The following is a 57,498-nucleotide window of genomic DNA, read 5'->3' as shown; positions in this document are numbered from 1 at the left end:
GCGCATCGACGCCACGCTGGGGATGGCACAGGATTTCGTCTCGATCGGGCCCGCCGATATCCAGGCGGTGGCCAAGCGCTTCCTGCGACCCGATACCGACTGGACGCTAAAGGTCGTGCCAAGGGCGAAGTGATTCCCATCGCGGGGGGAAAAGCGGACGCGTTTTCCGGCGCTTCTGCCGCTTCCCGATCTTTGTGCGGTGCGAAATCGGCGCCGCCCTTTCGCTCCGGCCGCATTTCGGCTATGGGCCCCGGCGACATACCCTCCGAACAAGAGAAATTTGCATGAGCCTCCGCAACGTGGCGATCATCGCGCACGTCGACCATGGCAAGACGACCCTGGTTGATCAGCTGTTCCGCCAGTCGGGCACCTTCCGCGACAACCAGCGCGTCGAAGAGCGCGCGATGGACTCCAACGACCTGGAAAAGGAGCGGGGGATCACCATTCTCGCCAAGCCGACCTCGGTCGACTGGACTCCTCCGGGCAGCGACGAGTCGATCCGCATCAACATCGTCGACACGCCCGGCCACGCCGACTTCGGCGGCGAGGTGGAGCGCATCCTGTCGATGGTCGACGGCGTCGTCCTCTTGGTCGATTCGTCGGAAGGCGCGATGCCGCAGACCAAGTTCGTGACCGGCAAGGCGCTGGCGCTGGGCCTGAAGCCGATCGTCGTCGTCAACAAGGTCGACCGCGCCGACGCGCGTATCCAGGAAGTGCTGGACGAAGTGTTCGACCTGTTCGTCTCGCTCGATGCGAATGACGAGCAGCTCGACTTCCCCGTCCTCTACGCCTCGGGCCGCAACGGCTATGCCTCGACCGATATGGACGCGCGCGAAGGCACGCTGATCCCGATGTTTGAGACGATCGTGAACCACGTACCCGCCCCCAAGGTGGAAGTTGAGGACGTGCCCTTCACCTTCCTGGTGACGCTGCTCGACCGCGACAACTTCCTGGGCCGCATCCTGACCGGCCGCGTGAACTCGGGCACGGTCAAGCTGAACCAGGCGATCCACGCGCTCGACGCCGATGGCAATGTGATCGAAACCGGCCGCGCGTCGAAGATCCTGTCGTTCCGCGGCCTGGACCGCGTGCCGGTCGAGGAAGCCAAGGCGGGCGACATCATCTCGCTGGCGGGTCTGGCGGTCGCGACGGTGGCGAACACCATCGCCGACACCTCGGTCACCGTGCCGCTCCAGGCGCAGCCGATCGATCCGCCGACGCTGTCGATGCGTTTCGCGGTCAACGATTCGCCGATGGCGGGGCGTGAGGGCACCAAGGTCACCAGCCGCATGATCCGCGACCGCCTGATGCGCGAAGCCGAATCGAACGTCGCGGTGAAGGTCACCGAGAGCGACGACCGCGACAGCTTCGAGGTCGCCGGTCGCGGGGAGCTCCAGCTGGGCGTTCTGATCGAGACGATGCGCCGCGAAGGCTTCGAGCTGGGCATCAGCCGCCCGCGCGTGCTGTTCGGCGAGGACGAGGACGGCAAGAAGACCGAGCCGTATGAAACCGTCATCATCGACGTGGACGAAGAATATTCGGGCACGGTCGTCGAGAAGATGAACCTGCGCAAGGCCGAGATGACCGACATGCGTCCCTCGGGCGGCGGCAAGACCCGCATCACCTTCTCCGCGCCCTCGCGCGGCATGATCGGCTATCACGGCGAGTTCCTGTCGGACACGCGCGGCACCGGCATCATGAACCGCCTGTTCGAGAAGTACGGCCCCCACAAGGGCAAGATCGAGGGCCGCAAGAACGGCGTCCTCATCTCGAACGGCGCCGGCGAGGCGCAGGGCTATGCGCTGGGTCCGCTCGAAGAGCGTGGCATCCTGTTCGTCGGCCATGGCGAGGCGCTGTACGAAGGCATGATCATCGGCGAGAACGCCAAGACGGATGACCTTGAGGTCAACCCGATGAAGGCGAAGCAGCTGACCAACTTCCGCGCGTCGGGCGGCAAGGATGACGCCATCCGCCTGACCCCGCCGAAGAAGATGACGCTGGAACAGGCGATCGCCTATATCGACGACGATGAAATGGTCGAAGTGACCCCGAAGTCGATCCGTCTGCGCAAGCGCTTCCTCGATCCCAATGAGCGCAAGCGCGCCGCGCGCTCGAAGGCGGCGTAACAGCCCGCCCGTGGAAATGGGGGCCGGACGGAAGCGTCCGGCCCTTTTTCTTTGGGGGGAATCGGCGGTGTGTCCATTCCGCCCTGCCCATCGGTCCTTGCGGGATGGTCCGACAGCGGTCGCTCGCCGGAAGGGTGGCGAGATCGCGATCCTCAATGCTCGCCAAAAAGCTCCCGCTGCGCCTTGTCCAGCTCCTCGGCATAGCGTCGCCGGACATAGGGCTCGGACAACAGCCCCAGCACCGCGCGATCGGGGCCGATCACCGCCAGTTCGTCGGCATTTGCAGCATCCAGCGCGCCCATCACCGCCTTGATATCGGCATCGGGCAGCAGCGCTTGCTCGCGGTGGATGGCCAGCGTACCGATCGCCGCCGCTGGATCAAGCCCGTCGGCATAGGCGCGCGCGGTCTGGACGATCCCGGCATAACGATCCTGATCGTCGATCAGCACGACCCGACTGGTCGAACCGAGCGGAAAGGCACGGCGGAACTCGGCAATGGTCAGCGCAGCGGGGGTGGCGCGCTCGACCCGGCGCATCATGCGCCCGGCCGTCAGCGTGCGCATCCAGCCGACATCGCGTGCGCTCTTGATCGTTTCGCCGCGCAGGTGAAGCCGCCAGGTCGAGAAGGAATAGCCGAACGTCTCGCGCACGATCGTCGTGGTGACCAGCGAGGCCGCGATCGCCGCGCCCGCCAGCGAGAAGTCGTGTGTCGCCTCCAGCACCAGCATCGCCATCGTCATCGGCCCGCCGACGATCGCGACGGCAAAGGCTGCCATGCCGACCAGCGCGGCATTTTGCGGATCGACGATCGCCGACCCCGCGCCCCAGGCGATGATGTCGGCATAGATGTGCCCCAACAGGCTGCCGAGAAACAGCGAGGCAAAGAACAGCCCGCCGCGAAAGCCGAAGCCCAGCGACACCACCGAGGCCGCGCTCTTCATGATGAAGATCGCTGCCAGGAAGCTGAGCGGCAGGCCATGTTCCAGGTCGAGGTGCAGCGCGCCGTGCCCCGCCGACAGCACCTGCGGCGTCAGCAGCGCGAGCGGGATCAGCAGGACGCCGCCCAGCATAGGTCGCCACGACGCCTGCACCGGCAGGCGACGGGTCAGCGCCTCCATCTCGGCGACCGCGCGCATCAGGACGATGCCCAGAACCGCCGCGATCGCGCCGAGCCCGGCATAGATCAGATAATGGTGGCTCAGCACCGGCTCGCCCGCGACCGCGTTGACGATATAGGGCTGTGCGCCCAGCATCTGCGCGACCAGCACCCCGGTCAGTGCCGCCGCTCCAACGGGCGCGATGGCGGCGGGTGTATAGGCGCCGATCACGATCTCGAAGGCGTAGAAGGCACCAGCCAGCGGGGCCCCGAACGCCCCGGCGATCGCCGCCCCGGTGCCCGCCCCCACCAGCACGCGCAGGTCGCCGCGCCGCAACCGAAGCCAGCCACCCGCGATCGAGGCCAGTCCCGCGCCCAACTGCGCATAGGCGGCCTCCAGCCCGACCGACGCGCCGAAGCCGTTGGAGATGATCGTCTGCCCGGAAATCACCAGGCTGTCGGACCAGGACAGCCGGCCGCCATGTAGCGCATTGGCCTCTACTGCGTCGACCAGCCGCCGCTGGCGCGCGCGCGTCGCCTTGGAGAACAGGGCCAGCACCAGCCCGCCAAAGGGCAGGGCGAGCAGCGTGATCGGTGTGATGGTTGTGGTCGCGCTCAACCGCTGATCCGATCCCAGCGCGAACAGCCAATGTTGCAACGTGCGGGCGACCGCCCCCTGCAGGACGCTGAGCAGTCCGGCCCCCGCGCCGATAGCGATGGCCAGCAGGACAAGACTGGCTTCGCTGGCGCGAACCTTGCGCCGCACCCAGGGCGGGGCGAGTCGGATGACGGACATGGTAAGCGGCTATGTCGGGATTCGGCGCATGCGGCCAGTGGTATGGCGCAACGGGTGTCGCGCCTCTCGATAGGGGAACACCCCTCCGACAGGCCTTCGGCCTGCCACCTTCCCGCGGGGGGAATGTTGATCAGCCCCCCAATGACAACGCCCGCCTTCTCGCGAAGACGGGCGTTGCAGATAACGGCGTTGGGGCGGGGTCAGCCCCGCTCGGCGTCCTTGCGGGCACGTTCCTCGTAGAAGTTGCGCACCACGTCCCAGGCTTCCTCGGCGGTTTCGACATAGGTGAAGATGCCCAGGTCGCGCTCGGACACCACGCCTTCTTCGACCAGCGCCTCGAAATTGACGACGCGTTCCCAGAATTCGCGGCCGAACAGCAGTACCGGGATGGGCTGGATCTTGCCGGTCTGGATCAGGGTCAGCAGTTCGAACAGTTCGTCGAACGTGCCGAAGCCGCCCGGGAACGCCGCCAGCGCGCGTGCATGCAGCAGGAAGTGCATCTTGCGCAGCGCGAAATAGTGGAATTGCAGGCTCAGCGAGGGCGTGACGTAAGGGTTGGGTGCCTGCTCGTGCGGCAGGACGATGTTGAGGCCCACCGACTCGGCGCCGACGTCATGCGCGCCGCGATTGGCGGCCTCCATGATCGACGGGCCGCCTCCCGAGCAGACGACGAATTGCCGCATCCCGCGATCGTCGCGGGGCAGGCGGCTGGTGATCTGCGCCAGCTCGCGCGCGATGTCGTAATATTTGCTCTTGGCGACCAGCTTCTCGGCGATCCGGCGCGACTTGTCGTCATGCGCCAGGTCGAGCAGCGCCCTGGCCTTGGCGGGCTCGGGAATACGTGCCGAGCCATAGAAGACGAAGGTCGAGCCGATCTTGGCCTCTTCGAGCAGAAGCTGCGCCTTCAGCAGTTCCAGCTGGAAACGCACGGGGCGGAGGTCTTCGCGCAGCAGGAAGTCCATGTCCTGAAAGGCCAGCTTATAGGCGGGGCTTTCGGTCTGCGGCGTCGAGACGATCGTCTTGGCGCTCTCGGCGTCCTGGCTGGCATTGGGGAAGACGCGGTTCGGTACTTGGGTCTTATCGGTCATTTCGGATGATGTAGGGGATCGCCGGGTCCGATGCTACCGGCAAAAATGGGCGTTATCATCTTCCAGGTGGAGGTGATTGCGGTGCGCCGCATTGTAATCGGGGCTGATCACCGTGCCGAAGCGCCGACAGGCCGAGGCGCGAATGGTGGTCCAGAACTGCCGCACGCGCGGGTCGGGCGAATGCCAGTCGTTCAGCAGCGTGATGCGGCGTCCGTCCTTCAGCACGAAGCCGCCGACATCGACGGCATTGGCCAGCGCATGGCCCGATCGCCGGTCGCCCATGCGGGAGGTGCCGACGATGTTGCGACAGGCATAGCTGCCCATCCCTTCGACCTTGACCAGTTCGGATCCCAGGATCTGCCAGGCGGCGGGGGCGACCGCGTTTCGGATCCATCCGGCAAAGGCACGGGCATTGCCGCATCGCATCGCCGTGACGCCGGTGACGGGCACGCCGATATCGGTCAACTGGACCGCGCCGTACAGGCCGCAGCCGGGGCCGAGTTCCTTGTCGGGCAGGCGGCGATACTCCACGCCCTCGCGTCGCAGATCGGCCTCGCATTGCGCGGTTTCGCGGACCGGCGGACGATAGGGTTCGGGGCGCGAGGCGGGTTGCGACGGCCGGTCACTGCGTCCGCAGGCGGAGAGCAGCAGGACCCCGAGAATCGGGAGGAACAGTGACGGGGGAACGCGAACCATGCGCCTCCTTTCCCGCGCCGCTTCGCTTTTGTCAGCCCCGCTTGCCCCGTGGATCAGCCATTCGGAGGCGGTTCTGCGACATGCGTTCCCAGGCTGGCCAGGATGGCGCGTGCGCCGCCCCATCCACCGACGCTTTGGCCGCTCGCCCACGAAGGGCTCCGAACGCGTGGGAGAATGCGGGGGCAACATGCGAATGTCGAGAGGCCGAAGCTGACGCAATATTGCGTGATGGCGATTATGGTTGTCATCTTCGATCGGCATCGCTAGGGCCGTCGACGGGCCACGCGGCCCCAACGCCGCGCGTGCTCTCTGTGAGGAGAGTCTTAAATGACTGATGTGATTGCCGCCGACGCCACTCTTGCGCCTGCGAAGCCCGCCACCAAACCGGCGCGCCCCTATTTCTCCAGCGGCCCCTGCGCCAAGCCTCCCGGTTGGGACGCGGCCAAGCTCGCGACGGACAGCCTCGGCCGTTCGCATCGCTCGAAGCTGGGCAAGCAGCGGCTGCAATATTGCATCGATCTGATGCGCGAACTGCTCAAGCTGCCCGACACCCACCGCATCGGCATCGTCCCCGGCTCCGACACCGGCGCGTTCGAGATGGCGATGTGGACCATGCTGGGCGCGCGTCCCGTGACGACGCTGGCCTGGGAAAGCTTTGGCGAGGGCTGGGTGACCGACGCGGTCAAGCAGTTGAAGCTCGAACCCACCGTGCTGCGCGCCGATTACGGCCAGATCGCGGATCTCAACGCGGTCGACTGGTCGAACGACGTGCTCTTCACCTGGAACGGCACCACCAGCGGCGTGCGCGTGCCGAACGGCGACTGGATCGCCGATGACCGCGAGGGTCTGTCCTTCGCCGATGCGACCAGCGCGGTGTTCGCCTATGACCTGCCCTGGGACAAGATCGATGTCGCCACCTTCTCCTGGCAGAAGGTGCTGGGCGGCGAGGGCGCGCACGGCGTCCTGATCCTCGGTCCGCGCGCGGTCGAGCGTCTCGAAACCTACACCCCCGCCTGGCCGCTGCCCAAGGTGTTCCGCCTGGTGTCGAAGGGCAAGCTGGCCGAGGGCGTGTTCAAGGGCGAGACGATCAACACGCCGTCGATGCTCGCCGTCGAGGACGCGATCTTCGCGCTGGAATGGGGTAAGGGTCTTGGCGGGCCCGAGGCGCTGGTCAAGCGCTCGGACGCCAATGCCGCGGCGCTGAACAAGATCGTCGAGGAGCGTGACTGGCTGGGTCATCTCGCCGCCGACCCGGCGATCCGCTCGACCACCAGCGTCTGCCTGACGGTCGAGGGCGCGGACGAGGCGCTCATCAAGAAGATGGCCTCGCTGCTGGAAGCCGAAGGCGCGGCCTATGACGTGGCGGGCTATCGCGACGCGCCGGCCGGCCTGCGCATCTGGTGCGGCGCCACGGTCGAAACCGCCGATATCGAGGCGCTCGGCCCCTGGCTCGACTGGGCCTACGCCACCGCCAAGGCCTGACCTTTCTGATCCTTTGCCCCGGCGCGTGCCGGGGACCTTCCCCATTCCCCATCCCCGGCCGTGCCGGGGTGACGAGGTGACCCATGCCCAAAGTTCTCATCAGCGACAAAATGGACCCCAAGGCCGCCCAGATCTTCCGCGAGCGCGGGGTCGAGGTGGACGAAATCACCGGCAAGACACCCGACGAGCTGAAGGCGATCATCGGTCAGTATGACGGCCTGGCGATCCGCAGCTCGACCAAGGTCACCAAGGACATCCTGGAGCATGCGACCAATTTGAAGGTCGTCGGCCGCGCCGGGATCGGTGTCGATAACGTCGACATCCCCGCCGCCAGTGCCAAGGGCGTGGTGGTGATGAACACCCCGTTCGGCAACTCGATCACCACCGCCGAGCACGCCATCGCGCTGATGTTCGCGCTCGCCCGCCAGTTGCCCGAGGCCGATGCCTCGACGCAAGCGGGCAAGTGGGAGAAGAACCGCTTCATGGGCGTGGAACTCACGTCCAAGACGCTGGGCCTGATCGGCGCGGGCAATATCGGCTCGATCGTCGCCGACCGCGCACTGGGCCTGCGGATGAAGGTCGTCGCCTTCGATCCCTTCCTGACCCCTGAGCGGGCGCTGGAGATGGGCGTGGAGAAGGTGACGCTGGACGAGCTGCTCGCCCGCGCCGACTTCATCACGCTGCACACCCCGCTGACCGACCAGACCCGCAACATCCTGTCGGCGGAGAATCTCGCCAAGACCAAGAAGGGCGTGCGGATCATCAACTGTGCGCGTGGCGGCCTGGTCGACGAGGAAGCGCTCAAGGCCGGACTCGACTCGGGCCATATCGCCGGCGCGGCGCTCGACGTGTTCAAGGTCGAGCCCGCCAAGGAAAGCCCGCTCTTCGGTACGCCTAACTTCATCTCGACCCCGCATCTGGGCGCGTCGACCACCGAGGCACAGGTCAATGTCGCGATTCAGGTCGCCGAGCAGATGGCCGATTTCCTGGTGTCGGGCGGCGTCACCAACGCGCTCAACATGCCCAGCCTGTCGGCCGAGGAAGCCCCCAAGCTGAAGCCCTATATGGCGCTGGCCGAAAAGCTCGGTTCGTTGGTCGGGCAGCTCACCACGGGCGCGATCACCCGCATCTCGGTCCACACCGAGGGCGCGGCGGCCGATCTCAATGCCAAACCGATGGTCAGCGCGGTGCTGGCGGGCTTCCTGCGCAACCAGACCGACACGGTCAACATGGTCAACGCGCCGCTGCTCGCCCGCGACCGCGGTGTCGAGGTGCGCGAGGTGCGGACCGAGCGCGAGGGCGATTACCACACGCTGCTGCGCGTCTCGGTGAAGACGGCGGATGGCGAGCGTTCGGTCGCGGGCACGCTGTTCGGCGATCAGGCCCCGCGCCTGGTCGAACTGTTCGGCATCAAGGTCGAGGCCGATCTGGCCGGGCCGATGCTGTACGTCGTCAATGAGGATGCGCCGGGCTTTATCGGTCGCCTTGGCACCACGCTGGGCGAGGCGGGCGTCAATATCGGCACCTTCCACCTCGGCCGTCGCTCGGCGGGTGGCGAGGCGGTGCTGCTGCTCTCGGTCGACGAGGCGGTGGACGCGGACCTGCTCGCCAAGGTCAAGGCGCTTCCGGGCGTGAAGACCGCGATGGGCCTGGTGTTCTAAATCGTGAAAGCCCTCTCCCCGCTGGGGAGAGGGTTGGGCGAGCACAAGGGTGGGGCGGTCGGTAGCGTTCTGCCCCGCTTCTACTCTCATTCTGAAACCCGTTAGGTGGGACAGGCAAGTTGCCTGCCCGCCGACGAGGGGGATCAGAATTGCGGCATCGGTGATCTACTATGCCCAGATGAAACGCACCGAACTCATTGCCAGGGCGAAGTAAAAGGCATAACCGAAGCGATCCAGGGCGACGAGCGGTGCGCCTTTTCGTACCTTTTTCCTCGCCAGCAGCCACATGATGCTACCTGCCGCGATCGGAGTGATAATGAGGTTTGCAATACGCAGCCCGTTATTCTCGATAATCGGTGATGGGATGATCAGGAGGCTGATTCCGCCTGCTGCGGCTCCCCAGAGAATATAGCCAAACGTCTTGAATAGCGTGCTTTTTGGACTTGAGAATGGTGCGCCCAGCCCCTGGAGCCCGAGCTTGACCACGAATTCAAACAGCACCTGAAGTAATATCTCGCCGACAAACTGGAGCATTATTTCGAACAGGAATTCCATATTGTTCCGGCCCTGGTTCGTGAACGTGTCGATCAACGTGCTTGTTAAAACTACGGTCGTCCAGCGTGGATAGTGGTTTTCCAGGCTTTGACATTTGGCAGGTCACCGGGGAGGGCTTGGCTCGAATCCGATCATTTCTGGCTCGGTGGGCGATCGAGGTTGACGCCGTTACCTCGAACGATCAATCACACGGCCTCTTCGCCCATGGCCCATGAACAACTGAGCCCGTTCTACGTGATCCGCTTTTCGCCTTTCGAAACCGTCTGCCGCATGGACACTGCCCGATGACCGCGCTCCTTCCCGAAGGCTATCACGACCGTCTTCCGCCCTATGCCGATGCCGCCGCATCGGTCGAGGCGCGGGTGCTGGAGGCGGCGCGGCTGCATGGTTATGAGCGCGCCGATCCGCCGTCGATTGAGTTTGCCGAGGCGCTGGGTTCGCGGCTGAAGGCGGGGGGGCTGCATGACGCCGTGCGCTTCGTCGATCCGGTGTCGCAGCGCACGCTCGCAATCCGGCCCGACCTGACCGCGCAGGTGGCGCGGATCGCCGCCACGCGCATGGGGCATCACCCGCGCCCGGTGCGCCTGTCCTATGCGGGGACCGTCGTGCGCCTGCGCGGCTCCGAACTGGCGCCCGCGCGCGAGTGGCGGCAGATCGGGGCGGAACTGATCGGGCTCGACTCGACGGCGGCGGCGACCGAGGTGGTGCGCGTCGCGGTCGAGGCGCTGGCCGCGGCGGGGACGACGGGCATTTCGATCGACTTCACACTGCCCGATCTGGTCGACCTGCTCGCCGCCGGGCCGCTCCCGGTCGCGGCCGATCAGGTCGCGGCACTGCGCGACCGGCTGGATGCCAAGGATGCGGGTGGGGTCGCGTCGATCGCGGCGGATTACCTGCCGCTGGTCGAGGCGGCCGGGCCGTTCGCGACCGCCATAGAGCGTCTCCGCGCCTTCGACACCCAGGGCGTTCTCGCCAGCCGCCTCGACGCCCTTGAGGCGATCGCGGCCGCTCTGGGGGAGGGGGTGTCCCTGACCCTCGACCCAACCGAGCGGCATGGATTCGAATTCCAGAGCTGGCTGGGCTTCTCGCTGTTCGTTGCGGGGCCACCGCGCGAGGTCGGGCGCGGCGGCACCTACACCATCTTCCACGAGGACGGGACGGAGGAAAAGGCGACCGGCTTCTCGCTCTATGCCGACGCCATCGTCGCCACCGCGCCGCCGACCGAGCGCCGCCGCCTGTTCCTGCCCTTCGGCACCGCGCCTGCGGCCGGCGCTTCGCTGCGCGCGCAGGGCTGGGTCACGGTGCAGGCGCTGGAAGAGGGGGATACGCCCGAGGCGCAGCTTTGCACCCACATCCTCGACAATGGCGAGCCGCGCCTGATCGCCGGTTGACATACGGGGCCGCGTCCCGCTAGGCGCGCCCCGCACATCATTGGAAACCCCCATCCGCCGAGTCCTGTCGAAGGGCGCATGGGGTCCGTCCGGCAGGCGGAGATTTGCATCCATGGCGAATGTAGCAGTCATCGGCGCGCAATGGGGCGACGAGGGCAAGGGCAAGATCGTCGACTGGCTGGCCGAGCGCGCCGACATGGTTGTCCGCTTCCAGGGCGGGCATAATGCCGGTCACACGCTGGTCGTCGGCGAGAATGTCTACAAGCTGTCGCTCCTCCCCTCGGGCATCGTGCGCGGCACCCCCAGCGTCATCGGCAACGGTGTCGTCCTCGACCCCTGGGCGCTGAAGGCCGAGATCGAACGGCTGGGCGAGCAGGGCGTGAAGGCCACGCCCGATACGCTGCGCATTGCCGACAATTGCCCGCTGATCCTGCCGATCCACCGCGACCTTGACGGTCTGCGCGAGGATGCCAGCGGCGCGGGCAAGATCGGCACGACCCGGCGTGGCATCGGCCCGGCCTATGAGGACAAGGTCGGCCGCCGCGCGATCCGGGTGTGCGATCTGGCGCATCTCGACGATCTGGGGCCGCAGCTCGACCGGCTGTGCGCGCATCATGACGCGCTGCGCGCCGGGTTCGGCGAGCCGCCGATCGACCGCGAGCGGCTGCTCGCCGATCTGCGTGAGATCGCCGATTTCGTCCTGCCCTTCGCCAAGCCGGTCTGGCGCGACCTCAACGAGGCCCGCGCGGGCGGCAAGCGCATCCTGTTCGAGGGTGCGCAGGGCGTGCTGCTCGACATCGATCACGGCACCTATCCCTTCGTCACCTCGTCCAACACCATCGCGGGTGCGGCGGCGGGCGGCTCGGGCCTGGGGCCGTCGGGCGTCGGCTTCGTGCTGGGCATCGCCAAGGCCTATACCACCCGCGTCGGCTCCGGCCCGTTCCCGACCGAGCTGGAGGACGAGACCGGCCAGCGCCTGGGCGAGCGCGGGCATGAATTCGGCACCGTCACGGGGCGCAAGCGTCGCTGCGGCTGGTTCGACTCGGTGCTGGTGCGCCAGTCGGCGGCGGTCGGCGGCATCACCGGCATCGCGCTGACCAAGATCGACGTGCTCGACGGGTTCGACGAGGTGAAGATCTGCGTCGGCTATAAGCTGGGCGACCAGACGCTCGATTACTACCCGACCCATGCGGCGGATCAGGCCAAGGTCGTCCCCGTCTATGAGACGATGGAAGGCTGGCAGGAATCGACCGCGGGCGCGCGGAGCTGGGCCGATCTTCCGGCGCAGGCGATCAAGTATATCCGGCGGATCGAGGAACTGATCCGTTGCCCGGTGGCGCTGGTGTCGACCAGCCCGGAGCGCGAGGATACGATCCTGGTTCGCGATCCGTTTGCGGATTGATCGGGAGAGGCCCTGGCGCAAGTCGGGGCCTTTCCTCTTTGGGGGCGGGGTCGTCGACTCCGCTTCAATCTCTGTCCCAAAACAAAAGACCCGGCCGCTTTCGCGACCGGGTCTTTCCCGTAGTGACGCTTATCCAGAAAGGATCAGCGCGGACCTCCGCTACTGGTCGGCGGAGTCATGGTGCCGCCCGGCGGCGTGGTGGTGCCGCCGACCGTGCCGGTGCCGACCGAGCCGCTGGTCGTCGGGTCGCTGCCAAGCGTCCCGTCGCCGGTGGTGGTTGATGAGCCGGTGGCGTCCGGCAGCGTGGAGGGCGTGTTGACCGTGCTGTCGGGCGTGGTCGTCCGGCTACGGCTCTTGTTGCGTGTCGTCGAGCGGGGCGTGGCGCCCGGCGTCGTAGTCATGCTGTCGCCGGGCTGGCCCATGGTCTGGCCCGGCATCTGCCCCGGCATCGTCGTTTGGCCGGACATGGTTCCGGTGGTGCCGCCCGACACCTGCGCCATGGCAGCGGCGGGGATCAATAGGGCGGCCGCTGCGATCACATGCATGGTTCGCATCGAATCTCTCCTGCTCTTATTCTTGTCGTCATCAACGAGGCAGGGAGGGGCGCGTTCCTGTGATCAGCCGCACTGGCCGCGATGAAGCAACGCTTGATCGGCTAAAACCAGGGCGACCATCGCCTCGACCACCGGAACGCCGCGAATGCCCACACAGGGGTCGTGGCGACCCTTGGTGGCGATCTGGGTTTCCTCGCCGGTGCGGGTGATGGTGTCGACAGGAGTCAGGATCGAGCTGGTCGGCTTGAAGGCGACGCGCATCGTCACCGGCTGGCCCGTGGCGATCCCGCCCGCGATCCCGCCCGCATGGTTGGCGAGGAAGCGGGGGCCGCCATTGCCGCTGCGCATCGGATCGGCATTCTGCTCGCCGGTCAGCGCGGCGGCGGCGAACCCGTCGCCGATCTCGAACCCCTTGACCGCATTGATGCTCATGCAGGCCGAGGCGAGTTCGCTGTCCAGCTTGGCATAGAGCGGCGCCCCCCAACCGGCGGGAACCCCGGTCGCCTCGCACGCGACGACCGCACCGACCGAGGAACCGGATTTGCGCGCACCATCGACGATCGCCTCCCAGCGCGCTGCGGCGGCGGCATCGGGGCAGAAAAAGGGGTTGGCGTCGATCTGCGCATCGTCGAAGGCTTCGTAATCGATCCGGTCGCCGCCGATCGCCTCGACCCAGGCGCGGATGCGCACCTGTGGGATCACCGCGCGCGCGACCGCGCCCGCCGCGACCCGCGCCGCCGTCTCGCGCGCCGAGGAGCGCCCGCCGCCGCGATAATCGCGAAAGCCGTATTTCGCGTCATAGGCATAATCGGCATGGCCGGGGCGATAGGCCAGTGCGACGTTGCCATAATCCTTTGACCGCTGGTCGACATTCTCGATCATCAGGCTGATCGGGGTGCCGGTGGTCCTGCCCTCGAACACGCCCGACAGGATGCGCACCTGATCGGGCTCGCGCCGCTGCGTCGTGAAGCGGCTGGTGCCCGGGCGGCGCTTGTCGAGCCAGGGCTGGATATCCTCTTCCGATAGCGCGATCCCGGGGGGGCAGCCATCGACCACCGCGCCCAAGGCCGGGCCATGGCTTTCGCCCCAGGTGGTGAAGCGGAACAGTCGGCCGAAGCTATTGAAACTCACGCAGCGTCTCCAAGCCGGGCAAAGGCCGGTGCATGGGTGGCGGCCCCGCGGACACCGCAGGGGATCAGTCCGCCTTGCAGCGGCACCGCCAGGAAATAATCGCCCGCATAGGGGCTGTCGAAACCGTTCGCCACGTCGGCCGCAAAACCGAACCGGCCGTAAAAGGCGGGATCGCCCAGCGCGAAGCAGAGCACGACACCTTCCTGTTCCAGCCGTTCGAGCCCGGCGGCCACCAGTGCCTCGCCGACGCCCTGTTGCCGCCAGTCGCGCGCGACTGCGACCGGGGCGAGGGCGACCGCGTTGATCGGCTTGCCACCGATCTCGACCGCCATACGGCTGAACGCGATCGCGCCGATCAACTCGCCGGTGTCGTCATCGATCGCGACCAGCATGAGGACCATGTCGCCCTCCACGCAGAGGTCGCGGACCAGCGCGGCCTCGGCGGGCGCGGGGAAGCTGGCGACGAGCAGCGCGTCGAGTGCGGCGACGTCCTCGCCGCGCGCGGGGCGGATCGTGATGCTCATCGCGCTACACGACGGATTAGGCTGCTCCCAGCGACGGCAACTATCGCTCCCCCAATCACCCACAACCAAGGATGAACGGCGTTTCGTCCCATGGTCTGACTGAACGTGATCATGAACACGATGAACGGCAGGGCGATCAGTTTGCCCGTCCCGGCCCATTCCCTGATGCCGAATGCGCGAGCGGTGGCGAGAATAGCCACCAGGATTGCCGCAGTCCCGCCCGACCAGATCAGAGCATGTTCAAGCAAGCGCGATATCCGGCGCGTCCTCGGCCTTCATGCCGATGACGTTATAGCCTGCATCGACATGGTGAATCTCGCCGGTTACGCCCGACGACAGATCGGACAGCATGTAGAGGCCCGCGCCGCCCACATCCTCGATCGTCACGGTACGACGCAGCGGCGAGTTCAGCTCGTTCCACTTCAGGATATAGTTGAAGTCACCGATGCCGCGCGCCGCCAGCGTCTGGATCGGGCCCGCCGAGATCGCGTTGACGCGGATATTTTCGGGGCCGAGATCGACCGCGAGATACTTCACGCTGGTTTCCAGCGCCGCCTTGGCCACGCCCATGACGTTGTAATGCGGGATGACCTTTTCCGCGCCATAATAGGTCAGCGTCAGGATCGACCCGCCCTCGGGCATCATTTCCCGCGCGCGCTTTGCCACCGCGACCAGCGAATAGGCCGAGATGTTCATGGTCATCAGGAAATTGTCGAGCGTGGTGTCGTAATAGCGCCCGCGCAGCTGCGACTTGTCGGAAAAGCCGATCGCATGGACGACGAAATCGATCGTCGGCCATTCGCCCTTCAGATCCTCGAACAGCGTGTCGAGCGATTCCATCTCGGACACGTCGCAGTCGAAAAGACGCGCCACGCCGAGCTGTTCGGCCAGCGGGCGGACCCGCTTTTCCATCGCTGCACCCTGATACGAAAAGGCGAGCTCCGCGCCCGCCTCCGAAAGCTGCTTGGCGATGCCCCAGGCCAGCGATTTGTCATTGGCCAGGCCCATGATGAGCCCCCGCTTGCCTGCCATCAATCCGTTCACGCCGTTACCGCTCCTGCCGGTTCACTTCCATCAATCCCCCTCTCTAGCGCCGGTTCGGGGGGTTCCGCCAGTGCCGCGTTCAAATGCGCGCCGAAAACCAGGCCCAGGCCGATGAGATAGAAGAACAGCAGCATGACGACGACACCGGCCAGGCTGCCATAGGTCAGGTCGTATCCGCCCAGTTGCGACAGCGCCCAGGGCAGCAAGGCGGTCATGCTGACCCACCAGACCGCGGTGAACAGTGCACCCGGCCATTTGCGGCACTCGCTCTCGCGATATTTGGATGGCGTTACCGAATAGAAGAGCATGTAGAGCGCGCCGAACATCACCACGCCGGGGATGAAGCGCGACAGGCCGACCCAGCCCGCGACATCCTGGGCAAAGGGCACGAGGCGATAGATGAACTGCTCGGCGGCAGTCAGGATACCGGCGGCGAGGAACGACATCAGCGCCACCACGACCGATGCGATCATGACGAAGGTGGAGGACAGTCGCGATTTCCAGAAGGGCGCGGTCGCCTTGACGCCATAGGCGCGGTGGAAGATGTCGCGGATCGTCTCGATGAAGCCGCCGACCGTCCACAGCCCGACCAGTCCGCCCAGCCAGAGCAGCGATCCGGTCCGCGCCGCCAGCACGTCGGCGATCGGCTTGCGCAACAGGTTGCTGACATCGGGGGGCAGGACATGGAGGAAGCTCTCCACCGCATGCTGCGTCTCGTTGCTCTGCCCGAACAGCGACAGCAGCGCCGCCGTGGTGATGAAGAACGGAAACAACGTCATCAACGCCAGATAGGCGAGGTTCCCGGCATGGATGAACCCGTCGTTGAAGACGCCGATGCCGGCCCGCTTCAGGACTTCGAATGCGTAGGACCCCGGCCGGACCTTGGCGATCTGCCGGTCCAGCCGGTCACGGGCCGTTCCCCGATGATGTGCGCGGTCTTCGGGGGTCAGGCCAGTAAAGTCGTTCATGGAACGATCAGACGCCCAATGCGGCCCTCGGGTTCCTGTCGTCGGTCCATTCGCTGGCAAAGCGTTGCAAGGCGGCATCATCGGCCGGGATGTCGATGATCAGGGTGATCAACTGGTCGCCCCGTCCGCCGTCCTTCTTGTGGAAACCCTTGCCCTTCAGCCGCAGCGTCTTGCCCGAGGTGGTGCCTTGGGGCACGGTCAGCATGACCGGGCGCTCGACGGTCGGCGCCTTGACCTTGCCGCCCAGCACCGCCTCGTTCAGGGTGATCGGCAGGTCGAGGCGGACATCGTCGCCATCGCGGGTGAAGAAGCCATGGGGGCTGACCTCGATCGTCACGATCGCATCGCCCGCGCCACCGGGGCCGGGCTCGCCCTTGCCGCCCAGCCGCATCTGGGTGCCGTTGTCGACACCCGCGGGCAGTTTCAGATCGATCGTCTTGCCGTCGCCCAGCGTCACCCGTTGCGGGCTGAGGGTGGCCGCGTCGACGAAGGGGACTTTCAGCGCATAGGCGATGTTGCTGCCCTTGGGAGCGGAACGGCCCCGGCCGCCAAAGCCGCCGAATCCGCCCGAGAATCCGCCGCGCCCCGCGCCGCCGAACATCCCCTCGAAGATGTCCGACATGTCGGCACCCTCGCCGCCAAAGTCGAATTGCTGGCGAAAGCCGCCGCCGCCTGCGCCGGGACGTGGCCCCGCGCCGCCGCCGAAGCCGCCAAAGGGCGAGGTGGGATTGCCGTCGCCGTCGATCTCGCCCCGGTCGAACCGGGCGCGCTTGTCCTTGTCGTTCAGCAGGTCATAGGCATTGGTCACCTGGCTGAACTTTTCCGCCGCCTTGGGATTATCCTTGTTGCGATCGGGATGCAGCTCCTTCGCCAGCTTGCGATAGGCTTTCTTGATATCGGCTTCGCTGGCCGTGCGGCTTACGCCCAGCGTCTGATATGGATCGGCCACTCTTATCCCCGTTGCCAGTGTATTACCGGCCTATGTGGGGGAGCGCGTGCCGGAGCGCAATCCGTCCCCCGTGCGTTGCGGCATGACGAAGGAGACGGATCATGACCCAGCCGACACAGGCGACCGGAAACAACGGCAAGAAGGGCGCCCCCGATGGCGTGTCGGATGCCGCGGGAAAGAAGGGCGGCGAGAGCCAGGGCGGTGGCTACAAGGGCGTGCCGGAGCGCGAAGGCGACTTCCATGGCGGCCAGAGCGGCACGGCCTATCACGGCAAGGGCGGCCATCCCGACCCGGACAAGGACAATCCCAATGCGGTGACGGAGGCGGGGTAGGTCCAGGCCTCGAAGCCATGAAGGCCGGGAGCGCCGTGTTTTCCGACCGTGCGCCCTGTCCGCTCTACAAGTCGGCATGGAATGGTCGCAGCCGCTCGACACGCGATTCCCGCGATTCAAAGGACGCAACGAGCGCTTGGCGATCCCTCAGGCGGTGGCCGGGGCAGGAGTGGGGGACGGCTCGGTCATGTCCCCGACCGGCGCGACATCGACGCTGACGTCCATCTTCTGCGCACCGGAACCCAGCACCACGCCGTCGACCGGCGCAATCTCCGCATAGTCGCGGCCGACCGCGACGATGATATGGTCGCCCGCCATCCAGATGCCGTTGGTGGGGTCGACCCCGACCCAGCCGCGCTCCGGCCCCGCCCATATCAGCACCCAGGCATGGGTGGCATCCGCCCCGACCAGCCGTGCCTGCCCGGGCGGTGGCAGGGTACGGATATAGCCCGAGGCATAGGCGGCGGGGATGCCTGCGGCGCGCAAGCCCGTGATCATGATCTGCGCGAAATCCTGACACACGCCACGCCGCTGCCGAAAGGCCTCGGCCGGGGGCGTGTCGACCAGTGTGGCGGTGGGGTCGAAGGCGAATTCGCGCTGGATGCGATTGGCGAGCGCATAACCCGCCTCCAGCGCGCCGCGATCCGGTGACAGGTCGGGCGCGCACCATTCGGCGATCGCGGGATCGAGCGGGATCAGCGGCGAGGGGAAGATGTAATTGGCGGGCCCCGCCGCCGACAGGTCGCGGCTGGCCCGGGCGAGCGCCGCGACCTCGGCCAGCGTCGGATCGCCGGGCGCGGGCATCGGGACGGGTCGGTCGACCAGCATCCGCGCGCGGCTCTCGATGGTCAGGCTGCGCACCGGATGATCGACCACCAGCCGCGTGACATGCGCCAGTCCCGCCTCGGCCCGTGCGGCGCGGGTGCGTCCGACCGGCTCCACGATCAGTTCATAGCGTTCCAGCGTCTGGCCGGGCCAGTCGATGGGCTTCAGCCGCAGGTTGCAGCGCGCATATTTGACCTGCGCACCATAGTCGAACTGCGTGATGTGACGGATGTCGTAGATCATGCGAGGGTCAATCCACCGGCACGCAAAGGCTCGGCCCCCTGCAGGAAATAGCGGCGGGCGATGGCTTCGGAAAGCTGGCCCAGCCGCCGCTCGACATCGCCCAGCATGTCGGCATCGAGGTTGCGCGCATCCGCTGTCTCGACGGCGGCGCGGATGGCGATGGCCTGGGCCTGTTGCGGCTCGGCCATGTCGTCGTCCGACAGGACCGGCAGGCGCGACAGGCCATCGGCGATGCGCGCGGTCTGATAGGCGAGCGCGCGCGGATTGTTGGGATCGAGCGCGACCAGATCCACCACCGCGACGCGGGCCAGGCCGGTCGGATAACGCTGGCGATAGCTGATCTGGCTGTTGGCGAGGTCGAGCAGGGTCGACAGATCGTCCGCCGATGCGCCCGCCATGCCGAACAGCCGCGTCGCCCGCGCGACCGCGATGGCGCGCTCCACCCGGCGGCCCAGATCATGGAATCGCCAGGCGGTGGTATGTACCATATGCTCGGCCGACAGTCCGGCGATGGCGGCATAGCGGCGCTGGAGCGACCCGGCGCGGTCGAGCATCCCCGCATGGCTGGGGAAGGGGGCCTCCAGCAGGCGCACCATGTCGGCGGACAGGCGATCGCGCGAGCCCTCACTGATCCCGCGCGCCAGGCGGTTGATGCGGGCGACCGAGTGCCAGCCCTCATCCTCCATCGCGGTGCGGGCGAATTGGGTCAGCGTGGCACGGTGCAGGCTGTCGGGATGCGGTGCCGCGCCCGCGCCGGTGATCAGCCCGACCAGCCGCCCGACGGTCCGCGGGTCGAGCGCGGCGCCGCCATCGACGTCGATCGAATTGCCCAGCATGACGCGGATCGCGGCGAGCAGCGCCTCGCCCCGCTCCAGATAGCGACCCAGCCAGTAGAAATTGTCGGCCACGCGGCTGGGCAGTGTTCCCGGATTGCGGCGGACGTTGAGCGAGTCGGGCGCGGCGAGCAACGACACCGGCGGTACCGGCTCGGGCCCATGGATGCAGACGTCCGACGACCACAGCCCCTCGCCGATCATCGCGGCCGTCGCGTCGGGATGGTCGCCGATCCGGCCAAAGCCGCCGGGCAGGACGGTCCATCGCCCGTTGCCATCGCGCGCGGCGAAGACGCGCAGCGTGAAGGGGCGCGGCTCCAGCCGGTTGCCGATGACGACGGGCATCGTCGACAGGTGCACCATCTCCTGCCCGACATAATCCTGCGGACGCTTCGCCATGTCGGTGACCAGCGCGGCGCGTTCCTCGGGCGACAGGCTCCCGCCCGGCCGGGGGCCGTCGGGCAGGCCCAGCGGCCCCGGACCGAAGGCGGGGGCGATCAGCAGCCGATCGAGATGCTCGGCGACATGGGCGGCCTGTTCCCGGCCGCCGCACCACCAGGTCGCGATATTGGGAAGTTTCAGCGGCTCGCCCGACAGATGCCTGGCCAGAGCGGGCAGGAAGGCGGAAAAGGCCCGGCTTTCCAGCGCGCCCGCGCCCGGCGCATTGGCGATCACGACTTGTTCCTCGACATAGGCGTCGATCAGGCCGGGCACGCCGATCTGCGAATGGCTGTCGAAGGCCAGCGGGTCGAGCAGGCGCGGATCGAGCCGCCGCCAAAGCGCGTCGATCCGCTTCAGTCCGGCGACGGTGCGCACATAGACATGACCCTCGATAGCGGCGAGGTCCGCCCCCTCGACCAGCAACAGGCCGAGATAGCGGGCGAGATGCGCCTGTTCGGGATAGCTGGGGTTGAAGCGGCCGGGCGTCAGCAGGCCGATTCGCGGATCGGCGCGGCGACATTGCGCGGCGAGCCCGGCGCGAAAGGCCGCGAAAAACGGGGCATGGCGCTGTACGTTCAGCCGATTCTGGAGGCCGCCCAGCGTCCGGCTGACCGCCAGCCGGTTCTCCAGCGCGTAGCCCGCGCCCGCGGGATTGCGCAAATGATCGGCCAGCACCCGCCATTCGCCGTCCGGCCCGCGTGCCAGATCGAAGGCGACGAAGCTCAGGTGATGGCCGCCCGGCGGCGTCACCCCGACCATGGGGCGCAGGAAATAGGGGCTGCCGGTCGCCAGCGCGGCCGGGATATGGCCGTCCGCCACCAGGCGTCCCGGGCCGTAGAGATCGGCGAGGATCGTCTCCAGCAATTCGGCGCGCTGGATCACGCCCGCCGCGATTCCGGTCCATTCCCCCGATTCGATCAGCAGCGGGACGGGGGAGACGGGCCAGGGCCGCTCGTCGGTTTCGCCGATGATGCGGAAACCGGTGCCGATATCGGCGGCATGCCGCTGTACCCGGTCGCGCGCATGGGACAGGTTGCTGGCGACGGCGGCCAGTTCTTCCAGCATCGCATGCCAGGCCGGATCGCCGGAGCCCGCCATGACGTCCGAGGACGTCGCGGTGCAGCGATAGGCGGCGGTCCAGGCGGCGGCCTGTGCGGGGCTGTCCTCGGATGGGTCCATGGGGGGCGGAAAATCGCCGCATCGGCGCAAGGTTGCAACAGGCGATTGGCAAGGTTCGGCGATCAGGCAGGATTTGGTCGGCAACACCCCATCCCGCCAGGGCGACCGTTTGCTTCCGCGCGACCAGTTCGTCCGAGTCACGGATCGACCAGCGCGTCGCCGTATCGATGCCGTCCAGTTCCCGTCGACAATTTCGGCCGCAGGCTCAAGACCCTCAAAGGGCCCACGCCTTACGAAGCCATCTGCACGGCATGGCAAAGCAACCCGGCGCGATCTACATCAAATCCGCATCACCAAATGCCGGGATCGACACCCGGGCGAGGCGGAGCTGACCCTGCCAGTAAGCGCGTGCGGGCATTGGGAAAATCTCCGTTGCGTAACGGCGTCGATGACGGCCCCAGCGTTTCCGTTCCCGACATTGGTTTTCGCCCACCACAGGCGTATGGACGCGCGCATGGCTGACGATCCCTTTGCCCTGTTCGATGCGTGGTTTGTCGAGGCGCGGGCGAATGAAATAAACGATTCCAACGCGATGGCCCTGGCCACGGTCGATTCGACCGGCCAGCCCTCGGTCCGAATGGTGCTGCTCAAGGGCCATGACCCCCGCGGATTCGTGTTCTACACCAATCGGGAAAGCCGCAAGGCGCAGGATCTGGGCGAGGGGAGCAAGGCTGCGCTCCTGTTCCACTGGAAGACGCTGCGCCGGCAGATTCGGATCGAGGGGCCGGTATCCCGCGTCTCCGACGCCGAGTCGGACGCCTATTTCGCCAGCCGTGGCCGGGATTCGCAACTCGGCGCCTGGGCCTCGGACCAGTCCCGCCCGCTTGCCGATCGTGCGACCTTCGAGGCCCGGTTCGACGCGATGCGCGCCCGGTTCGAGGGGGGCGACGTACCGCGCCCGCCGCATTGGGGCGGATACCGCGTGACGCCGCAGCGGATCGAATTCTGGCTCGACCGCGAGCATCGCCTGCACGAGCGCCGGGTCTTCACCCGTATCGGTGAGAATGGCTGGGACGAAGGATTGCTGTTTCCGTGACCCAGGACGAACGCAAGAGGGTCATGCCGCTGGCGACCCGCGCGGCACTGGCCAGCGTCGCGATGGCGCTGTTCCTGCTGGCGCTGAAGGGCTTTGCCGCGTGGCGGACCGGCTCGGTCGCGATGCTCGGCTCGCTTGCCGACACCGCGCTCGACCTGCTCGCCAGCCTCGTGACGCTGTACGGCGTACGGCTGGCCGCCACGCCGGCCGACCATGACCACCGTTTCGGACATGGCAAGGCGGAGGCGCTGGCGGCGCTGTTCCAGGTGGCGCTGATCACCGCATCGGCGGCGGGTATCGCCTGGCGTGCGGTCATGGCGCTGGGTGCGGACAATCCGACTAGCGATGCCGAATTCGGCATCGGCGTGTCGGTGATCGCGATCCTGGCGACGATGGTCCTCCTCGCCTATCAGCGCAGCGTGATCCGCCGCACCGGTTCGGTCGCGATCCTGGCCGACAATGTCCATTACCAGTCGGACGTGCTGCTCAACGGATCGGTGATTGTCGCGATGGTGCTGGACCAATATTTCGGCTGGCATGGCGCGGACCCCGTCTTCGGCATCGCCATCGCGCTGTGGCTGGCCTGGGGCGCGTTCCAGGCGTCGTCGACCGCGATTGACCAGTTGATGGACAAGGAATGGTCCGACGACCAGCGTGCCGCCTTCCTCGACGTCGCGGCGCGCCAGCCGGGGCTGAAGGGCATTCACGATTTCCGCACCCGCCGCTCGGGCAGCCACGACTTCGCGCAGTTCCACATGGAGGTGGAGCGCGAGCTGACCGTCGCCGCCGCGCATGACATCGTCGAGGGCGTGGAGCGCGCGTTGCGCCGCGCCTTCCCCAAGGTCGAGGTGCTGATCCATCTCGATCCCGAAGGCCATGTCGATACCGACAATCCCCTGGTCGAGGCGGATGTGACGCCGCACTGGTTCGGCAAGCGCGTAGGTTATTGATGCGCATCCCCTTCACCCAGGTCGATGCCTTTGCCGACGCGGCGTTCGGCGGCAATCCGGCGGCGGTGATGATGCTGTCCCGCTGGCTGGACGACGCCACGCTGCTTGCCATCGCGCAGGAGAACAACCTGTCGGAAACCGCCTTCCTGGTGGCGGCGGACGGCGTGGAGGCGGATTTCGAGCTGCGCTGGTTCACGCCGGGCGACGAGGTGGAGATGTGCGGCCATGCCACGCTGGCGAGCGGGCATGTCGTGCTGTCGTCCGATACGGTGCGGGACCTGGTGCGGTTCGCGACGCGCCATGCCGGAGTGCTGGAGGTGGCGCGCGACGGGCTGGGCTATAGCCTGTCGCTGCCCGAGCGGACCCCATCGCCCGCGCTGCTGCCGGGTGTGGTCGAAGCGCTGGGCGTGGAGGGCGTGGTCGAGACGCTGCGGCATCCGGCAGGCTATGCCGTGGTCGTGCTGGATGATGCGGCGACAGTGCGGAACTGCACGCCGGACTTTGCGGCACTGGCCGGGGCGGGGCGCTATGTCGTGATCGTCACCGCGCGGGGCGGGGCCGGGGAGGCGGATGTCGTCAGCCGTGTGTTCGTGCCCGCCTTTGCGATCGACGAGGACCCGGTGACCGGCGCGGCGCACGCGGTGTTGACGCCCTACTGGACCGGGAAGCTGGGTCGCGACAGGTTCGTGGCGGAACAGGCGAGTTCGCGGGGCGGTCGGCTGAGCTGCCGGATGGACGGCGACCGCGTAATGCTCGGCGGCGGTTGCGTGACCGTGATCGAAGGGACGTTCCTGTTGCCGTGAGTAGCGGGGCGTGGCCTTCGACGTTGCTCAGCCTGAATGATTTTTAGAATTCTGCAGCACCCCGGCGACGGCCGGGGCCCAGGCTCCACAAGCCGATGGTGCGCTGACCGATGCGGGGGAGGCAGATGCCCCGCACCTTCGTTGGCGCTTGGCAACTGGACGCCGGCCTCCGCCGAGGTGACGCTGTAGAAATTTGAAGGACGGTCTCACTCCGCCGCCAGCAACGTCTCCGCCGCCTGCAGGTCCACCGATACCAACCGGCTGACGCCGCGTTCGATCATCGTCACGCCGAACAGCCGGTGCATCCGGCTCATCGTCACGGCATTATGGGTGACGATCAGGTAGCGGGTGTCCGTCTCGCGCGCCATCCGCTCCAGCAGGCCGCAGAAGCGGTCGATATTGGCGTCGTCCAGCGGCGCATCGACTTCGTCCAGTACGCAGATCGGCGCGGGGTTGGTCAGGAACAGTCCGAAGATCAGCGCCACCGCCGTCAGCGCCTGCTCGCCGCCCGATAGCAGCGTCAGCGACTGGAGCCTCTTGCCCGGCGGCTGCGCCATGATCTCCAGCCCGGCCTCCAGCGGGTCGTCCGAATCGACCAGCGCCAGATGCGCGGAGCCCCCGTCGAACAGCGTGGCGAACAATGTCTGGAAATGCCCGTTCACCGCCTCGAACGCGGCCAGCAGCCGCTGCCGCCCCTCGCGATTCAGCAGCCCGATCGATCCGCGCAGCCGGGCCACGGCCTGGACCAGATCCTCGCGCTCGGCGGCATTGGCGGCACCGCTCGCCTCCAGTTCGGCCAGTTCCTGTTCGGCGACGAGATTGACGGGGCCGATCCGCTCGCGATCGGCGGACAGCTTCTCATGCCCGGCGCCCTCGGCCTGCGGCGACCCGACGCTGGCGCCGTCGAAACCCAGCTTTTCGGGCAGCACGGGGGCGGGGCAGGCGAAGCGTTCGCCGGACACCCGGCCCAGCTCGATCCGACGCAATTCGTGATTCTCGACCCGGGCCAGCGCCCCGGCGCGGGCCTCCCGCGCGGTCGACAACATCGCATGGGCCTGGGCATGCGCGGTCTCGGCGGCGCGGAGCGCGCGTTCGGCCTCGGCCTCTTCCGCCTGGGTCCGCTCCGCTTCCAGCCTGGCCGCATCATGCGCGGCGGAAAGGGTTGCGATCTCCTGCGCAAGTTGCGCGGGGCGATCCGCGAGCGCGGCGGCATCGCGCTCCAGCGTCGCGGCGCGGGCGTCCATCTCGGCGATGCGACCCGCCGCCTGGCCCGCGCGCGCCTCCCACCCTTGCGCTTCCGTCTCGGCGGCGGTTCGTCGGTCGCGGGTCTGGCCCAGCGTCCGATCCAGCGTGGTGCGCTCGGCCCGCGCCAGGGCGACGGCGGAGCGTGCGAGTTGGGTTTCGGTCTGGAGCCGCGCGGTCTCGGCCGCGCTTGCCGAGCCGTCGGGCAGCGCGGCCAGCGCCTCGCCCGCGCGGTCGCATTCGGCGGCCGCATCGGCCATCTCCGCCGCGATCCGCTCGGCCCGGCTGGCCAGGTCGGTACGTTGCGCGGCCAGACGCTCGATCTGGCCTTGCGCGCGGTCCTCGGCCCGCTGGGCATCGCGGAGCGCCGCCTCGGCGGTCGCCAACAGGGTCCGTGCGCTGGCCGCCGCGCCCCGCGCCCGTGCGATCCGTTCGTCGACACCCGCGCGCGCGGCGGTCGCGGCCTCGACCGCCGCCTCAGCCGCCGGGCGCTCGGCCTGCATGGTGGCGAGGCGGTTGCGCCGCTCCATCCGCTCGGCTGCCGCCGCGCCGCCGCCTTCACCGATATAGCCGTCCCAGCGCCGCAGCCGTCCCTCGCGCGTGACCAGCCTCTGCCCGACGCACAGCGGCTGACCCGAATCCGCCTCGACCAGGAAAATCTGCGACAGCCGTCGGGCCAGCGCCGGGGGTGCCGCGATCCGCTCGCCCAGTGGCAGTGTGCCGACCGGCGCGGGGGGATCGTCGGTCGCGATGGGGGAGCCATGCCAGTCGGCCAGCGGCGTATCCAGCTCGTCGCCCAGCGCGGCGGCCAGGGCGCGCTCGAATCCCGGATCGGCCTGTACCTCGTCGAGTAGCCGGTCGCCCGTCTTGCGCTCGGTCGCGCGGGTCAGCGCGGCAACCTCCGCATCCAGCGCGGCGAGCATCGCGATCGCCTGCGCCCGCGCTGCTTCGGCGGGATCGCGCTCGGCAATGGCGGTGACCTCGCTTTCCTCCGCCCAGACCGAGGCGGCACGCGCCTTGTCGGCATCGATCCGCGCCGCCGCCTGCGCCGCGACGGCCGCGTCGCGCAGCGCCTCCTGCTCGGCCAGGTCGGGCAGCGCCTCAATCGCGGCGGCGATGCTCCGCGCCTCGCGTTCGGCGCGGTCATGGCGCGCATGGGCGGCGGCGAGCGCGGCCTGAGCGATGCGGCGTTCGGCGGCCTCGGCGGCCTGCGCGGACAGCGCCTGGGCCAGCGCCACCTCGGCATCGCGATTCTTGCTCTCCGCCTCGGCCAGCAGCGCGTCGAGCCGGGGCATGGCCTGAGCCGCATGGGCGATGCGCGCGTCCAGTTCCTCGCATTCCTCGGCCAGCCGCCGGATCGCGGCGGCGGCGTCATGGGCCAGCGCATCCTCTCGCGCGCGATCCTCGACCATCCGGCTGCGCGCCGCGGCCAGTTCCTCGATCCGCCGTTGCAGGCCGTGACGGCGGTCGCGCGCGCGGGACAGGGCATGGCCGGCCTCGCTCAAGCCATCGCGGGCGGCCAGCGCGGCGGCGCGGGCCCTGGTCGAGACGATGACCGCCTGTTCCTTCGCCTGGGCGGCGGCGCGCTCGGCGGCGGCGGTGTCGGCGACCTGGCGTTCTGCGGCGGCCGCCTCGGTCTTCGCGGTCGCGGCGGCATCGGCCGCATCGCGCCAGCGGGCGAAGATCATCCGCGCCTCGGCCAGGCGGATCTGCTCGGAAATCAGGCGATAGCGTTCCGCCGCGCGGGCCTGTCGCCGCAGGGTCGCGATGCGCGCGTCCTGATCCGCGATCGCCTCGTCCAGCCGGGTGAGGTTCGCCTCGGTCGCGCGCAGCTTTGCCTCCGCATCGCGGCGGCGGACATGCAGCCCGGCGATCCCGGCCGCCTCCTCCAGCATCGCGCGGCGTTCGGCGGGCTTGGCGGTGATCACCGCGCCGATCCGGTTCTGGCTGACAAGCGCGGGCGAGTGCGCGCCGGTCGCAGCATCGGCGAAGAGCAATGCCACATCCTTGGCCCGCACGTCGCGCCCGTCGATCCGATAGGCGGAGCCGGCCCCGCGTTCGATCCGGCGGACGATCTCGGTCTCCTCGCCCTCGCGTTCGGCCAGGATCGTGACCTCGGCAAAGTCGCGCGGCGGCCGGGTGGCCGTCCCCGCGAAGATGACGTCTTCCATGCCTGCGCCGCGCATCGACCGCGCGCTGTTCTCGCCCATCGTCCAGCGCAGCGCTTCGAGCAGGTTCGACTTGCCGCAGCCATTGGGCCCGACGACACCGGTCAGCCCCGGCTCGATGACCAGATCGGCCGGATCGACGAAGCTCTTGAAACCCGAAATGCGAAGCCGCTTGATCTGCACGGACCCGGTCGCCGCTCCCCCGATGTGTGGTTAATCGATAGCGGATGGGGGCGGGATGTCGAGGGGGCGCGTGTCGCGGCGGGAAAGGGGGCGAAGGGCGCGTCGGTGATGGCCATTTGCGCCCATGTCCAGAGGTCCGAACGGGCTGACAAGCCATGTCCCGATAAGCCGCGATTCACGAAGGCCGAGCTTCCCGTTCCTGCATTTGCATGCGCCGATTTTGGGAAAGCACATGCCCTACGTGCCTGCGCGCGCGATCGGCGGAGTCGTCTTACCTTCACGTCAGGTTGTGAGGCAGCGGTAAGGGCGGCCACATTATCGCACCTGCTGGCGCAGACCTTCGCCAAGCTCCCATGTAAAATTTGCCGATGGAGAGGGGTGTTTGTGATCTGCTAAAAGCTGGTAAAATCTTGACTTTTTCTGCCTTTATAAGGTGTATCAAGAGATAATATATTATAGTAATTTGATAAATTTACTCAATGTATAATGTTTTATATTTGACATTGTCGATTTTCATGTACCAGGCAGTGGAATAATATCATCTGTGACATGGGAGAGTCATTGGATGAGAAAATATAAGTGCATAATTTCGGTATGTGCATCAGCGCTGCTAATAGTTCCGCTGCGCGCCGCAATAATGCCTGCTGCTGGCTCGCAGGTTGACGAACCGGATTTCGCCGACGTCTGGTCGGGGCCAATTACACCAAAAGCGAAGCGGCCGAAGATTGGGCCATGGCGGATGCCGTCTTTTCCTGAAGTGCATCGCTATATCCGCAGTACGCCCGCCCGCGCAGCGGACGTTCAGCGCGAGCATGTCATTCGCAGCGCCTTTTCAAGGGCGGGTGCCTTTTCGAGGCCGGCCAAGCATGTTCGTATCAGTTGCCGGGTCAAGGCTTGCGAATATGTGATTCTGTATCCCGACACGTTGTCGGACGCGGAGCGTATGCGTGCCTCCCAAGCTGTCAACCGGATCGCATCTTCGCTCTGCCCCAAGCCATCATGCGAAAGCGGCATGGTGATGTCAGGGGGGCGGACCGCGGGTACCGGACTGGCCGAGCTTGGTTACTTCATTCAAACCGACAGCGGTTTCATTTAAAATGTAAAATAAAAAAGGGTCGATCTTAGCAAAGTATTGCATAATTGTTCATATTTTAAAAATGGACTATACTGATTGCTATGAGGGGTGATCGTAAAATATTTTATGTTTCAATGCGATCGTTATGCCCTCAAGGTGTGAAATATGCTGGCCATCAGCTTTTCGCTTGATGCAATCGTGGGATAGGTTGGTCATAAAATGATAACCAGACGCTCGATTACGACTTTAGGCATCGTCGTGCTCGGTGCGGTACTAGTCTTCTCGATCTACCGGGCTAGGGTAGGGACTTCCTCCTACAAGGACTCGATCTCAGGATCGACCGTGCAGGTGGTGTCGTCCAGCGCGGCATCCCCCCACGCCACGCCGTCCTCCTCCATCGCAGGGGGCGCGGCGCTCCCTGCTCAGGAGAGCCCTCGTGACCCAATGGCGGATAGCCGTGCTGCGGAACTGGCCCGGATTTCGGACGCGGCGTCGCCGTTCTTCGGCTATGATCCCAAGCTCAAATCGCTGCATGATCGCCTTCGCGCGGAAGGGCGTGATGAGGCCTGGGCGACCCGATCCGAAACGATGCTCGCGCGTGAATATGCCGACATGTCCGGGATCAAGGGCACAGGCCATGCTCCGCAGATACATTGCGGTACCACCTTGTGTGAGGTCAGCGGCAGTCTGGATTTCCCCGAACGCGGTATCGCCATGAAAAGCGTGCAGGCACCGGAGTTTTCTGAGCGGATGTGGTCGCGGGGCTACCATCCGATGAACCAGGGGTTCGGCCCCGGCAAGGATGGACGGCAAATGTTCATCGGCTATTATCGCCGCGAAGCGCCCATCAACATGCCGGAAGGCCAGTGACGGGCTCCATTCGGCTGATCCGTCTGTTTTAGGTCGCTCTAGGGACGTCTAATGACGCCTTTCGTAAAAGCAGTCGACTTGTTCTGCGAACTCGTCTCGGATGGCGCTGGATGTTTATCGTCTGCGCATGGTTATCCGAACCGCGTCAGGGCGAAGGGCTCGAGCGGAACCGGGGGCGCGGCATCCTCCATTATTGCTACCACCAAATCCCCCGTGATTGGGGCAAGCGTCAGGCCGAGATGATTGTGACCGAAGGCATAGGATAGCCCCTTCGTCTTCGGTACCCGCCCGATCGCGGGCAGATAGTCGGGCAGGGTCGGCCGCGCGCCCATCCAGGGTTGAGCATCCTTTCCGATCGGGAGGCCGAGCGCGGCGATGTGGCGGCGCAGGCGGTTCCACTTGGCGGGATCTGGCTTGGCCTGGGTACGGGCGAACTCAACGATGCTCGCCGCGCGCAGGCCGCCGGCGAAGCGGGTGACGATCATCGAGCGATCCTCGAACACCACCGGCGGCAGGTCGACGGGCCAATCCACGTCCGGTCCGGTCTGGAGGTGATAGCCGCGCTCGGCAATGATCGGCGCCTTCAGGCCAAAGGGGCGGAGTAGTGCGGCACTCGCCACGCCCGCCGTCACCACGACCTGATCGGCGGACAGGCGGCGATGGTCGGACAGGCGGACCTCGGCGTCACCGACCGCCTCGACGCGGTCGACGATCCGCGTGCCGCCATCGGCCAGGAACCGCGCCAGTGCTGTTTCGGCAAGCTGTGTCGGATCGGCGATCTGGCCGCTGCCCTCGAAACGGATGCCGCCCGCGATGGGGGAGGAGATGCGGCTGCGCCATTCGGTGAGCTCGGCCTCACTCAACGGACGGAAGCGCGCGGTGCCGGTGTCCGCCGCCTGCCAGTTGGCCAGTCCCCGCGCGGCGCTGTCGGGTGTTTCCCACAGCACGACATGCCCGTTCGGACGCAGCAATTCGGGTGCGCCCAGCGCGGCGACATGGCGTTCCCATGCGGGCATGGCATGGGCGAGCAGCCCCGCCAGCGCCTGATGCGCCCGCTCATAACGGGCGGGACGGGCGGCTTTCAGCAGGCGCAGCGAGAAGGGCAGCCAGGTCGCGATCTCGCGCGGCGGCAGCGCCAGCGCGCCGCCGCGACAGAATAGCCGCCTGGCAAAGCCGCGCACCATCGCGGGCGAGGCAATGGGTTCGGCCTGTTCGGTCGCGATATGCCCGGCATTGCCCCAGGAGGCGGCCCGCGGCGTCTCCTCCGCCTCGATCAGCGTGACCGACCACCCCGCCCGTTGCAACGCGAGTGCGGTGGTGGTTCCGATCACGCCGCCGCCGACGATCAGGGCAGTGCGGCTTTCTGCGGCGGCGGCGATATTTTCCGGCTTGGGCATAGGCCTTGTCATATCGTATACGGAATTCCTAGCAAGGGAATCCCGATGACGTCACCGACCATCCGCCACACCTTTTTCTGCATCGACGGCCACACGGCGGGCAATCCCGTCCGGCTGGTGGCGGGCGGCGCGCCGCTGTTGCGCGGGTCCAGCATGGCGGAGCGGCGGCTGGATTTCCTCGAACGGTTCGACTGGATCCGCACCGGGCTGTGTTTCGAGCCGCGTGGGCATGACATGATGTCGGGGGGCTTCCTCTATCCGCCCTGCGAGGCCGACAGCGATGCGGCGATCCTGTTCATCGAGACGAGCGGGTGCCTGCCGATGTGCGGGCATGGCACGATCGGCATGATCACCTTCGGCCTGGAGCACGGGCTCATTACCCCGCGCGTGCCCGGCAAGCTGAAGGTCGAGGTGCCTGCCGGGACCATCCATATCGAATATGAGAAGGAAGGGGCGAAGGTCACCGCTGTCCGCATCCGCAACGTCCCCGCCTATCTGGCGGCGGAGGGGATCGCGATCGACGTGCCGGGCTTCGGTCCGCTGACACTGGATGTCGCCTATGGCGGCAATTACTACGCCATTGTCGAGCCGCAGGGGGCCTATACCGGGCTGGACGATCTGGGCGCGTCGCGGCTGGTGGAACTGAGCCGCACGATCCGCGAGCTGGTGCGCGAGAAGTTCGAGCCCGTGCATCCGCTCGAACCCTCGATCCGGGGGGTCAGCCATGTGCTCTGGGCGGACAAGCCCTCCGCCGAGGATGCCGATGGGCGCAACGCGGTCTTCTATGGCGAACGGGCGATCGACCGTAGCCCCTGCGGCACCGGCACCTCGGCGCGGCTGGCGCATCTGACGGCGAAGGGCCGCTTGAGCATCGGGGACCGCTTCGTCCATGAAAGCTATATCCGCAGCCGCTTCGTCGGCCGGGTCGAGGAAGCGACCGAACTCGGCGGCCAGGCGGCGATCGTGCCGTCGATCCAGGGCTCGGCGGTGGCGACGGGCTTCAACACCATCTGGATCGACCGCGAAGACCCGTTCTGGGCTGGGTTCACCGTGGTGTGATCGCCGCCTGTAAGTGACGACTCCACCCCGGCAAAGGCCGGGGTGGTAGGATAGAAGCGGATCAGCCCAGATCGTCGATCGCGGGCTGTGGCTCGGTGAACCAGGCCGCGCCCGTCTCGGTGACGTGGAAATGATCCTCCAGGCGGACGCCGAAGCGATCGGGCACCACGATCATCGGTTCGTTGGAAAAGCACATGCCCGGCGTCAGCGGCGTCTTGTCGCCGCGTACCAGATAGGCGGGCTCGTGGATCGACAGGCCGATGCCATGGCCGGTGCGGTGCGGCAGGCCGGGCAGGCGGTAGTCCGGGCCCAGCCCCGCCCGCTCCAGCACGGCGCGCGCGGCGTAATCGACCGCCTCGCACGGCTCGCCCGGCCGGACGGCGGCGAAGGCGGCGGCCTGGGCTTCCTTCTCGATATCCCAGATGCGGCGGACTTCGTCGCCGACATCGCCGAACGCATAGGTGCGGGTGATGTCGCTGTGATAGCCGTCGATCAGCGTCCCGGTATCGACCAGCACCACATCCCCCTCCCGAAGCACGTCGTCCTGCGGCAATCCGTGCGGGAAGGCAGTGGAGCGGCCGAACTGAACCGCGCAGAAATAATTGCCGGTCGAGGCGCCCAGCGCACGGTGCGCGGCGTCGATGAAGCGGATGACCTCCGAGGCGCGGATGCCCTCATGCAGGATGCGCGCGGCGCGGCGATGCACCTCCAGCGTCATCTCCATCGCCTGTTTCATCAGGGCGATTTCGGCGGGCGACTTGATCATGCGGCAGCCATCGACGACCGGCCCGGCATCGACCAGCGCGACGCCCGGCGCGGCGGCGCGGATACGCTCGACGAACAGGAACGCCATCGCGGGATCGATCGCCAGCGTGCGTGCGCCCGACGCCTTGAGGGCGTCGGCGACCAGCGCGGAGGGGCTTTCATCCTCTTCCCACAGCCGGATGTCGGTGGCGGGAATGGACAGGCTCGCCTCGAACGAGCCCAGTTCAAAGCCGGGGCAGATGAAGATCGGATCGCCCGCGATCGGCAGAAGCATCCCCACCAGCCGCTCGGTCGCGCCCCAGGCGACGCCGGTGAAATAGCGGAGCGACGCGCCCGCGCCGATCAGCAGCGCGTCCGCCCCCATCTGCGCCATGAGTTCGCGCGCGCGGGTCAGCCGCCGCGCGCGTTCCTCCGACGTGATGACGGGGGCGGGGTTCGCCCAGGGCGACAGGCTCGCCAACTCGCGTTCCGCCGTCGATCCGCCGATCATTCCTGCCATGCTATTCGCTCCGTTTCGTATACGGTTTTGCGTGTAGCGTGGCTTGTCGCGCGGCGCCAGCCTGGGGCCGTGGCTTACGACCCGCCGTACATCGCCATCGCATCGCGCCGGAAGGACGCGCCGCTGTCCGTGCGGCTGTAGAACATGTGACCGCCCGGATAGACGTTCAGATGGACCCGTTGCGCCACACCGTAGCTCGGCATCTGGTCGACGATCAGCCGCGATGCGAAATAGGGGCAGGACAGGTCGTCCCAGCCATGGACGATCATCACCTTCATCTTCGGGTCGTTGGCGATCGCCTTGCGCAGGTCGGTGACGGGGGTGTCGTCGGGCTTGCCGCGATCCCAGGCGGCGTTCACCTCATAGGACAGTGCGTGATAGCGGGCGTCGGTCTTCCAACCCACCTCGCGGGTGACGAAGTCGACCATCGCGCTGGTCGTCGGCGCGATCAGCGAGTCGAGCAGCGGGTCGTTGGACCGCTGCTGCGACGACCAGGGGAAGGGGTCGAAGGCGGTGACGTTCGAATCGTAGATGCTGCCGATCGTCGCATCGTTGCGGTGGATTTCGCGCAGATAGGTGCGGGTATCGACCCGCCCGCCCAGCTTGCGGACCAGCGCGGGGTCGAGCCCGGTCAGTTCCGACACGCGCGTCACCAGCCGGTCGACCGCCTGGGTGTCCGACCGCCCGCGCATCAGATCGCGCAGGTAATCGCCGCGCGCATAGGCCTCGACGCCGGCCATGGCTTCGGCGTTCAGCCTGCCCTGCCGCTCCAGTTGCGCCGCCGCCATCGAGGGCAGGTCGATCATCCACGGCAGCGGCGACAGCGCCGTCGCATCGTCGCCCGAAGCCGGGTCGAGATAGGGCGACACCATGACCAGTCCGTTCACCCCGACGCCGATCTGCGACTGGAGTTCATAGGCGATGCGCGGCGCGCGGTAGCCGCCATAGCTTTCGCCCATCACATATTTGGGTGAGCGCAACCGGCCTTCCTTGACCAGCCAGTCATAGACGACCTTGGACAGATATTTGATGTCGGGGTCGTTGGCGTAGAAGGCCTTCTTCGTCTCCGCCTCGTCGACCAGGCTGCGGCTGAAGCCGGTGCCGATCGGATCGATGAAGACCAGATCGGTGAAGTCCAGCCAGCTATTGGGATTGTCGGTCGCGATCGGCGCGTCGGAGGGCACATCGCCCTGCGCACCGAACGGCACCCGCTTGGGCCCCACCGCACCCATGTTGAGATAGACCGAGGACGCGCCCGGCCCGCCGTTGAACGCGAAGGTCACGGGGCGCCGCACATCGCCGCCAGGCACGGTATAGGCGGTATAGACGACCTGCCCGATCTCCTTGCCCTTGTCGTCGCGGACCGGAATCTTGCCGATCGTCGCCTTGTAGCTGATGAGCTTGCCGCCGATCCGTGCGGTCTGATTGATCGTCTTGTCGTCGGGCAAGGGCGGGCGCTTGGCCTCGTCATCCTTCTTCTCGGTGGCGGTCGTCTTGGTTTCGGTCTTCTCCGCCTTTTGCGCGAGGGCCGGGGTCGTACCGGCGGCGAGCAGCAACAGGGCGGACAGGTGCAGGGTCTTCGACAAGGTGGAACGTCTCCAGGCGTAGAATGTGATACTGTATCACATGGAGCGTTCGAGATGTGCAATCCCCGCGCTCCGGCCGGGATCATGGGCGATTGTCGTACGTTACCGCAAGCCCGGCTCCCAACGCCGCCCCTCGAAACCGGCCGCCCCGCTTCCTATCTCGCCTCTGGCATTTCTCCCGGAACAGAAGTAGAACCCGCTCTATGCTGACCAAGATTTCCGTCCGCGGCGCGCGCGAGCATAACCTCAAGGATGTCGATATCGACATTCCCCGTGACACGCTGACGGTGATCACCGGCCTGTCCGGCTCGGGCAAGTCTTCGCTGGCGTTCGACACCATCTATGCCGAGGGGCAGCGCCGCTATGTCGAGTCGCTGTCGGCCTATGCACGCCAGTTCCTGGAGATGATGCAGAAGCCGGACGTCGACCATATCGAGGGGTTATCGCCCGCCATCTCGATCGAGCAGAAGACGACCAGCCGCAATCCGCGCTCGACCGTCGCGACCGTCACCGAGATCTACGACTATATGCGCCTGCTCTGGGCGCGGGTCGGTATTCCCTATAGCCCCGCCACCGGCGAGCCGATCGCCGCGCAGACGGTCAGCCAGATGGTCGACCGGGTGATGACGCTGCCCGAAGGCACGCGCCTCTATCTGCTCGCGCCCGTCGTGCGTGGTCGCAAGGGCGAATACCGCAAGGAAATGGCCGAGTGGCAGAAGGCGGGCTTCACCCGCGTCCGCATCGACGGCCAGCTTTACGAGATCGACGAGGCGCCCGCGCTCGACAAGAAGTTCAAGCATGACATCGAGGTGGTGGTCGACCGCCTGGTCGTGCGCGAGGATATCGCGACGCGTCTGGCCGACAGTTTCGAGACCGCGCTGAAGCTGGCGGACGGCCTCGCCTATGTCGATCCCGCCGATCCGGTCGAGCCGCACACGCCCAAGTCGGCGGTGTTGGGTGACAATGCGCCCGATGGCCGGATCGTGTTCTCCGAGAAATTCGCCTGTCCGATTTCCGGCTTCACCATTTCGGAGATCGAGCCGCGCCTCTTCTCGTTCAACGCGCCGCAGGGGGCCTGCCCGGCCTGTGACGGCCTGGGCGAGAAGCTGATCTTCGACGAGGATCTGGTCGTCCCCAATCACGACCTGTCGATCAAGAAGGGCGCGGTCGTGCCCTGGGCCAAGTCCAACCCGCCCAGCCCCTATTATATGCAGGTGCTGGGGAGTCTGGCGCGTGAGTTCGGTTTCTCGCTGGAGACGCCGTGGAAGGATCTGGACGAGAAGGTCCGCGACGTGATCCTCTACGGGACCAAGGGCAAGGCGGTGACGCTGACCTTCGTCGACGGCAAGAAGTCCTATGACGTCAAGAAGCCGTTCGAGGGCGTGATCGGCAATCTCAACCGCCGGATGCTCCAGACCGAGAGCGCCTGGATGCGCGAGGAACTGGCCAACTATCAGTCGTCGCAGCCCTGCGAAGTCTGTCACGGCGCGCGGTTGAAGCCCGAGGCGCTGGCGGTCAAGATCGCGATGCGGGACATCTCCTATGCGACGCGCCTGTCGGTGGTCGATGCGCTGGCCTTCTTCACCGGGCTTCCCGAGCATCTGACCGACCAGCAGCGGGCGATCGCCGGACCGATCCTGAAGGAGATTGTCGAGCGGCTGGGCTTCCTGAACAATGTCGGGCTCGATTACCTCAATCTCGACCGGACCAGCGGCACGCTATCGGGTGGCGAGAGCCAGCGGATCCGGCTGGCGTCGCAGATCGGGTCGGGGCTGTCGGGCGTGCTCTATGTGCTCGATGAACCGTCGATCGGGCTTCACCAGCGCGACAATGACATGTTGCTCGCGACGCTGCGGCGGTTGCGCGACCTGGGCAATACGGTGTTGGTCGTAGAGCATGACGAGGATGCGATCCGCACCGCCGATTATGTCATCGACATGGGGCCGGGCGCGGGCGTGCATGGCGGCCAGATCGTCGCGCATGGCACGCTCAAGCAGTTGCTCAAGTCCAAGACCAGCCTCACCGCAGATTATCTGAACGGCACGCGCGAGATCGCGGTCCCGGCCAAGCGCCGCAAGGGATCGGGCAAGAAGCTGACCGTGCACAAGGCGACCGCCAACAATCTTCAGGGCGTGACCGCGAGCATTCCGCTGGGCACCTTCACCTGCATCACCGGCGTATCGGGATCGGGCAAGTCGAGCTTCACCATCGACACGCTCTATGCCGCCGCGGCGCGCACGCTGAACGGCGCGCGCATCCTGGCGGGCAAGCATGAGAAGATCACCGGGCTCGAACATCTCGACAAGGTCATCGATATCGACCAGTCGCCGATCGGTCGCACCCCGCGATCGAACCCGGCGACCTATACCGGCGCGTTCACGCAGATTCGCGACTGGTTCGCCGGGCTCCCCGAGGCGCAGGCGCGCGGCTACAAGCCCGGACGTTTCTCGTTCAACGTCAAGGGCGGTCGATGCGAGGCGTGCCAGGGCGACGGGGTGCTCAAGATCGAGATGCACTTCCTGCCCGACGTCTATGTCACCTGCGACGTCTGCCACGGCGCGCGCTACAATCGCGAGACGCTGGAGGTGAAGTTCAAGGGTCATTCGATCGCCGATGTGCTCGACATGACGGTCGAGGACGCGGCGGAATTCTTCCAGGCGGTGCCGCCGATCCGCGACAAGATGGCGATGCTGGTCGAGGTGGGGCTCGGCTACGTCAAGGTCGGGCAGCAGGCGACCACATTGTCGGGCGGCGAGGCGCAGCGGGTGAAGCTGGCCAAGGAGCTGTCGCGCCGGGCGACGGGCAACACGCTCTACATTCTCGACGAGCCGACCACGGGCCTGCATTTCGAGGACGTCCGCAAGCTGCTCGAAGTGCTCCACGCGCTGGTCGAGCAGGGCAATACGGTGGTGGTGATCGAGCATAATCTCGACGTCATCAAGACCGCCGACTGGATCGTCGATCTCGGTCCCGAGGGCGGCGTCAAGGGCGGTGAGATCGTCGCGGTCGGTACCCCCGAAGTGGTCGCGGCCGAACCGCGCAGCTTTACGGGCAAGTATCTGAAGCCGCTGCTCGACAAGCGGCAGGCGCAGGCGGCGGAATAGGGGGGATCATTCCCCGTGAGGGGCGTTGATCGCCCGCAGGTCTGACGAAGGGGCTCCCGGCGGGCAGGGTTTGCCTTGTCGCCGGGGATGGTCCTGGAATCCCAGGGGTTTTTCGCCACTCTTGGCGTGCGGCCTGTTCAGCCGATATCCCGTCGCCCGATCCATGTCGTTGCGCCAGCATAAACTCGATTAACATATCGCAACCTTTGGCGTTGCGAAGCGATTGAGCCCGCATGACCCATGAAGGGAGGATGCGATGCGCGTACTGACACTTGGCCTGATTACCGCCGCGACGCTGGTTTCCGGTTGCTCGACTTACGACAATGGCGGGTTCGGCGGCCCCCGCTATGCCTATGACTATAATCGGCCCGATCCGGCTTATGGCGGCTATTATGCCGACCGTTATTATGTCGATAACCGCCGCTATCGCGAACGCCGCCTGGGCAGCAACGATCGCGTCTATGTCGGCCAGGACGGTCGTTACTATTGCCGTCGCAACGACGGCACCACCGGCCTGATCGTCGGCGGCATCGCGGGCGGTGCGCTGGGCGCGGCGATCACGTCGGGCGGGTCGCAGACGCTGGGCACGCTGCTCGGCGCGGCTGGTGGCGCGCTGGCAGGCCGTGCGATCGAACGGGACAATGTCCGCTGCCGTTGAGGCGGGCGACCTGATCGTTCAAGCGTGATGGAAGGCCGGTCGATCATTCCCGCTGCGGGGGATGATCGACCGGCCTTTTCCTTGCATCGCCCCGTTCTTCGAAGATGAACGAGGTCATTGAACTTGCGACACTTGGCGACAGTTTAGCCCTATCCCTGCGATGGCTCTGCGATGGTCGCCACCCATATTCCCCATCGGGCCAGTATTTGCCCGCCTTGTTATGGGAGTAACAATCATGAAGGCCATGATCCTCGCGACCCTGGGGTTCGCCACCATCGCCGTTCCCACGGTCGCCGATGCGCAGCGCTGGACCCCGATCGCCCAGCGCCAGGGACAGTTGAATGCCCGGATCGACCAGGGCATCCGTTCGGGCGCGCTCAACCGGCGCGAGGCGGATCGGCTGCGCGGACAGTTGCGCCAGCTCGACCGGCTGGAGGATCGCTATCGCCGTTCCGGCGGCGGGCTGAGCCTGTCCGAACGCCGCGACCTCGACCAGCGCTACGCGGTGCTGAGCCGCCAGGTCCGCTTCGAGAAGCACGATCGCAACCATCGGCGCTGACCGCATGACGCCGCGCCCGGTCCTGCCGGGCGCGGTCAGTCGGGTCGCCGGATGGGGCGGCCACTGTCCTTCCACTTGTCGAGTATCTCGCCCGAGTGCTTCCATCGGTCGTTGATGATCGTGTCATCGGCTTCGACAGCCTTGGGAAGGGAAGCAGTCCCGCCGATCGGTGATGCGCTGGTGACCGCCACCGGCGCGACGGGCGGGGCCACGACCTGCCCTGTCGGGAGCGGCGGCACGGCCAGCGCTGGCGGCATCGGCGGAAGCGCCCCGGTTTCGACAGCGCGGGAGGATGCCGATGGCGCAGGTGGCAGGATGGGCAGGATTTCGCCACCCGCATAGGCCCGGTTCATTGCCGCGGCGCTGCCCCAATAGCCCTTCCAGCGATGGAAGAGGTGTGCGCCCACCATATCGGTCATCACCATCGCCCGGTTCCAGGCCGGGGTGACCGCGAATGTGTGATAATGGGTCGCAAGGCCGACAGGCGCATAGACGCCCCCCGACAGGGCAGCCGCCGCGATCCGCGCGGCCCGGGTCCAGCCCGCGATGGAGGGCGGTCGCGACAGCGCGCCGTCACAGACGAAGCTGAACTGGCAGCGTGCCCGCTCGACGCCCTGATAGACGACGCCGCAGACACTGGCCGGAAAGGCGGGGTGACGGGCGCGGTTCAGCACCACCTGCGCGACCGCGCGCTCGCCGTCGATGCCTTCGCCGTTCGCCTCATAATAGATGGCGGCGGTCAGGCACTGCATGGCGCGCGCGCGGTCGATCGCCGTGGCGGGGCCCCAGCGGAATGGGCGGGCGGGCACGACCCCGCTGTCGGTGATGACCGCGCCCGGCGGAATGGGCAGCGCGGGCAAATCCACCGTGCCGGTGCTGCCATCCCCGGCGGCCATGATTCCGGGGGAGGGGACGGCCACGGGCGCGACCTTCCTGGCCGGGGCGGGTGAGATCGGTGCGATCGGTCCGCCCCGCCGCCATTCGGCCCGCGCGGCCAGTACCAGGCCGCAGGCGAGCATCAGGCCCAGCATCGCCAGCCAGCCCTGCACCATCCGCCTTACTGTCCGCCTGGCCACCCGCAACGCGCGATCGCTCCTTGCCTTATTCCTTGTTCCTCCGCCTTTTACCGTCGGCGGGGTTAAGGAATTCGCGCACCCATCAGGGGGGCGGGTGGCGTGCGCACCATATGGTTCAGCGCAGCCTGACCGAATCCAGATCGACCGAGGCGGCGGGGATCACCTCGACATTAGGATGCGCCTGCCGCAGCGCGGGCAGGAATTGCCTGGCATCGCCGACCACGATGATGCTCGCCGCGCCGGGATCGAGCAGCGCGGCGGACGCGGACTGCACCGCCGCCGGATCGACCGCCTGGACACGCGGGATATAGCGGGTCAACTCGTCCAGCGGCACGCCGTTGAGCGTATAGTTCGCCAGGATATCCGCGATGCCGTCGGTCGTCTCGATCGTCCGGCCGAAGCCGCCGATCAGCACCGCCTGCCGCGTCGCCAGTTCCTCGGGCGGCACGGGGGCGGCGCCGAGCTTGCGCATCTCGTCCTCGATCAACCCGACGACTTCGGCGGCCGTCGAATTTTTGGTCTGGGTGCGCGCGGAGATCAGGCCGATATCGCGTCCGGTGAGGACCGAACTGGCCGCGCCATAGGCCAGGCCCCGCTTGATGCGAATCTCTTGGTTCAGCCGCGACGAGAAGCCGCCGCCCAGGATCGTGTTGGCGACTGCCAGCGGATAAAAGCGATCATCGGCACGGCGGATGCCGGAGCGCGCGACGACGACGCCCGCCTGACCGGCATCGGGCATGTCGACCACGATGACTCGGGGCGCGGGGAAGGGGGGCTCGGGGGATCGCGGCGTCGCCTCCGCCCCGGTTCCGGTCACGCGCCAGCCGCCCAGATGACGCTCCGCCAGCATTCTGGCCTGGGCCGGGGTGACGTCGCCGACGAGAAGCAAGGTCGCCTGGCCGGGCTTCCAGCTCCGCGCATAGGCGGCGGTCAGGTCGGCACGGGTCAGTGACTTGAGCGAGCGGACCGTGCCCGATGCGGGCTGGCCATAGGCCCGGTCACCATAGACCACGCGGTCGGCGACCATGCCCGACAATTGCGCCGGGTTCTTCATCGCAACGTTCAGGCCGTCGATCGTCTGGGCGCGGGCGCGATCGATTTCCGCCTGGGCGAAGGCGGGGTGGGTGGCGACATCGGCCAGGATCGTCATCGCGGTATCGGCCTGTGCCGACGGCACCGTCAGGTCGACGCTGGCGCCGTCATCGCCCGCGCTGCTGGAGATGGAGCCGCCCAGGCTTTCGACCGCGCGCGCGATTTCGGTCGCGGAGCGGGTCTGGGTGCCCTTGGTCATCAGATCGGCCGACAGGCTGCTCGCGCCCGCCTTGCCCACCGGATCGGTCGCCGAACCGCCGAGTGCGACCAGCGAGGCGGTGACCAGCGGCAGGTCGTGCCGCTCCACCGTCACCACGCGCAGGCCGTTGGGGAGCGTGGCGACCACCGGCTGCGGCAAAGTCGGGGCGATCGGCGTGCCGGGGGCCGGGGGCAGCACGCGCTGTCCCTCCGGCGCGGGTGTCGCGACCGCGATGTCGGCCGGCGGGGTGAGCGCCGACATACGGACGGTCGGCGCGAGCGTGATCGGGCTGTCGGCCGCGCCCGCAGGCCGATCCTCGACCGGCAGATAGCGGATGGTCGCGCTCTGCCGGTCGTTCAGATAGGCGCGCGCGACGCGCTGGATATCGGCGGCGGTCACGCCCTGGATCGCGGCGACCTGGCGGTCGGCCGCGGTGGGATCGCCATCGACGATGACGCTGTTGGCGATGATGCTCGCCTTGCCCTCGGCGGTTTCGCGCTGCTTGAGCGCGGAGGTCAGCAGTTCGTTCTTCGCCTCGGCCAGTTCGGCGGCGCTGACCGGCGCATCGCGCAGGCGGGCGATTTCCTTCTTGAGCGCGGATTCGCCTTCGGCCGCCGGCCTGCCGCTGGCCATCATCGCATAGGCGACGAGATTGCCGGTCGATTGCTTGGTGTCGAGCATCGTCCCGGCGGACTGCGCCAACTGGTCGCGATAGACCAGATCCTCATAGAGGCGCGAGCTTTCGCCCGAGGACAGGATGGCGTTGAGCACCGTCAGCGCGGGCATGTCGGCGCTGCGCTCGGGCGGGATGTGATAGCTGATCAGGACGGCCGGAAGCGGCGTGTTGGGTTCATAGACGGTGCGTGACACCGCCTGGGTGCGCGGCGGCTCGACGACGGTGACGCGCGGTATCGGGATAGTCGGCCGCCTGATCCCGGCGAAATACTGGTCGACCCAGCGATCGAGCTGCGCCGGGTCGAAATTGCCGGAGACCACCAGCACCGCATTGTCGGGCCGGTAATAGGTGGCGTGGAAGGCACGGACATCGTCGATGCCTGCCGACTCCAGTTCCTCCAGGCTGCCGATGCCCGGCCGCGCATAGGGGTGCGTGGTATAGGCCAGCTTGGGGTAATAGATGGAGAACAGCTTGCCATAGGGCTGGGCAAGGGTGCGCTGGCGCAGTTCCTCCTTCACCACGTCGCGTTCGCTGGCGAAGCTCTTGGGCTCGACCACCAGCGAGGCCATCCGGTCCGCCTCGGCGAAGAGCAGGCGTTGCAGATGGTTGGCGGGCACCACCTCGAAATAATTGGTATAGTCGTCGGCGGTGGAGGCGTTGTTATAGCCGCCGACATCCTCGGTCAGGCGATCCATCTGTTCGGGAACGAGGTTGCGCGTCGCCTTGAACATCAGATGCTCGAACATGTGCGCAAAGCCCGAGCGGCCCTTGGGATCGTCCTTCGACCCGACATCATACCAGACCTGGACCGAGACATTGGGCGTCGTCGTGTCGCGAATGGCATAGACGCGCAGGCCGTTGGGCAAGGTGCGCGTCGTGAAATCGATCGGCTTCACGCTTTCCGTGCGCGCGCCCGGAGCGGGGGGCGGCGAGCCCTGTGCCCCGGCCAGCGTAGGGAGGGCGGCAACGCCGAGCAGAAGCGCGGCACGGAAAAGGCGCATGAAAACCCTCTTTGCTGGAAACGGATTATTTGGACTTGTTACGCGTGCCGTAGAGCACCGCCGCCGCGATCGCGGCCGAGCCGATGCCGACGCCCAGACCGATCCTGCCCAGCGGCCAGTTGCGCGTCCTGTCCTTCACCGAGGCCGCGGTGGCTTCGGCGGCGGCGACGGCATGGTCCTTGGCCTCCTTGGCGGCGGCGAGGATCTCGTTGGGGGCGTCTTCGATATGATCGGTCATGTTACTCTCCTACTCGACCAGATTAGGCCCCGGCAGCGTAGCGCGCCCGGAAGTCGTCCGCAAAGGCCGTCAGGCGTCCCTCTGCGATCGCCGCACGCAGATCGGCCATCATCTGCTGGTAGAACCAGATATTATGCTCGGTCATCAGCATCGCGCCCAGGATCTCGCCCGCGCGGACGAGATGGTGGAGATAGGCGCGGCTCCAGGTCGAACACACCGGACAGCCACAGGCGGGATCGAGCGGCCCCTGATCCTCGGCGAAGCGCGCATTGCGGATGTTGATCGGGCCGGAGCGGGTGAAGGCCTGCCCCGTCCGTCCCGAACGCGTCGGCAGTACGCAGTCGAACATGTCGACCCCGCGCTCCACGGCACCCACGATGTCGGTCGGCTTGCCCACGCCCATCAGATAGCGTGGCTTGCTGGCAGGAAGCTGACCCGGCGCGAAGTCGAGGCAGCCGAACATCGCCTCCTGCCCCTCGCCGACCGCGAGGCCGCCGATCGCATAGCCGTCAAAGCCGATGTCGATCAGCGCATCGGCCGAGCTCTTGCGGAATCCTTCGTCCAGCGCGCCCTGCTGGATGCCGAAGATCGCATTGTCCTCGGCATGTTGCCCCCCGGCGTCGAACGCGTCGCGGCTGCGCTTGGCCCAGCGCATCGAACGTTCCATCGCGGCGGCCTGCACCTCGCGGGTCGAGGTGGTCGGGACCAGTTCGTCGAACGCCATGACGATGTTGGAGCCGAGCAGCCGCTGGATTTCGATCGAGCGTTCGGGGCTGAGCAGATGGCGGGTGCCGTCGAGATGGCTCTTGAACGCCACCCCGTCCTCGGAACGCTTGGTCAGTTCCGCCAGGCTCATCACCTGATAGCCGCCCGAGTCGGTCAGGATCGGCCGGTCCCAGCCCATGAAGCCGTGCAGGCCACCCAGCCGGTCGACCCGCTCCGCGCCGGGGCGCAGCATCAGGTGATAGGTATTGCCCAGGATGATGTCCGCGCCGCTCGCGCGCACATCCCCGGGCTTCATCGCCTTGACGGTGGCGGCGGTGCCGACGGGCATGAAGGCGGGGGTGCGGATTTCCCCCCGCTTCATGGTGATGGTGCCGTTGCGGGCGCGGCCGTCGGTGGCGTGGATGGCGAAATCGAAGCGGGCGGTCATTTTCTGTCTCGGGGCGCGAGCGGGCCGGTCGGGCCATTGGCGTCGGCGGGAATGGTGCGGATGGTCAGCGCCTCGGCGCGGCTGATCGCGCCGTCATGGTCGCGGTCGAAGCGCGAGAAGAGGCGCGAGAAATGCGCCTGAAGCTCGGCCAGGGTGATGCGGTTGTCGCTGTCCCTGTCCACGTCGAACGGGCTGGGCAGCGCATTGCGGTCGCCCAGCCAGCGCTCGGCCCAGTCGGCGAACTGGAGATAGCCGATCGACCCCTGATGCGTGATGTCGATCGCGTCATAGGAGCGCTTCACGCCCGCTTCCATTTCGGCGCGGGTCGTCTTGCCGTCGCCATCGCTGTCGAGCGTCGCGATCATCATCGCGACGGGTTCGACCACCATGGTTGCGGGCGTCTGTGCGAAGGGCTTTGGCCGGGCGGTGACGACGACCGTATTGTCGGCGCCCTGATCGGCGGGCGTCGCCGCCGCCTGCATCATCGACAGCAGCGCCAACAGGATCATGCGCGCGGCCCCGGCAGCAGCAGCGAGGCGTCGCCATAGCTGTAGAAGCGATAGCCCTGCGCGATCGCATGGGCATAGCCCGCCTGCATCCGGTCCAGCCCCATCAGCGCCGACACCAGCATGAACAGGGTGGAGCGCGGCAGGTGGAAGTTGGTCATCAGCCCGTCGATGCCGCGAAAGCGATAGCCCGGTGTGATGAAGATCGCCGTATCGCCCTCAAACGGCCGGATCACGCCATCCTCGCCCGCCGCGCTCTCGATCAGGCGCAGCGAGGTGGTGCCGACCGCGATCACCCGGCCGCCGCGTGCCTTGACCGCGTTCAGCCGGTCGGCGGTGGCGGTGTCGATTCGACCCCATTCGGCGTGCATCTTGTGATCGACCGTATCCTCCGCCTTGACCGGCAGGAAGGTGCCCGCGCCGACATGCAGCGTCAGCGTGGCATGTTCGATCCCCGCCGCCGCCAGCGCCTTCAGCAGGCCGGGCGTGAAGTGCAGCGCCGCCGTGGGCGCGGCGACCGCGCCGGGTTCGTTGGCGAACATCGTCTGATAGTCTTCGGCGTCCTGTTCGGTCACGCCGCGCTTCTGCGCGATATAGGGGGGCAGGGGCATGGTGCCCGCCCGCTCCAGCAGCAGTTCGACCGGCTCGTCGCCATCAAAGTCCAGCGCGAAGCTGCCATCCTCCGCGCGATCGCGCGCGGTCGCGGTGACGCCCGCGCCGAAGTCGATCGCATCGCCCTCGTGCAGGCGCTTGGCGTTGCGGATGAAGGCGCGCCAGCGGCGGGTCCCCTCGCGCTTGTGCAGCGTCGCGCCGATCTTCGCCTCGCCCCGCATCCCCTGCAACTGGGCGGGGATGACGCGGGTGTCGTTGAAGACCAGCAGGTCACCGGCCCGCAACGCGGCGGGCAGGTCGCTCACCCGCTCGTCGCGGGTGGCGTCACCATCGAGGACCAGCATCCGCGCCGAATCACGCGGAACGGCGGGATAGAGCGCGATCCGCTCGGGCGGCAGCGCGAAATCAAAGAGATCGACGTTCACTTGGTGGCCGTTGCCGCCTTCTTGGTCGGGGCCGCCTTGGGGGCGGGGCGTCGCGCCGGAGCGGCCTTCGCCGCGGCGGGCCTGGTCGGGGCCGCACCCGGCAGGGTCACCGGCGCGCCCAGATCGGGCGCCGCGACGGGCGCGGGGGGCACATAGGCCGGGGGATTGTCGGCGGCGATATAGGCGTGGACGATCTTGCTGGGATTCTGCGGCGGCTCGCCTCGCTCGATCCGGTCGACCCACTGCATCCCGTCGATCACCCGGCCGAACACGGTATATTTCTTGTCGAGCGCGAAGCGCGGCTGGAAGACGATATAGAACTGGCTGTTGGCGCTGTTGGGATCTTCCGCCCGCGCCGCCGCTACCGATCCGCGCACATGCGGCAGATAGTTGAACTCGGAGGGCACGTTGGGCAGGTCGGAACCGCCCGTGCCGTCGCCCTTGGGATCGCCGCCCTGCGCCATGAAGCCGTCGATCACCCGGTGGAAGGTCAGCCCGTCATAGAAATGGCGGCGGGTCAGCGTCTTGATGCGCTCGACCATCTTGGGCGACACATCGGGACGCAGCCAGATGGTCACGCGCCCGCCGGTCGACAGGTCGAGCAGCCACAGATTCTCCTTGTCGGTGATCGGCGGCGGCGTCGGGCGGCCGGTGACGTTATCCTCCAGCACCTGGGCGACCTTGGCGGGCGACTGGATCTTGGACTGGGGATTCGCCTGTGCCGGAACGGCGACCAGGCTGGCCATCATCATGGCAAGAGCGGCGAAAACGCGCATCACATCTCTACGACAAGGAAAGGAATGGAGGGGCTGTAGAGCAAATCGCCCCTTGCGCCAATCTGAACCTGTAACGGCCCGCCAATCCTCTCCCTTGGAACAAGGGGCGACGTTACGACCCCTTGCGCCCGGTCGCCTCGACCCGCCGGACCACATCGGCGCAGACGGCCGGGGTCACGAACTTGCTGATGTTGCCGCCATAGATGGCGATTTCCTTGACCAGGCGGCTGGCGATGGGTTGCAGCGCGACATCGGCCATCAGGAAGACGGTTTCGACGCGCGGATTGATCTGCTGGTTCATCCCCGCCATCTGATATTCATATTCGAAGTCGGCGACGGCGCGCAGGCCCCGGACGATCACCTTCGCCCCCTCGCGTTCGGCAAAGTCCATCAACAGCGAATCGAAGGCGACGACATGAATCTCGCCCGCCACATCGGCGACCTCGCGGCGGACCATCTCCATCCGCTCGTCCAGTGTGAACATGGGCGATTTGGACGGGTTGGTCGTCACCCCGATGACCAGCCGGTCGACCAGCTTCGCGCCGCGCCGGATGATATCCATATGGCCCAGCGTCACGGGATCGAACGTGCCGGGATAGACGCCGATCCGGGTCATCGGTCGCGCTCCACGACATAGGCGGCGATGGCGCGCAGCAGATCGGCCTCGGGCCCATAATCGCGCAGATGTTCGACCGCCTGATCGACCAGCATCCGGCATTGCGCGCGCGCGCGATCGACGCCGAGCAGGCTGAGGAAGGTCGCCTTGCCCGCATCCTCGTCCTTGCGCAGCTTCTTGCCCGCCACGGCCTCGTCCCCCTCGGCATCGAGCAGGTCGTCGGCGATCTGGAAGGCCAGGCCCAGATCATGGGCATAGCCGCGCAGATGGGTACGACCCTCGGGCGGCACGCGGCCCAGGATCGCACCCGCTTCCACGGCGGCGCAGATCAGCGCGCCGGTCTTCATCTGCTGAAGCCGGGTGACGGTGGCGAGGTCGAAGCTCTGGCGTTCGGCCTCCAGGTCCATCATCTGGCCGCCCGCCATGCCGCTCGGCCCCGATGCGCGGGCGAGGTCGAGGATCAGTTCGGAGCGGACGAAGGGATCGGCATGGGTCGCCGGATCGGCCAGGATCTCGAAGGCCAGCGCATGGAGGCAGTCGCCCGCCAGGATCGCGGTCGCCTCGTCAAAGGCCTTGTGGACGGTCGGCTTGCCGCGCCGCATGTCGTCATCGTCCATCGCGGGCAGATCGTCATGGATCAGCGAATAGACATGGATCGCCTCCAACGCGGTCGCGACCCAGCCCGCACAGTCGCGATCAACCTGGAACAGATGCGCCGTGGCGAAGACCAGAAGCGGGCGCAGCCGCTTGCCGCCGCCGATCGCGGCATGGCGCATCGCGGCATAGAGCGAGTCGCGCGGATCGCGTGGATCGGCGAGCACCTGGGCAAAGCGGCGGTCGATGTCCTCGGCGACTTCGGTCAGCGCGTCGGACAGCGGAACGGCGGTCAGCGTCACGCCTCAGCCCGCCTGGAAGGGGCGCGTGCCGACGGCCTTGCCCTCGGCATCCAGACGGATCGCCTCGATCCGGGCCTGCGCCGCGTCGAGCCGCTCCGCGCAGCGCTGACGCAGACGGTCGCCGCGTTCGTACAGGCGAATCGATTCGTCGAGTGTCGCCTCGCCGCTTTCCAGTCGGCCGACGATCCTCTCCAGTTCCTTGAGGGCGTCCTCGAACGTCAGTTCTTCGATGGGCGTATCCATGTCGCCGCTATGCGGCACATGCCGCATAGGCGCAAGCGGCCCCGCACAATCCTTTGGCGCGCTTCAGCGAAGCCGCTCGACGGTCCAGGTGTACAGGAACGAGACACCGAACAGGCCCAGGTCGACCGCCGCCTGCAAGCGCCGCGGCGAACGGTCCGCCATGTCATGGGTGATCAGGCGAATATCCGCGGTCGGATGGCGACAGGCCAGCGCCATCAGCGCCAGCATCCCCAGTGCCATCATGATCCGCCGTTCGCGCAAGCGCCTGTCTCCCCGCGCCATATCTACGGCGGGGCGAGGGTGTCGGCAAGAGGGCGGCGGTGGCGGGCACGGCGGGCAGCGCGACACCCCAGCAGGCGCGGTCCCGCCCGGCATTCTTGGCGGCGAAAAGCGCCTGGTCCGCTTCGCGGTACAGGTTGCTCCAATCCGCCTCGTCCCGGACCGGCCCGGTGCACAGGCCCAGGCTGGCGGTCACCCGCCACCCGGACGGATAGGCCCCCTCGCGCAGGCGGGCGAGAAGCTGTTCGGCATCGGGCGCGCGGGCGGCATCGGAGAGCAGCGCGAATTCCTCGCCGCCGATGCGCGCGATCAGCATGTCGGGGCCGAGCGTGTCGGTCAGGGCGATGGCGAATAGGCGCAGCACCTCGTCGCCGACGTCGTGGCCCAGCGTGTCGTTGATCCGCTTGAAATGATCGATATCGGCCAGGATCAGGGTCTGCAGCCCGCTGCGCCCGACCGCCTGGTCCAGAAAGGCCCGTCGATTGTAGAGCCCGGTCAGCGGATCGGTATCGGCCAGTCGCCGCGCGACTCGCTCATCGGCGCGTGCCAGATCGCGCTCCCGGCTGAGCAGATAGATGCGATAGGCCACGCCCAGGCTGGCGATCAGCGCTTCGGCCCCCATCGACAGGACGGTCGACTGGTCGATCCAGGGCCGCCAGGCGATCAGATGCGCGGCGTTCAGCACGCGCAGCATGGCGAGCGCGATCGGCGTGCCCCAGGCGATCGCGAAGGCCCAGAGGAAATTGCTGCGCATCCGCCACGCGCGGACGAGCACGACGACGAGGAACACCAGCAGCACGGCAAAGCCCGCGACCACGATCGCGTCGAGCGTTCGGATCCACAAGGGCGCGAGCAGCGCGAAGGCGAGGTTGGGAATGGCGATCAGGGCAAAGACGATCAATGCCAGCCGGTCGAGCCATCCGCGAAACACCGCGCGTTCGAAGAAATAGCGGGCGAACACCACGATGGTCAGCGCGACACCGGCCAGCATGATCGCGTTCCAGCGATGCCGTTCATTGTTGTCGAGCCAGGGCAGCCATTGCCCGATCAGCCCCGAGGAACACAGCGCATAGCCGGTGATGAAGAAGAGCAGCAGGCAATAGACCGGCTGCAAGGGCTGGCGCAGCGCGGGCCAGAGCGCGAGATTGTAGATGCCCAGTGCCACCACCATACCCATGATGATGCCGTAGATCAGGCTCAGCGAGGATTCGAGCATCAGCGCTTCGGCATAACGCTCGATCCGCGCACCGCGCACGACGCCCCGCATATTGGCCGCGCCATGCGCCTCCCACAGGATGCGGACCGGCCGGGCGTCCTCGCGTGGCAGCGGCACCGTGATCATCGCACCGAGCAGAAGATAGGGAGAGGTGGTCGCACTGGTAAAGGCGACGCGCCGCACACGGCCATCGCCATAGAGGATATGGAGCGTCGTCGCGTCCTGCCACGTGCTGGCGAAGCTGACGCTCAACGGATCCTGCGGATCGCCCGCCACCCGCGGCAAATCCCGTGAGATCACCCAGAAGTCACCGCTGCCGTATCGGGACTGATCGTCCGCACAGTCGAATTGGCCGGGCGACGCCAGAAGGGCATCGGCGGTCTGGCCCGCCCGCATCGGCAGAATGCAGGTCTGCACTGGCTCGCCCACCTGCGCGCGTGCCGGGGTGAACGGCCATGAGGCCGTCCAGACCGCGAGGAGCAGCACAAGCAATCTGATCGGACCCACCCCACCCATGAAGTTCATGTGTCTGCAAAAGGCCGAAAAAACGGTTAAGCTTAACCGAATGCGCGGCATCTGCAATCGGCTTTGCAACACAAGAGCCTCGACATGCCGCCGCGCGGGCTTTGGCAACAAGGAAAAAGGGCCGGGTGTCGCCACCCGGCCCCCTTGGGCAATGGTCAGGACCGCTGCGATCAGTTGGCGTCGACCGCCGCAGGCTTGCCGCCCTTCTTGCGCGGCTTCTTGGGAGCGGCCGGTTCGATCGCGAAGGACAGCGCCCCATCCTTCATCTTCACCGTCACCTCGCCGCCATGGACCAGCTTGCCGAACAGCAGTTCCTCGGCCAGCGGCTGCTTGATTTTCTCCTGGATCAGGCGGCCCATCGGACGCGCGCCGTACAGGCGGTCATAGCCCTTTTCGGTGAGCCAGCTCTTCGCCGCCTCGTCCAGGCTGATATGGACGTTACGGTCGGCGAGCTGGAGTTCGAGCTGGAGGATGAACTTGTCCACCACCCGCGCCACGACTTCCGGCGGCAGATAGCCGAAGGGCACGATCGCATCCAGGCGGTTGCGGAATTCCGGCGTGAACATCTTCTGCACGGCCTGCTCATCCTCGCCCTCGCGGGTGAGGTTGCCGAACCCGACCGTCTCGCGCGCCATGTCGGCGGCGCCCGCATTGGTCGTCATGATGATGATCGTGTTGCGGAAATCGACCGTCTTGCCGTGGTGATCGGTCAGCTTCCCATTGTCCATCACCTGCAACAGGATGTTGAACAGATCGGGATGCGCCTTCTCGATCTCGTCGAGCAACAGCACCGAATGCGGGTTCTGGTCGACCGCATCGGTCAGCAGGCCGCCCTGATCATAGCCGACATAGCCCGGAGGGGCACCGATCAGGCGGCTGACCGAATGACGCTCCATATATTCGGACATGTCGAACCGCTGGAGCGGAATGCCCAGGATCGTCGCCAACTGCCGCGCGACCTCGGTCTTGCCGACGCCGGTGGGCCCGGTGAACAGATAGTTGCCGATCGGCTTGTCGGGATCGCGCAGCCCCGCCCGGCTCAGCTTGATCGCGGAGGACAGGTTCTCGATCGCGGCATTCTGCCCGAACACGACGCGCTTGAGATCGGTCTCCAGCGTTTCGAGCTGCTGGCGATCGTTGGTCGACACGCTCTTCGGCGGGATGCGCGCCATGGTGGCGATCACCGCCTCGATCTCCTTGGGCGTGATCGTCTTCTTGCGCTTGCTGACCGGCACCAGCATCTGCATCGCGCCGACCTCGTCGATCACGTCGATCGCTTTGTCGGGCAGCTTGCGGTCGTTGATGTAGCGTGCCGACAGCTCCACCGCCGACTTGATCGCGTCGGGCGTGTATTTGACCTGGTGATGGTCCTCGAATGCCGAGCGCAGACCCGCCAGGATCTTGATCGTGTCCTCGATGGTCGGCTCGTTCACGTCGATCTTCTGGAACCGGCGCAGCAGGGCGCGGTCCTTCTCGAAGTGGTTGCGGAACTCCTTGTACGTCGTCGAGCCGATGCAGCGGATCGTGCCGCCCGACAAAGCGGGCTTGAGCAGGTTCGACGCATCCATCGCCCCGCCGCTGGTCGCACCAGCGCCGATGACGGTGTGGATCTCGTCGATGAACAGCACCGCGTGGGGCAGCTTCTCCAGCTCGTTGACGACGGCCTTCAGCCGTTCCTCGAAATCACCGCGGTAACGGGTGCCCGCCAGCAGCGCGCCCATGTCGAGCGAGTAGATCACGGCGTTTAGCAGGACTTCGGGGACGTCGCCCTCGACGATCTTGCGGGCCAGGCCTTCCGCGATCGCGGTCTTGCCGACGCCGGGATCGCCGACATAGAGCGGATTGTTCTTCGACCGGCGACAGAGGATCTGGACGGTACGGTCCACCTCGGGCCCGCGCCCGATCAGCGGATCGACCTTGCCCGCCTTGGCCTTTTCGTTGAGGTCGACCGTGAACTGCTTGAGCGCGCTCTCGCCCTTGCCCTTTTCGGCGGGCTTGGAGGGCTTTTCCTCCTCGGCGCCCTTGGGCGGGGTGGATTCGCTGGTCGCGCCGCCCTTGCCGACGCCGTGGCTGATGAAGCTGACTGCGTCCAGGCGGCTCATATCCTGCTGCTGCAGGAAATAGACGGCATAGGATTCGCGTTCGGAGAACAGCGCGACCAGCACGTTCGCGCCGGTCACTTCGTCGCGGCCCGACGACTGGACGTGCAAGATCGCGCGCTGGACGACGCGCTGGAACCCGCTGGTGGGGGAGGGGTCGGTCGCGGCCTCGACCTTCAAGGCGTCGAGTTCGGCGTCGAGATACTGGGCGACCGTGGCCTTCAGTTCGCCCAGGTCGACATGGCATGCCTCCATGACCTTGGAGGCATGTTCGTCGTCGATCAGCGCGAGCAGGAGGTGCTCCAGCGTGGCATATTCGTGGCGCCGCACGGTCGCGGCTTCCAGCGCCTTGTGAAGCGTGGTCTCGAGCGCGGGGGCGAAAGATGGCATCTACGATACTCCTTCCGAGGCGCATGGGACGCGCACCTCGTTTCGACCAATGTCGGGACGGTGGGGCCCGGCATCAAGCCGGTGTAACGCACGGCTACTGAACAAAGCGTATCGGGCGGATGATGACGCCCGGAAGGACAGGCAAGAGGCGCGGTCCCGCCCGGCCGATCCGCAGGCGTTCACCGCTTGAACAGCGCGTCGGCGCTGGCCCGGTCGAGCGAGGCGCGCTCCATATGGCGGCGGGTCCGGGCAATCTCCTGCTCCAGCACCGCGATCCGCGTCTCCAGCTCGGCCAGCGAGAGCGGGTCGAGATCGGCCTGGACCAGCATGGCTAGGCTGTCGGGGATGCGGATCGGAGAATCGTCCTGTTCCATATCGGGATGCAGCGTTGACCCGGTGGCCGCCGATGTCAATAACGGTATGGAGAGAGCCAGCGGATGGGGGAGCGGCAAGTCGGTGCACGCGCAGAGTGATGGGACGGGGATCGCCGATCTTCCCGAAATGATGACCGCGATCGACCCCGAGGATGCAGGCGGTCCCGAGATCCTGGTCCCGACCCGGCGGCCCACGCCGCATCCCGGCGAGGGCGAGGTCCTGATCCGTGTCGCGGCCGCCGGCGTGAACCGGCCGGACGTGATGCAGCGCCAGGGCCTTTACCCCCCGCCGCCCGGCGCGCCCTCCATTCCGGGACTGGAGATTGCGGGAGAGATCGTCGCGATCGGTCCGGGCGTGGGGCCGGAAATGGCGGGTCAGCCGGTCTGCGCGCTGATCGCGGGCGGCGGCTATGCCGAATATGCGGTTGCGGTCGCCGAACATTGCCTGCCCGTTCCCATCGGCCTGTCGATGGTCCAGGCGGCGGCGATCCCCGAAACGCTGTTCACCGTGTGGACCAATGTGTTCGAGCGCGCCTATGCCCGTGATGGCGAGACGCTGCTGGTCCATGGCGGGACCAGCGGCATCGGCACCATGGCGATCGGCCTGGGCAAGCTGTTCGGGCTGACCGTGATCGTCACCGCCGGTTCGGACGAGAAATGCGCGGCCGCCGAAACGCTCGGCGCGGCCAGGGCGATCAACTATCGTTCGACCGATTTCGTCGAGGCGGTTCGGGACTTCACCCAGGGCAGGGGCGTCGACATCGTGCTCGACATGGTGGGCGGCGATTATGTCCCGCGCAACCTGAAATGCCTGGCCGAGGAAGGGCGCCATGTCTCGATCGCGGTCCAGCGCGGCGCCAAGGCCGAGATCCCGCTATGGGAGGTGATGCGTCGCCGCCTGGTCCTGACCGGATCGACCCTGCGGGGTCGTGATCGGGAGTTCAAGGCGATGGTCGCGGATGAACTGGCCCGGATCGTCTGGCCGCATATCGAGGAGGGGCGTCTTCGTCCCGTCATCGATCGCAGCTTCCCGCTATCCCAGGCCGCCGAGGCGCATCGCCGGATGGAAGAGGGCGGCCATGTCGGCAAGATCGTGCTGACCATCGACGAATAAGGGACGAGCGCGCGTAGCATCGGGGCATCTGTAAGCGCTTGGGGGGCTTGATCCGCGGTCCCAAGGCTGCGACGGAGCAAATGCCCGGATCGGCCGTTTTCCGGGCGAGGATGGGCGGGGAGCGTTGATGGTGCAGCAGAGTGGCCGACCATGGCCGAAATGCGGGGCTCTGGTCCTGGCGCTGGCGGTCGGCGCCGTCGCGGGGGTGCCGGTACAGGCGCAATCCGCGCGCGACATCCTGACCCAGGCGTCGTTCAGCGACAGTGACGAAGCCACCGCGTTGCGCCGGGTGTCGGCGGCCTATGCGGTGGCGGGCAATAGCTTGAGGCAGGCGCCCGACGATCATGAGGCGTTGCTGATGCGCGCCACCGCGCTCGGCTACCGTGCCAAGCTGACCGGCAATCGCGGCGATGCGATGGCAGCGCGGCGTCAGTTCGAGGCGCTGATCGCCCAGAACCCGCACGATGCCGAGGCGCAGCTGGCGCTGGGGGCCTGGCATATCGGCGCGGTCAAGAAGCTGGGCTCGATCGTCGCGCGGGCGGCGCTGGGGGCGCAGCGTGGCCTCGGGCTGGCCGCGCTCGACCGGGCGATCGCGATCGGCGGCGACCGCGCGTTGTTTCCGGGACTGGCGGCGCTGCTGCGGCTGGAACTGGACCCGCGCGATCCCCGTGGGCGGGCATTGGCGGAGGCGGCGGTGCGCGGCGGGGCGGCGACCCCGCTCGACCGGATCATCCAGCGGGCCGCGGCGGCGGTGCTGACGCCGGTGCGCGCGGGCGATGCGACGGGCACGCGCAAGCTCGCCTCGCAACTGTTGCCGTTCGGGCGATTCGACGGCGAGACGTGATTCGACTCGGCGCTGGACGATCCGGCCCCGGCGCTCTATGGGGCAGGGGTCAGGCCAGTCTGTATCGCCGCACCTTGCTCTTGGGGACGGCTCGCATTAGATTTGCCGCTGCTACGGCCGCTCCGATGAGGGGCGGCCCTTTTATTTTCCGACTGGAGTGATCCCCGTGGCCCAGCCGCTCATGCCCCATGCGACCGCTTCCTGGCTGGTCGACAATACGTCGCTCTCGTTCGAGCAGATCGCGGATTTCTGCGGCCTTCATATCCTCGAAGTCCAGGCGATCGCCGACGACACGGCGGCGACCAAGCTGACCGGCCGCGATCCCGTCCGCGCGCATGAACTGGCGCAGACCGAGATCGAGAAGGCGCAGGCCGATCCCGATTATCGCATGAAGATGATCAAGGGGCCGGAGCAGGTCCGCCGCACCAAGGGGCCGCGCTACACGCCGGTCAGCAAGCGGCAGGACAAGCCGGACGGCATCGCCTGGATCATCCGCAACCACCCCGAAATCTCGGACGGCGCGATCTCCAACCTGATCGGCACCACCCGCACGACCATCGCGGCGATCCGCGACCGCAGTCACTGGAACATCGCCAATATCACGCCGAAGGACCCGGTGACGCTGGGCCTGACCACCCAGCGCGAGCTGGACTCGGCGGTGGCCAAGGCGGCCAAGGCGACCGGCGGCAATGCCGAGGCGCAGCCGACCGACACCCGTCTGGAGGGCGACCGTGAAGCCCTGCTCGCCTCGCTTCGGGCCGAGCGCGAGCAGCAGAGCCGCGATATCGACTCGATCGGGCATGGCGACGACATCATCGATCCGCACTCGCTGTTCCGCAGCTGATCGCGGGATTTCGGTCTGCAGATACCAAAGGGCGTCCGCCGGCAAGGCGGGCGCCCTTTTTCGTGATGGGGAACGGCGGCGATCCTATCCCGTTGAATGGGGCAGGAGATCATCCATGCCTGACGACGACAAGCGTCCGCCCCAGCCCTTCGATCGCGACAGCGGTTATTCGGGCCAGGACTATCATCGCGACGACGAGCATGCGCTCGGCCGGGCTGAGCCGTCCGGTCGGGCCGAGCCGTCCGGTCGGGTGACCACCGCCGCACCATCACAGCGCGAAGGGAATGCCGGAACGGCGTTGCCCGACGACAATGGCCGTCGCGCGTCGATCGATCCGAAGACGGGCGAAGTCCATGGCAGCGGGGCAGGGGCCGGTGGCGGTCATCGGGGAGACGAGATCGATGAGGTGGATCCCGCAACGCCGCCGGGTGTGGGCAGACGTCCGGTCAACTGACCCCGAATCCCTTCCCCTTCAGGGGAGGACAGCACAGGAGCGCGTTCCCCGCAGAGGCGGTGTGGCCGTTCCGGCGATGTCGAGAAAAGTGGCAGGAGTGCACGGACTCGAACCGTGGGCCCTCGGTTTTGGAGACCGATGCTCTACCAACTGAGCTACACTCCTGCGAGGCGGCCGCCATTAGCCCGGCTGATCGGGCAGGGCAAGCGTCTGATTTGCGAAAATCGCAAAGTTTCTCGGCGACGGCCATTTTCCTGCTTCCCGCCCGCCCCCAGTTTCCGCCCGACCCCAGTTTTAGCCTGACATTGACCCGACCTGCCTTCGCGCGTATAGGCCGCCGCTGCACGAAGGGGATTTCTCGGGAATCGGGACATGTCCGTCGGGCAAGCTTGAACATTGCTGGATGCGAATATGGGCCGGGCGAAAGCTGCGATGGCCCCTTTTTGTATTCCTAAGTGCTGTGATGGCTCCAGCAAAGTAACCTCATGGAAAGGTGAAGGCTTCAATGCCGACGATCAACCAGCTGGTCCGCAAGGGCCGCGAACTGCAGAAGGCCAAGTCCAAGGTCCCTGCAATGGAG

At 67.0% G+C, this 57,498-nt stretch carries 49 protein-coding genes, 1 tRNA gene and 2 pseudogenes (1 of these 52 only partly in view); 22 read left to right on the top strand and 30 right to left on the bottom strand.

Annotated features, from left to right (window positions below; translation table 11 throughout):
• Together ABDV78_RS05990 and typA are read left to right on the top strand one after the other, a co-directional pair.
• Positions 1-133, top strand: the end of a protein-coding gene (locus ABDV78_RS05990; RefSeq protein ID WP_343526398.1) for an insulinase family protein. Its footprint begins 2,834 nt before the window's first position; the window shows 133 of its 2,967 coding nt (coding positions 2,835-2,967); the start codon falls outside the window, past its left edge; it ends in the stop codon at positions 131-133.
• A 151-nt stretch (positions 134-284) separates the two neighbouring features.
• A complete protein-coding gene (gene typA / locus ABDV78_RS05985; RefSeq protein ID WP_343526397.1) occupies positions 285-2,126 on the top strand; it encodes a translational GTPase TypA in 1,842 nt (613 codons plus the stop codon).
• 152 nt (positions 2,127-2,278) lie between these two features.
• On the opposite strand, the gene ABDV78_RS05980 is transcribed toward typA, so the two are convergent.
• The 3 genes from ABDV78_RS05980 to ABDV78_RS05970 all read right to left on the bottom strand — a co-directional run bounded on the left by ABDV78_RS05980 (position 2,279) and on the right by ABDV78_RS05970 (position 5,802).
• Entirely contained in the window at positions 2,279-4,018 is a 1,740-nt protein-coding gene (locus ABDV78_RS05980) for a chloride channel protein (RefSeq protein WP_343526396.1), read from the bottom strand.
• A gap of 200 nt (positions 4,019-4,218) precedes the next feature.
• Entirely contained in the window at positions 4,219-5,106 is an 888-nt protein-coding gene (locus ABDV78_RS05975; RefSeq protein ID WP_343526395.1) for an LOG family protein, read from the bottom strand.
• A 33-nt stretch (positions 5,107-5,139) separates the two neighbouring features.
• Positions 5,140-5,802: an extensin family protein gene (locus tag ABDV78_RS05970; RefSeq protein WP_343526394.1), complete on the bottom strand. Its 663-nt coding sequence runs from the start codon at positions 5,800-5,802 to the stop codon at positions 5,140-5,142.
• A 327-nt stretch (positions 5,803-6,129) separates the two neighbouring features.
• Here ABDV78_RS05970 and ABDV78_RS05965 point away from each other — a divergent pair, with 327 nt between their 5' ends.
• On the top strand, positions 6,130-7,284 hold the full coding sequence (locus tag ABDV78_RS05965; RefSeq protein WP_343526393.1) for a phosphoserine transaminase: 1,155 nt from the start codon (positions 6,130-6,132) through the stop codon (positions 7,282-7,284).
• Positions 7,285-7,367: 83 nt separating this feature from the next.
• Positions 7,368-8,945, top strand: a complete 1,578-nt coding sequence (serA, locus tag ABDV78_RS05960) for a phosphoglycerate dehydrogenase (protein WP_343526391.1) — start codon at positions 7,368-7,370, stop codon at positions 8,943-8,945.
• A gap of 168 nt (positions 8,946-9,113) precedes the next feature.
• On the opposite strand, the gene ABDV78_RS05955 is transcribed toward serA, so the two are convergent.
• Positions 9,114-9,500 carry a hypothetical protein gene (locus ABDV78_RS05955; protein ID WP_343526390.1) on the bottom strand — a complete coding sequence of 129 codons (387 nt, stop codon included), beginning with the start codon at positions 9,498-9,500 and terminating at the stop codon, positions 9,114-9,116.
• 284 nt (positions 9,501-9,784) lie between these two features.
• Here ABDV78_RS05955 and ABDV78_RS05950 point away from each other — a divergent pair, with 284 nt between their 5' ends.
• Positions 9,785-10,891, top strand: a complete 1,107-nt coding sequence (locus ABDV78_RS05950) for an ATP phosphoribosyltransferase regulatory subunit (protein ID WP_343526389.1) — start codon at positions 9,785-9,787, stop codon at positions 10,889-10,891.
• A 112-nt stretch (positions 10,892-11,003) separates the two neighbouring features.
• Positions 11,004-12,293, top strand: a complete 1,290-nt coding sequence (locus ABDV78_RS05945; protein WP_343526388.1) for an adenylosuccinate synthase — start codon at positions 11,004-11,006, stop codon at positions 12,291-12,293.
• 143 nt (positions 12,294-12,436) lie between these two features.
• On the opposite strand, the gene ABDV78_RS05940 is transcribed toward ABDV78_RS05945, so the two are convergent.
• The 6 genes from ABDV78_RS05940 to ABDV78_RS05915 form a co-directional block, all read right to left on the bottom strand.
• The gene (locus ABDV78_RS05940; RefSeq protein ID WP_343526387.1) at positions 12,437-12,847 is read right to left on the bottom strand and encodes a hypothetical protein; all 411 of its coding nucleotides are present in this window, start codon (positions 12,845-12,847) and stop codon (positions 12,437-12,439) included.
• A 63-nt stretch (positions 12,848-12,910) separates the two neighbouring features.
• Entirely contained in the window at positions 12,911-13,978 is a 1,068-nt protein-coding gene (gene aroC, locus ABDV78_RS05935) for a chorismate synthase (RefSeq protein WP_343526386.1), read from the bottom strand.
• Positions 13,975-14,502, bottom strand: coding sequence for an N-acetyltransferase (locus tag ABDV78_RS05930; RefSeq protein ID WP_343526385.1), 528 nt, complete (start codon positions 14,500-14,502; stop codon positions 13,975-13,977). Before ABDV78_RS05930 ends, aroC begins: the two co-directional genes overlap by 4 nt.
• Before the next feature lie 240 nt (positions 14,503-14,742).
• Complete coding sequence (fabI, locus tag ABDV78_RS05925; RefSeq protein WP_343526482.1) at positions 14,743-15,534, bottom strand: enoyl-ACP reductase FabI; 792 nt, start codon at positions 15,532-15,534, stop codon at positions 14,743-14,745.
• An 8-nt stretch (positions 15,535-15,542) separates the two neighbouring features.
• Positions 15,543-16,514, bottom strand: a complete 972-nt coding sequence (locus ABDV78_RS05920; protein WP_343526384.1) for a YihY/virulence factor BrkB family protein — start codon at positions 16,512-16,514, stop codon at positions 15,543-15,545.
• 7 nt (positions 16,515-16,521) lie between these two features.
• Positions 16,522-17,463 (bottom strand): DnaJ C-terminal domain-containing protein, encoded by a 942-nt coding sequence (locus ABDV78_RS05915; protein ID WP_343526383.1) that lies wholly within the window; start codon positions 17,461-17,463, stop codon positions 16,522-16,524.
• 101 nt (positions 17,464-17,564) lie between these two features.
• Between ABDV78_RS05915 and ABDV78_RS05910 the strand changes: the two genes are divergently transcribed.
• Positions 17,565-17,795 (top strand): hypothetical protein, encoded by a 231-nt coding sequence (locus ABDV78_RS05910; RefSeq protein WP_343526381.1) that lies wholly within the window; start codon positions 17,565-17,567, stop codon positions 17,793-17,795.
• A 147-nt stretch (positions 17,796-17,942) separates the two neighbouring features.
• Here the strand turns inward: ABDV78_RS05910 and ABDV78_RS05905 are convergent, their stop codons facing one another.
• Both ABDV78_RS05905 and ABDV78_RS05900 read right to left on the bottom strand, forming a co-directional pair.
• The gene (locus tag ABDV78_RS05905) at positions 17,943-18,863 is read right to left on the bottom strand and encodes a transglutaminase family protein (RefSeq protein WP_343526380.1); all 921 of its coding nucleotides are present in this window, start codon (positions 18,861-18,863) and stop codon (positions 17,943-17,945) included.
• Positions 18,860-21,316: a circularly permuted type 2 ATP-grasp protein gene (locus ABDV78_RS05900; protein WP_343526378.1), complete on the bottom strand. Its 2,457-nt coding sequence runs from the start codon at positions 21,314-21,316 to the stop codon at positions 18,860-18,862. Before ABDV78_RS05900 ends, ABDV78_RS05905 begins: the two co-directional genes overlap by 4 nt.
• A 189-nt stretch (positions 21,317-21,505) precedes the next feature.
• Here ABDV78_RS05900 and ABDV78_RS05895 point away from each other — a divergent pair.
• From ABDV78_RS05895 to ABDV78_RS05880, 4 genes and pseudogenes are all read left to right on the top strand, one after another.
• A pseudogene (locus ABDV78_RS05895) lies at positions 21,506-21,622 on the top strand (IS481 family transposase); the annotation flags it as partial.
• 148 nt (positions 21,623-21,770) lie between these two features.
• The gene (gene pdxH, locus ABDV78_RS05890; protein ID WP_343526377.1) at positions 21,771-22,352 is read left to right on the top strand and encodes a pyridoxamine 5'-phosphate oxidase; all 582 of its coding nucleotides are present in this window, start codon (positions 21,771-21,773) and stop codon (positions 22,350-22,352) included.
• Positions 22,349-23,302 (top strand): cation diffusion facilitator family transporter, encoded by a 954-nt coding sequence (locus ABDV78_RS05885; protein ID WP_343526376.1) that lies wholly within the window; start codon positions 22,349-22,351, stop codon positions 23,300-23,302. Before pdxH ends, ABDV78_RS05885 begins: the two co-directional genes overlap by 4 nt.
• Positions 23,302-24,105: a PhzF family phenazine biosynthesis protein gene (locus tag ABDV78_RS05880; RefSeq protein WP_343526375.1), complete on the top strand. Its 804-nt coding sequence runs from the start codon at positions 23,302-23,304 to the stop codon at positions 24,103-24,105. The genes ABDV78_RS05885 and ABDV78_RS05880 overlap by 1 nt, the downstream gene beginning before the upstream one ends.
• Positions 24,106-24,311: 206 nt before the next feature.
• Here the strand turns inward: ABDV78_RS05880 and ABDV78_RS05875 are convergent, their stop codons facing one another.
• Positions 24,312-27,698, bottom strand: a complete 3,387-nt coding sequence (locus tag ABDV78_RS05875) for an AAA family ATPase (protein WP_343526373.1) — start codon at positions 27,696-27,698, stop codon at positions 24,312-24,314.
• Positions 27,699-28,263: 565 nt separating this feature from the next.
• On the opposite strand from ABDV78_RS05875, the gene ABDV78_RS05870 reads away from it, so the two are divergent.
• A complete protein-coding gene (locus ABDV78_RS05870; protein WP_343526372.1) occupies positions 28,264-28,794 on the top strand; it encodes a hypothetical protein in 531 nt (176 codons plus the stop codon).
• Between the two features lie 423 nt (positions 28,795-29,217).
• Positions 29,218-29,643 carry a hypothetical protein gene (locus ABDV78_RS05865; protein ID WP_343526370.1) on the top strand — a complete coding sequence of 142 codons (426 nt, stop codon included), beginning with the start codon at positions 29,218-29,220 and terminating at the stop codon, positions 29,641-29,643.
• 131 nt (positions 29,644-29,774) lie between these two features.
• On the opposite strand, the gene ABDV78_RS05860 is transcribed toward ABDV78_RS05865, so the two are convergent.
• Positions 29,775-31,040 (bottom strand): FAD-dependent oxidoreductase, encoded by a 1,266-nt coding sequence (locus ABDV78_RS05860; protein ID WP_343526369.1) that lies wholly within the window; start codon positions 31,038-31,040, stop codon positions 29,775-29,777.
• 45 nt (positions 31,041-31,085) lie between these two features.
• Here ABDV78_RS05860 and ABDV78_RS05855 point away from each other — a divergent pair, with 45 nt between their 5' ends.
• Entirely contained in the window at positions 31,086-32,099 is a 1,014-nt protein-coding gene (locus tag ABDV78_RS05855; RefSeq protein WP_343526368.1) for a 4-hydroxyproline epimerase, read from the top strand.
• A gap of 61 nt (positions 32,100-32,160) precedes the next feature.
• On the opposite strand, the gene ABDV78_RS05850 is transcribed toward ABDV78_RS05855, so the two are convergent.
• Together ABDV78_RS05850 and ABDV78_RS05845 are read right to left on the bottom strand one after the other, a co-directional pair.
• Complete coding sequence (locus tag ABDV78_RS05850; RefSeq protein ID WP_343526366.1) at positions 32,161-33,363, bottom strand: Xaa-Pro peptidase family protein; 1,203 nt, start codon at positions 33,361-33,363, stop codon at positions 32,161-32,163.
• Positions 33,364-33,437: 74 nt separating this feature from the next.
• Positions 33,438-34,949 carry a peptidase S10 gene (locus ABDV78_RS05845; protein WP_343526364.1) on the bottom strand — a complete coding sequence of 504 codons (1,512 nt, stop codon included), beginning with the start codon at positions 34,947-34,949 and terminating at the stop codon, positions 33,438-33,440.
• A gap of 203 nt (positions 34,950-35,152) precedes the next feature.
• Here ABDV78_RS05845 and uvrA point away from each other — a divergent pair, with 203 nt between their 5' ends.
• The 3 genes from uvrA to ABDV78_RS05830 all read left to right on the top strand — a co-directional run bounded on the left by uvrA (position 35,153) and on the right by ABDV78_RS05830 (position 39,270).
• On the top strand, positions 35,153-38,053 hold the full coding sequence (uvrA, locus tag ABDV78_RS05840; protein WP_343526361.1) for an excinuclease ABC subunit UvrA: 2,901 nt from the start codon (positions 35,153-35,155) through the stop codon (positions 38,051-38,053).
• 256 nt (positions 38,054-38,309) lie between these two features.
• Positions 38,310-38,711 carry a glycine zipper 2TM domain-containing protein gene (locus ABDV78_RS05835; RefSeq protein ID WP_343526360.1) on the top strand — a complete coding sequence of 134 codons (402 nt, stop codon included), beginning with the start codon at positions 38,310-38,312 and terminating at the stop codon, positions 38,709-38,711.
• 235 nt (positions 38,712-38,946) lie between these two features.
• Positions 38,947-39,270: a hypothetical protein gene (locus ABDV78_RS05830; protein WP_343526359.1), complete on the top strand. Its 324-nt coding sequence runs from the start codon at positions 38,947-38,949 to the stop codon at positions 39,268-39,270.
• Positions 39,271-39,305: 35 nt separating this feature from the next.
• Here ABDV78_RS05830 and ABDV78_RS05825 read toward each other — a convergent pair whose 3' ends face one another.
• From ABDV78_RS05825 to ABDV78_RS05765, 13 genes are all read right to left on the bottom strand, one after another.
• A complete protein-coding gene (locus ABDV78_RS05825; RefSeq protein ID WP_343526357.1) occupies positions 39,306-40,322 on the bottom strand; it encodes a cell wall hydrolase in 1,017 nt (338 codons plus the stop codon).
• Between the two features lie 139 nt (positions 40,323-40,461).
• Positions 40,462-43,314: a pitrilysin family protein gene (locus ABDV78_RS05820; protein WP_343526355.1), complete on the bottom strand. Its 2,853-nt coding sequence runs from the start codon at positions 43,312-43,314 to the stop codon at positions 40,462-40,464.
• Between the two features lie 25 nt (positions 43,315-43,339).
• Positions 43,340-43,552, bottom strand: a complete 213-nt coding sequence (locus tag ABDV78_RS05815) for a hypothetical protein (protein ID WP_343526354.1) — start codon at positions 43,550-43,552, stop codon at positions 43,340-43,342.
• 22 nt (positions 43,553-43,574) lie between these two features.
• The gene (gene tgt / locus ABDV78_RS05810) at positions 43,575-44,705 is read right to left on the bottom strand and encodes a tRNA guanosine(34) transglycosylase Tgt (RefSeq protein ID WP_343526352.1); all 1,131 of its coding nucleotides are present in this window, start codon (positions 44,703-44,705) and stop codon (positions 43,575-43,577) included.
• Complete coding sequence (locus ABDV78_RS05805) at positions 44,702-45,214, bottom strand: EF-hand domain-containing protein (RefSeq protein WP_343526350.1); 513 nt, start codon at positions 45,212-45,214, stop codon at positions 44,702-44,704. The genes tgt and ABDV78_RS05805 overlap by 4 nt, the downstream gene beginning before the upstream one ends.
• The gene (gene queA / locus ABDV78_RS05800; RefSeq protein ID WP_343526348.1) at positions 45,211-46,248 is read right to left on the bottom strand and encodes a tRNA preQ1(34) S-adenosylmethionine ribosyltransferase-isomerase QueA; all 1,038 of its coding nucleotides are present in this window, start codon (positions 46,246-46,248) and stop codon (positions 45,211-45,213) included. The genes ABDV78_RS05805 and queA overlap by 4 nt, the downstream gene beginning before the upstream one ends.
• Positions 46,245-46,997, bottom strand: a complete 753-nt coding sequence (locus ABDV78_RS05795) for a peptidylprolyl isomerase (RefSeq protein WP_343526480.1) — start codon at positions 46,995-46,997, stop codon at positions 46,245-46,247. The genes queA and ABDV78_RS05795 overlap by 4 nt, the downstream gene beginning before the upstream one ends.
• A gap of 139 nt (positions 46,998-47,136) precedes the next feature.
• Complete coding sequence (coaD, locus tag ABDV78_RS05790; RefSeq protein ID WP_343526346.1) at positions 47,137-47,640, bottom strand: pantetheine-phosphate adenylyltransferase; 504 nt, start codon at positions 47,638-47,640, stop codon at positions 47,137-47,139.
• On the bottom strand, positions 47,637-48,536 hold the full coding sequence (locus tag ABDV78_RS05785; RefSeq protein WP_343526345.1) for a polyprenyl synthetase family protein: 900 nt from the start codon (positions 48,534-48,536) through the stop codon (positions 47,637-47,639). Before ABDV78_RS05785 ends, coaD begins: the two co-directional genes overlap by 4 nt.
• 3 nt (positions 48,537-48,539) lie before the next feature.
• Positions 48,540-48,779, bottom strand: coding sequence for an exodeoxyribonuclease VII small subunit (locus ABDV78_RS05780; RefSeq protein WP_343526344.1), 240 nt, complete (start codon positions 48,777-48,779; stop codon positions 48,540-48,542).
• A 163-nt stretch (positions 48,780-48,942) separates the two neighbouring features.
• Positions 48,943-50,760 carry a diguanylate cyclase gene (locus ABDV78_RS05775; protein WP_343526478.1) on the bottom strand — a complete coding sequence of 606 codons (1,818 nt, stop codon included), beginning with the start codon at positions 50,758-50,760 and terminating at the stop codon, positions 48,943-48,945.
• Between the two features lie 209 nt (positions 50,761-50,969).
• Positions 50,970-53,288, bottom strand: a complete 2,319-nt coding sequence (clpA, locus tag ABDV78_RS05770; protein ID WP_343526341.1) for an ATP-dependent Clp protease ATP-binding subunit ClpA — start codon at positions 53,286-53,288, stop codon at positions 50,970-50,972.
• A 179-nt stretch (positions 53,289-53,467) separates the two neighbouring features.
• Positions 53,468-53,662, bottom strand: coding sequence for a DUF1192 domain-containing protein (locus ABDV78_RS05765; protein ID WP_343526338.1), 195 nt, complete (start codon positions 53,660-53,662; stop codon positions 53,468-53,470).
• A gap of 130 nt (positions 53,663-53,792) precedes the next feature.
• On the opposite strand from ABDV78_RS05765, the gene ABDV78_RS05760 reads away from it, so the two are divergent.
• From ABDV78_RS05760 to ABDV78_RS05745, 4 genes are all read left to right on the top strand, one after another.
• Positions 53,793-54,776: an NAD(P)H-quinone oxidoreductase gene (locus tag ABDV78_RS05760; RefSeq protein ID WP_343526476.1), complete on the top strand. Its 984-nt coding sequence runs from the start codon at positions 53,793-53,795 to the stop codon at positions 54,774-54,776.
• A gap of 127 nt (positions 54,777-54,903) precedes the next feature.
• On the top strand, positions 54,904-55,620 hold the full coding sequence (locus ABDV78_RS05755; protein ID WP_343526336.1) for a hypothetical protein: 717 nt from the start codon (positions 54,904-54,906) through the stop codon (positions 55,618-55,620).
• A 166-nt stretch (positions 55,621-55,786) separates the two neighbouring features.
• Positions 55,787-56,464, top strand: a complete 678-nt coding sequence (locus ABDV78_RS05750; protein WP_343526335.1) for a DUF1013 domain-containing protein — start codon at positions 55,787-55,789, stop codon at positions 56,462-56,464.
• A 115-nt stretch (positions 56,465-56,579) separates the two neighbouring features.
• A complete protein-coding gene (locus ABDV78_RS05745) occupies positions 56,580-56,918 on the top strand; it encodes a hypothetical protein (RefSeq protein ID WP_343526333.1) in 339 nt (112 codons plus the stop codon).
• 89 nt (positions 56,919-57,007) lie between these two features.
• On the opposite strand, the gene ABDV78_RS05740 is transcribed toward ABDV78_RS05745, so the two are convergent.
• Positions 57,008-57,083: transfer RNA gene (locus ABDV78_RS05740), tRNA-Trp, on the bottom strand.
• 340 nt (positions 57,084-57,423) lie between these two features.
• Between ABDV78_RS05740 and rpsL the strand changes: the two are divergent.
• Positions 57,424-57,498: pseudogene (gene rpsL, locus ABDV78_RS05735) on the top strand (30S ribosomal protein S12); the annotation flags it as partial.

Source organism: Sphingomonas sp. (assembly GCF_039594485.1).
In the GTDB taxonomy this organism is placed as follows: domain Bacteria; phylum Pseudomonadota; class Alphaproteobacteria; order Sphingomonadales; family Sphingomonadaceae; genus Sphingomonas.
This window is presented reverse-complemented; position numbering and strand designations above follow the sequence as displayed.

Coding starts and splice junctions, on each gene's coding strand:
- coaD (WP_343526346.1), bottom strand. CDS start 47,640: ATGACCCGGATCGGCGTCTATCCCGGCACGTTCGATCCCGTGACGCTG.
- pdxH (WP_343526377.1), top strand. CDS start 21,771: ATGGCTGACGATCCCTTTGCCCTGTTCGATGCGTGGTTTGTCGAGGCG.
- ABDV78_RS05825 (WP_343526357.1), bottom strand. CDS start 40,322: ATGGTGCAGGGCTGGCTGGCGATGCTGGGCCTGATGCTCGCCTGCGGC.
- ABDV78_RS05970 (WP_343526394.1), bottom strand. CDS start 5,802: ATGGTTCGCGTTCCCCCGTCACTGTTCCTCCCGATTCTCGGGGTCCTG.
- ABDV78_RS05855 (WP_343526368.1), top strand. CDS start 31,086: ATGACGTCACCGACCATCCGCCACACCTTTTTCTGCATCGACGGCCAC.
- clpA (WP_343526341.1), bottom strand. CDS start 53,288: ATGCCATCTTTCGCCCCCGCGCTCGAGACCACGCTTCACAAGGCGCTG.
- uvrA (WP_343526361.1), top strand. CDS start 35,153: ATGCTGACCAAGATTTCCGTCCGCGGCGCGCGCGAGCATAACCTCAAG.
- ABDV78_RS05815 (WP_343526354.1), bottom strand. CDS start 43,552: ATGACCGATCATATCGAAGACGCCCCCAACGAGATCCTCGCCGCCGCC.
- ABDV78_RS05795 (WP_343526480.1), bottom strand. CDS start 46,997: ATGATGGCCAGCCTGGTCGCCGTTCCGGCACAGGCGAATCCCCAGTCC.
- ABDV78_RS05755 (WP_343526336.1), top strand. CDS start 54,904: ATGGTGCAGCAGAGTGGCCGACCATGGCCGAAATGCGGGGCTCTGGTC.
- ABDV78_RS05760 (WP_343526476.1), top strand. CDS start 53,793: ATGACCGCGATCGACCCCGAGGATGCAGGCGGTCCCGAGATCCTGGTC.
- ABDV78_RS05905 (WP_343526380.1), bottom strand. CDS start 18,863: ATGATCTACGACATCCGTCACATCACGCAGTTCGACTATGGTGCGCAG.
- ABDV78_RS05765 (WP_343526338.1), bottom strand. CDS start 53,662: ATGGAACAGGACGATTCTCCGATCCGCATCCCCGACAGCCTAGCCATG.
- ABDV78_RS05940 (WP_343526387.1), bottom strand. CDS start 12,847: ATGCGAACCATGCATGTGATCGCAGCGGCCGCCCTATTGATCCCCGCC.
- ABDV78_RS05920 (WP_343526384.1), bottom strand. CDS start 16,514: ATGAACGACTTTACTGGCCTGACCCCCGAAGACCGCGCACATCATCGG.
- ABDV78_RS05805 (WP_343526350.1), bottom strand. CDS start 45,214: ATGATCCTGTTGGCGCTGCTGTCGATGATGCAGGCGGCGGCGACGCCC.
- serA (WP_343526391.1), top strand. CDS start 7,368: ATGCCCAAAGTTCTCATCAGCGACAAAATGGACCCCAAGGCCGCCCAG.
- ABDV78_RS05955 (WP_343526390.1), bottom strand. CDS start 9,500: ATGGAATTCCTGTTCGAAATAATGCTCCAGTTTGTCGGCGAGATATTA.
- ABDV78_RS05835 (WP_343526360.1), top strand. CDS start 38,310: ATGCGCGTACTGACACTTGGCCTGATTACCGCCGCGACGCTGGTTTCC.
- ABDV78_RS05745 (WP_343526333.1), top strand. CDS start 56,580: ATGCCTGACGACGACAAGCGTCCGCCCCAGCCCTTCGATCGCGACAGC.
- fabI (WP_343526482.1), bottom strand. CDS start 15,534: ATGGCAGGCAAGCGGGGGCTCATCATGGGCCTGGCCAATGACAAATCG.
- ABDV78_RS05870 (WP_343526372.1), top strand. CDS start 28,264: ATGAGAAAATATAAGTGCATAATTTCGGTATGTGCATCAGCGCTGCTA.
- ABDV78_RS05850 (WP_343526366.1), bottom strand. CDS start 33,363: ATGGCAGGAATGATCGGCGGATCGACGGCGGAACGCGAGTTGGCGAGC.
- ABDV78_RS05980 (WP_343526396.1), bottom strand. CDS start 4,018: ATGTCCGTCATCCGACTCGCCCCGCCCTGGGTGCGGCGCAAGGTTCGC.
- typA (WP_343526397.1), top strand. CDS start 285: ATGAGCCTCCGCAACGTGGCGATCATCGCGCACGTCGACCATGGCAAG.
- ABDV78_RS05975 (WP_343526395.1), bottom strand. CDS start 5,106: ATGACCGATAAGACCCAAGTACCGAACCGCGTCTTCCCCAATGCCAGC.
- ABDV78_RS05880 (WP_343526375.1), top strand. CDS start 23,302: ATGCGCATCCCCTTCACCCAGGTCGATGCCTTTGCCGACGCGGCGTTC.
- ABDV78_RS05830 (WP_343526359.1), top strand. CDS start 38,947: ATGAAGGCCATGATCCTCGCGACCCTGGGGTTCGCCACCATCGCCGTT.
- ABDV78_RS05860 (WP_343526369.1), bottom strand. CDS start 31,040: ATGCCCAAGCCGGAAAATATCGCCGCCGCCGCAGAAAGCCGCACTGCC.
- ABDV78_RS05780 (WP_343526344.1), bottom strand. CDS start 48,779: ATGGATACGCCCATCGAAGAACTGACGTTCGAGGACGCCCTCAAGGAA.
- ABDV78_RS05820 (WP_343526355.1), bottom strand. CDS start 43,314: ATGCGCCTTTTCCGTGCCGCGCTTCTGCTCGGCGTTGCCGCCCTCCCT.
- tgt (WP_343526352.1), bottom strand. CDS start 44,705: ATGACCGCCCGCTTCGATTTCGCCATCCACGCCACCGACGGCCGCGCC.
- ABDV78_RS05950 (WP_343526389.1), top strand. CDS start 9,785: ATGACCGCGCTCCTTCCCGAAGGCTATCACGACCGTCTTCCGCCCTAT.
- ABDV78_RS05930 (WP_343526385.1), bottom strand. CDS start 14,502: ATGAGCATCACGATCCGCCCCGCGCGCGGCGAGGACGTCGCCGCACTC.
- ABDV78_RS05910 (WP_343526381.1), top strand. CDS start 17,565: ATGACCCAGCCGACACAGGCGACCGGAAACAACGGCAAGAAGGGCGCC.
- ABDV78_RS05865 (WP_343526370.1), top strand. CDS start 29,218: ATGGCGGATAGCCGTGCTGCGGAACTGGCCCGGATTTCGGACGCGGCG.
- ABDV78_RS05900 (WP_343526378.1), bottom strand. CDS start 21,316: ATGGACCCATCCGAGGACAGCCCCGCACAGGCCGCCGCCTGGACCGCC.
- ABDV78_RS05945 (WP_343526388.1), top strand. CDS start 11,004: ATGGCGAATGTAGCAGTCATCGGCGCGCAATGGGGCGACGAGGGCAAG.
- ABDV78_RS05965 (WP_343526393.1), top strand. CDS start 6,130: ATGACTGATGTGATTGCCGCCGACGCCACTCTTGCGCCTGCGAAGCCC.